This window comes from Bacillus sp. FSL K6-6540 (assembly GCF_038007545.1).
The window spans coordinates 85,001-142,671 of the sequence record NZ_JBBOXH010000001.1; the positions used below are offsets into that span (position 1 = coordinate 85,001).

At 52.1% G+C, this 57,671-nt stretch carries 48 protein-coding genes, 1 tRNA gene, 1 rRNA gene and 1 riboswitch (2 of these 51 running past the window's edge); of the genes, 35 read left to right on the forward strand and 15 right to left on the reverse strand.

Annotated elements, in window-relative coordinates; genetic code table 11:
* The 10 genes from rrf to MHH82_RS00440 form a co-directional block, all read left to right on the forward strand.
* Positions 1 to 4, forward strand: a 5S ribosomal RNA gene (gene rrf / locus MHH82_RS00395) (it extends 113 nt beyond the left edge of the window).
* A 419-nt stretch (positions 5 to 423) separates the two neighbouring features.
* Entirely contained in the window at positions 424 to 1,881 is a 1,458-nt protein-coding gene (guaB, locus tag MHH82_RS00400; RefSeq protein ID WP_036662887.1) for an IMP dehydrogenase, read from the forward strand.
* A 152-nt stretch (positions 1,882 to 2,033) separates the two neighbouring features.
* Complete coding sequence (locus tag MHH82_RS00405) at positions 2,034 to 3,452, forward strand: D-alanyl-D-alanine carboxypeptidase family protein (protein ID WP_012818339.1); 1,419 nt, start codon at positions 2,034 to 2,036, stop codon at positions 3,450 to 3,452.
* 164 nt (positions 3,453 to 3,616) lie between these two features.
* Complete coding sequence (gene pdxS / locus MHH82_RS00410) at positions 3,617 to 4,498, forward strand: pyridoxal 5'-phosphate synthase lyase subunit PdxS (RefSeq protein ID WP_009595550.1); 882 nt, start codon at positions 3,617 to 3,619, stop codon at positions 4,496 to 4,498.
* Between the two features lie 15 nt (positions 4,499 to 4,513).
* Complete coding sequence (gene pdxT / locus MHH82_RS00415) at positions 4,514 to 5,101, forward strand: pyridoxal 5'-phosphate synthase glutaminase subunit PdxT (RefSeq protein WP_012818340.1); 588 nt, start codon at positions 4,514 to 4,516, stop codon at positions 5,099 to 5,101.
* A 193-nt stretch (positions 5,102 to 5,294) separates the two neighbouring features.
* Positions 5,295 to 6,578 carry a serine--tRNA ligase gene (serS, locus tag MHH82_RS00420; RefSeq protein ID WP_340962500.1) on the forward strand — a complete coding sequence of 428 codons (1,284 nt, stop codon included), beginning with the start codon at positions 5,295 to 5,297 and terminating at the stop codon, positions 6,576 to 6,578.
* 72 nt (positions 6,579 to 6,650) lie between these two features.
* Positions 6,651 to 6,739, forward strand: a tRNA-Ser gene (locus MHH82_RS00425).
* A 175-nt stretch (positions 6,740 to 6,914) separates the two neighbouring features.
* Positions 6,915 to 7,256, forward strand: a complete 342-nt coding sequence (locus MHH82_RS00430; RefSeq protein WP_009595528.1) for a hypothetical protein — start codon at positions 6,915 to 6,917, stop codon at positions 7,254 to 7,256.
* Positions 7,257 to 7,360: 104 nt separating this feature from the next.
* Positions 7,361 to 7,510 (forward strand): hypothetical protein, encoded by a 150-nt coding sequence (locus MHH82_RS00435; protein ID WP_012818342.1) that lies wholly within the window; start codon positions 7,361 to 7,363, stop codon positions 7,508 to 7,510.
* A gap of 307 nt (positions 7,511 to 7,817) precedes the next feature.
* The gene (locus MHH82_RS00440; protein WP_012818343.1) at positions 7,818 to 8,903 is read left to right on the forward strand and encodes a hypothetical protein; all 1,086 of its coding nucleotides are present in this window, start codon (positions 7,818 to 7,820) and stop codon (positions 8,901 to 8,903) included.
* A gap of 77 nt (positions 8,904 to 8,980) precedes the next feature.
* On the opposite strand, the gene tadA is transcribed toward MHH82_RS00440, so the two are convergent.
* Complete coding sequence (gene tadA, locus MHH82_RS00445) at positions 8,981 to 9,475, reverse strand: tRNA adenosine(34) deaminase TadA (protein WP_251502232.1); 495 nt, start codon at positions 9,473 to 9,475, stop codon at positions 8,981 to 8,983.
* A 361-nt stretch (positions 9,476 to 9,836) separates the two neighbouring features.
* On the opposite strand from tadA, the gene MHH82_RS00450 reads away from it, so the two are divergent.
* Positions 9,837 to 12,131: an ATP-binding protein gene (locus tag MHH82_RS00450; RefSeq protein ID WP_012818345.1), complete on the forward strand. Its 2,295-nt coding sequence runs from the start codon at positions 9,837 to 9,839 to the stop codon at positions 12,129 to 12,131.
* 34 nt (positions 12,132 to 12,165) lie between these two features.
* On the forward strand, positions 12,166 to 12,867 hold the full coding sequence (gene rluF / locus MHH82_RS00455; RefSeq protein ID WP_036662880.1) for a 23S rRNA pseudouridine(2604) synthase RluF: 702 nt from the start codon (positions 12,166 to 12,168) through the stop codon (positions 12,865 to 12,867).
* 123 nt (positions 12,868 to 12,990) lie between these two features.
* On the opposite strand, the gene motB is transcribed toward rluF, so the two are convergent.
* Together motB and motA are read right to left on the reverse strand one after the other, a co-directional pair.
* Positions 12,991 to 13,797 carry a flagellar motor protein MotB gene (gene motB / locus MHH82_RS00460; RefSeq protein WP_340962508.1) on the reverse strand — a complete coding sequence of 269 codons (807 nt, stop codon included), beginning with the start codon at positions 13,795 to 13,797 and terminating at the stop codon, positions 12,991 to 12,993.
* Entirely contained in the window at positions 13,781 to 14,581 is an 801-nt protein-coding gene (motA, locus tag MHH82_RS00465; protein WP_009595558.1) for a flagellar motor stator protein MotA, read from the reverse strand. The genes motB and motA overlap by 17 nt, the downstream gene beginning before the upstream one ends.
* A gap of 191 nt (positions 14,582 to 14,772) precedes the next feature.
* Between motA and MHH82_RS00470 the strand changes: the two genes are divergently transcribed.
* On the forward strand, positions 14,773 to 15,066 hold the full coding sequence (locus tag MHH82_RS00470) for a hypothetical protein (RefSeq protein WP_009595521.1): 294 nt from the start codon (positions 14,773 to 14,775) through the stop codon (positions 15,064 to 15,066).
* Positions 15,067 to 15,173: 107 nt separating this feature from the next.
* Positions 15,174 to 15,488 carry a 4a-hydroxytetrahydrobiopterin dehydratase gene (locus tag MHH82_RS00475; RefSeq protein ID WP_012818348.1) on the forward strand — a complete coding sequence of 105 codons (315 nt, stop codon included), beginning with the start codon at positions 15,174 to 15,176 and terminating at the stop codon, positions 15,486 to 15,488.
* A gap of 101 nt (positions 15,489 to 15,589) precedes the next feature.
* Here MHH82_RS00475 and MHH82_RS00480 read toward each other — a convergent pair whose 3' ends face one another.
* The 5 genes from MHH82_RS00480 to MHH82_RS00500 form a co-directional block, all read right to left on the reverse strand.
* Positions 15,590 to 15,946 (reverse strand): c-type cytochrome, encoded by a 357-nt coding sequence (locus MHH82_RS00480; RefSeq protein WP_036662889.1) that lies wholly within the window; start codon positions 15,944 to 15,946, stop codon positions 15,590 to 15,592.
* Positions 15,947 to 16,107: 161 nt separating this feature from the next.
* On the reverse strand, positions 16,108 to 16,608 hold the full coding sequence (locus MHH82_RS00485; RefSeq protein WP_012818350.1) for a GNAT family N-acetyltransferase: 501 nt from the start codon (positions 16,606 to 16,608) through the stop codon (positions 16,108 to 16,110).
* Between the two features lie 505 nt (positions 16,609 to 17,113).
* Positions 17,114 to 17,587: a C40 family peptidase gene (locus MHH82_RS00490; protein WP_012818351.1), complete on the reverse strand. Its 474-nt coding sequence runs from the start codon at positions 17,585 to 17,587 to the stop codon at positions 17,114 to 17,116.
* 4 nt (positions 17,588 to 17,591) lie between these two features.
* A riboswitch (cyclic di-AMP (ydaO/yuaA leader) is annotated at positions 17,592 to 17,727 on the reverse strand.
* A 346-nt stretch (positions 17,728 to 18,073) separates the two neighbouring features.
* Positions 18,074 to 18,901, reverse strand: a complete 828-nt coding sequence (locus tag MHH82_RS00495) for a hypothetical protein (protein WP_012818352.1) — start codon at positions 18,899 to 18,901, stop codon at positions 18,074 to 18,076.
* 11 nt (positions 18,902 to 18,912) lie between these two features.
* A complete protein-coding gene (locus tag MHH82_RS00500; RefSeq protein ID WP_012818353.1) occupies positions 18,913 to 20,904 on the reverse strand; it encodes a M1 family metallopeptidase in 1,992 nt (663 codons plus the stop codon).
* Positions 20,905 to 21,051: 147 nt separating this feature from the next.
* Here MHH82_RS00500 and MHH82_RS00505 point away from each other — a divergent pair, with 147 nt between their 5' ends.
* A complete protein-coding gene (locus tag MHH82_RS00505) occupies positions 21,052 to 21,570 on the forward strand; it encodes a YwhD family protein (protein WP_012818354.1) in 519 nt (172 codons plus the stop codon).
* Positions 21,571 to 21,664: 94 nt separating this feature from the next.
* Here the strand turns inward: MHH82_RS00505 and MHH82_RS00510 are convergent, their stop codons facing one another.
* The 3 genes from MHH82_RS00510 to MHH82_RS00520 all read right to left on the reverse strand — a co-directional run bounded on the left by MHH82_RS00510 (position 21,665) and on the right by MHH82_RS00520 (position 25,656).
* On the reverse strand, positions 21,665 to 22,834 hold the full coding sequence (locus tag MHH82_RS00510; RefSeq protein ID WP_340962514.1) for a copper amine oxidase N-terminal domain-containing protein: 1,170 nt from the start codon (positions 22,832 to 22,834) through the stop codon (positions 21,665 to 21,667).
* Between the two features lie 182 nt (positions 22,835 to 23,016).
* A complete protein-coding gene (locus MHH82_RS00515; RefSeq protein WP_340962516.1) occupies positions 23,017 to 25,272 on the reverse strand; it encodes a heavy metal translocating P-type ATPase in 2,256 nt (751 codons plus the stop codon).
* Positions 25,273 to 25,656: an ArsR/SmtB family transcription factor gene (locus MHH82_RS00520; RefSeq protein WP_090914391.1), complete on the reverse strand. Its 384-nt coding sequence runs from the start codon at positions 25,654 to 25,656 to the stop codon at positions 25,273 to 25,275.
* A gap of 408 nt (positions 25,657 to 26,064) precedes the next feature.
* Between MHH82_RS00520 and MHH82_RS00525 the strand changes: the two genes are divergently transcribed.
* Positions 26,065 to 26,943 carry a hypothetical protein gene (locus MHH82_RS00525; protein ID WP_340962518.1) on the forward strand — a complete coding sequence of 293 codons (879 nt, stop codon included), beginning with the start codon at positions 26,065 to 26,067 and terminating at the stop codon, positions 26,941 to 26,943.
* A 106-nt stretch (positions 26,944 to 27,049) separates the two neighbouring features.
* Here the strand turns inward: MHH82_RS00525 and MHH82_RS00530 are convergent, their stop codons facing one another.
* On the reverse strand, positions 27,050 to 29,110 hold the full coding sequence (locus MHH82_RS00530) for a transglycosylase domain-containing protein (protein WP_340962520.1): 2,061 nt from the start codon (positions 29,108 to 29,110) through the stop codon (positions 27,050 to 27,052).
* A gap of 332 nt (positions 29,111 to 29,442) precedes the next feature.
* Between MHH82_RS00530 and speE the strand changes: the two genes are divergently transcribed.
* From speE to MHH82_RS00595, 13 genes are all read left to right on the forward strand, one after another.
* On the forward strand, positions 29,443 to 30,270 hold the full coding sequence (gene speE / locus MHH82_RS00535) for a polyamine aminopropyltransferase (protein ID WP_012818360.1): 828 nt from the start codon (positions 29,443 to 29,445) through the stop codon (positions 30,268 to 30,270).
* Between the two features lie 18 nt (positions 30,271 to 30,288).
* Entirely contained in the window at positions 30,289 to 31,158 is an 870-nt protein-coding gene (speB, locus tag MHH82_RS00540; RefSeq protein WP_012818361.1) for an agmatinase, read from the forward strand.
* Between the two features lie 496 nt (positions 31,159 to 31,654).
* The gene (locus MHH82_RS00545; RefSeq protein WP_036662867.1) at positions 31,655 to 32,140 is read left to right on the forward strand and encodes an SRPBCC family protein; all 486 of its coding nucleotides are present in this window, start codon (positions 31,655 to 31,657) and stop codon (positions 32,138 to 32,140) included.
* Between the two features lie 516 nt (positions 32,141 to 32,656).
* On the forward strand, positions 32,657 to 33,622 hold the full coding sequence (locus tag MHH82_RS00550; protein ID WP_012818363.1) for an ABC transporter permease: 966 nt from the start codon (positions 32,657 to 32,659) through the stop codon (positions 33,620 to 33,622).
* The gene (locus MHH82_RS00555; RefSeq protein ID WP_009595532.1) at positions 33,622 to 34,491 is read left to right on the forward strand and encodes a carbohydrate ABC transporter permease; all 870 of its coding nucleotides are present in this window, start codon (positions 33,622 to 33,624) and stop codon (positions 34,489 to 34,491) included. The genes MHH82_RS00550 and MHH82_RS00555 overlap by 1 nt, the downstream gene beginning before the upstream one ends.
* Positions 34,492 to 34,574: 83 nt before the next feature.
* Complete coding sequence (locus MHH82_RS00560; protein WP_012818364.1) at positions 34,575 to 36,116, forward strand: extracellular solute-binding protein; 1,542 nt, start codon at positions 34,575 to 34,577, stop codon at positions 36,114 to 36,116.
* A gap of 7 nt (positions 36,117 to 36,123) precedes the next feature.
* A complete protein-coding gene (locus MHH82_RS00565; RefSeq protein ID WP_340962525.1) occupies positions 36,124 to 37,425 on the forward strand; it encodes a Gfo/Idh/MocA family protein in 1,302 nt (433 codons plus the stop codon).
* On the forward strand, positions 37,406 to 39,601 hold the full coding sequence (locus MHH82_RS00570) for a glycoside hydrolase family 88/105 protein (protein ID WP_340962527.1): 2,196 nt from the start codon (positions 37,406 to 37,408) through the stop codon (positions 39,599 to 39,601). Before MHH82_RS00565 ends, MHH82_RS00570 begins: the two co-directional genes overlap by 20 nt.
* Before the next feature lie 69 nt (positions 39,602 to 39,670).
* Entirely contained in the window at positions 39,671 to 41,944 is a 2,274-nt protein-coding gene (locus MHH82_RS00575; protein ID WP_036662855.1) for a helix-turn-helix domain-containing protein, read from the forward strand.
* Between the two features lie 22 nt (positions 41,945 to 41,966).
* Positions 41,967 to 44,045: a glycoside hydrolase family 65 gene (locus MHH82_RS00580; RefSeq protein ID WP_036662853.1), complete on the forward strand. Its 2,079-nt coding sequence runs from the start codon at positions 41,967 to 41,969 to the stop codon at positions 44,043 to 44,045.
* A gap of 43 nt (positions 44,046 to 44,088) precedes the next feature.
* Complete coding sequence (locus tag MHH82_RS00585) at positions 44,089 to 45,234, forward strand: oligogalacturonate lyase family protein (protein WP_036662851.1); 1,146 nt, start codon at positions 44,089 to 44,091, stop codon at positions 45,232 to 45,234.
* 25 nt (positions 45,235 to 45,259) lie between these two features.
* A complete protein-coding gene (locus MHH82_RS00590) occupies positions 45,260 to 46,405 on the forward strand; it encodes a glycoside hydrolase family 88/105 protein (protein ID WP_081746298.1) in 1,146 nt (381 codons plus the stop codon).
* Between the two features lie 50 nt (positions 46,406 to 46,455).
* Positions 46,456 to 48,912, forward strand: a complete 2,457-nt coding sequence (locus tag MHH82_RS00595) for a glycosyl hydrolase family 95 catalytic domain-containing protein (RefSeq protein ID WP_445661951.1) — start codon at positions 46,456 to 46,458, stop codon at positions 48,910 to 48,912.
* Positions 48,913 to 49,033: 121 nt separating this feature from the next.
* On the opposite strand, the gene MHH82_RS00600 is transcribed toward MHH82_RS00595, so the two are convergent.
* Positions 49,034 to 51,109 (reverse strand): serine hydrolase domain-containing protein, encoded by a 2,076-nt coding sequence (locus tag MHH82_RS00600; RefSeq protein ID WP_012818372.1) that lies wholly within the window; start codon positions 51,107 to 51,109, stop codon positions 49,034 to 49,036.
* A 214-nt stretch (positions 51,110 to 51,323) separates the two neighbouring features.
* Positions 51,324 to 51,848, reverse strand: a complete 525-nt coding sequence (locus tag MHH82_RS00605) for a phosphatase PAP2 family protein (RefSeq protein WP_090914378.1) — start codon at positions 51,846 to 51,848, stop codon at positions 51,324 to 51,326.
* Between the two features lie 336 nt (positions 51,849 to 52,184).
* On the opposite strand from MHH82_RS00605, the gene MHH82_RS00610 reads away from it, so the two are divergent.
* The 6 genes from MHH82_RS00610 to argS all read left to right on the forward strand — a co-directional run bounded on the left by MHH82_RS00610 (position 52,185) and on the right by argS (position 57,403).
* A complete protein-coding gene (locus MHH82_RS00610; RefSeq protein WP_009595511.1) occupies positions 52,185 to 53,042 on the forward strand; it encodes a carbon-nitrogen hydrolase family protein in 858 nt (285 codons plus the stop codon).
* Between the two features lie 47 nt (positions 53,043 to 53,089).
* Positions 53,090 to 53,761 (forward strand): GNAT family N-acetyltransferase, encoded by a 672-nt coding sequence (locus MHH82_RS00615; protein WP_340962536.1) that lies wholly within the window; start codon positions 53,090 to 53,092, stop codon positions 53,759 to 53,761.
* Between the two features lie 92 nt (positions 53,762 to 53,853).
* Complete coding sequence (locus MHH82_RS00620) at positions 53,854 to 54,525, forward strand: GNAT family N-acetyltransferase (protein WP_012818376.1); 672 nt, start codon at positions 53,854 to 53,856, stop codon at positions 54,523 to 54,525.
* Between the two features lie 129 nt (positions 54,526 to 54,654).
* On the forward strand, positions 54,655 to 55,173 hold the full coding sequence (locus tag MHH82_RS00625; RefSeq protein WP_340962540.1) for a hypothetical protein: 519 nt from the start codon (positions 54,655 to 54,657) through the stop codon (positions 55,171 to 55,173).
* Positions 55,174 to 55,301: 128 nt separating this feature from the next.
* A complete protein-coding gene (locus MHH82_RS00630; protein ID WP_096777299.1) occupies positions 55,302 to 55,727 on the forward strand; it encodes a DUF1934 domain-containing protein in 426 nt (141 codons plus the stop codon).
* Entirely contained in the window at positions 55,724 to 57,403 is a 1,680-nt protein-coding gene (argS, locus tag MHH82_RS00635) for an arginine--tRNA ligase (RefSeq protein ID WP_340962544.1), read from the forward strand. Before MHH82_RS00630 ends, argS begins: the two co-directional genes overlap by 4 nt.
* Positions 57,404 to 57,515: 112 nt before the next feature.
* Here argS and MHH82_RS00640 read toward each other — a convergent pair whose 3' ends face one another.
* Positions 57,516 to 57,671, reverse strand: the 3' portion of a protein-coding gene (locus MHH82_RS00640; RefSeq protein WP_145041147.1) for a S8 family peptidase. 993 nt of this gene lie beyond the right edge of the window; only the last 156 of its 1,149 coding nucleotides appear in the window; its start codon lies beyond the right edge, outside the window — the gene reads right to left on this strand; it ends in the stop codon at positions 57,516 to 57,518.

Consider the following 57,671-nt stretch of genomic DNA (forward strand, 5'->3'; position numbering starts at 1 on the left):
AAGCGAACAACCATAAAGACCGTTATCGAGTAATCGATAACGGTCTTTTCCTATATGCCGTGTCGTGGATTTCTGATTTCTGGACTATCTCGAGCCGGCTTGGGTGATACTAAACGACAGTCATGCATCGTCTCCGTGATAATGCCTAAAGTGATGCAATATGGCAGGCCAATCTTAAACGTGGATAAGTCTCCATTTAATAGAAGAAAGCTGTCCGTTTGTCCACTCCAAAGGGACAGGACAACGCGCTGGATGGATACTTGCGAACTTCAGGAAATGGGCCAATTCAATCCTTGACAGCCTATGGGCCCTTTGCTAAGATGGCAATAATATATTTCTGAAAATACTTGAAAATGCCGTCCGGTCCAGCTCTGACAGTAGTTGTAGTCCGCAGGAAGACGACAAAAAGGAGGAATAACCCAGGTGTGGGAAGATAAGTTTAGCAAGGAAGGCTTCACTTTTGACGATGTATTGTTGGTTCCTAGAAAATCCGAGGTACTTCCAAAAGAAGTGGATGTTAGCACCAAATTGAGCGAGCACGTGAAATTGAACATCCCGCTCATCAGTGCAGGTATGGACACCGTTACGGAAGCTCCTTTGGCAATTGCCATTGCTAGAGAAGGCGGAATCGGCATTATTCATAAAAATATGACGGTTGAACAACAGGCGGAAGAAGTAGATCGGGTGAAGCGCTCGGAAAGCGGAGTCATCACCAATCCATTCTCGCTTCATGCCGATCATCTTGTATCCGACGCTGAGAAACTCATGGGCAAATTCCGGATTTCCGGGGTTCCGATCGTGGATGAGAACAATAAGCTGATCGGGATTTTGACGAATCGTGATCTTCGTTTTGTTCATGATTACAATACGGTTATCAGCGAAGTGATGACCAGCGAGAACCTGGTTACAGCTCCGGTTGGAACGACCCTTCAGGATGCCGAAATGATCCTTCAGAAGCATAAAATCGAGAAGCTGCCTTTGGTGGACGACGATAATGTTCTTAAAGGACTTATCACGATTAAAGACATTGAGAAAGCGATTCAGTTCCCTAGAGCAGCGAAGGACGCTCAGGGCCGCCTGCTTGTAGGTGCAGCGATCGGAATCTCCAAAGATACCTTCGAAAGAGCAGAAGCGCTTGTGAAAGCCGGTGTAGACGTCATAACCGTTGACTCCGCTCATGGGCATCACATCAATATTATTGATTCCGTACGCAAACTGCGCGAATTGTATCCGAATCTGACCATTATCGCGGGTAATGTGGCTACAGGCGAAGGTACGCGAGAGCTTATCGAAGCCGGTGCATCCGTCGTTAAAGTGGGAATCGGTCCTGGATCCATCTGTACGACCCGCGTTATTGCCGGCATTGGCGTACCGCAAATCACGGCCATCTATGACTGCGCAACGGTTGCTAAAGAGTACGGCGTACCGATTATCGCAGACGGCGGTATCAAATACTCCGGAGAAATTACAAAAGCCATCGCGGCCGGCGCTAGTGCCGTTATGCTGGGCAGCATGTTTGCAGGGACGGAAGAAAGCCCAGGCGAAGCCGAGATCTACCAAGGACGCCGTTTCAAGGCTTATCGGGGCATGGGTTCCCTTGCTGCCATGAAACAAGGCAGTAAAGACCGTTATTTCCAAGATGACGACAAGAAATTGGTACCGGAAGGCATCGAGGGCCGTGTAGCTTATAAAGGGCCATTGGCAGATACCATCCATCAGTTGATCGGTGGATTGCGTTCCGGCATGGGGTATTGCGGAACGCAAAACCTGGAGGAGCTGCGGAATGATACCCAATTTATCCGCATTTCCGGGGCTGGTCTCCGCGAGAGCCATCCGCATGATATTCAAATCACCAAAGAAGCGCCTAACTATTCCTTGTAATTCACGGAAAAGAATAAGGATACACTATATATGTCATTTATTTCCTGGACAAGCTGGATGAAATTCATCTAGCTTGTCTTTTTTTGATACCCCCCCTATGATAGAATAGAACAAGTTAATGACTTATTGAGAATTAGAGGGGAGTAATTCCATTGATAGACAAGTCTATAAAGAAGAATAAGCGACAACGAATTCAAAGAACGCTGGCATCCTTGATGCTGTTTAATATACTATGTTTCTCTGCTGCGCCTGCGGTTTCGCTCGCTGCGCCTAATATGCTGGCTACAGCGGATACAACCAAAGCTACGGAAGACAAAGCGGCAACGGACAAGGCTGCGACGAATAATGCGAAGCCGGACAAAGTGCCATCGGTCGATCAGTTGGGCTTGGAAGTGAGCTCTGCCGTCTTGATCGAGCCATCTACGGGCCAGGTGCTGTTATCCATAAATGCGGATGAAGCATTGCCACCGGCAAGCATGACGAAGATGATGACGGAATATATCGTGGCAGAGAAGGTAAAACAAGGCGAGTTAGCTTGGGATGACGTAGTCACGGTAGGGGAAAATGCTGAAAAAACCGTGGGCTCACGGATATTTTTAGCTGAAGGCGACCAACATACAGTGGAAGAGCTCTACATAGCCATGGCTGTCGGCTCGGCGAATGATGCAACGGTAGCATTGGCTGAACATGTCGCTGGTTCCGAAGCAGAGTTTGTTACCATGATGAACGATACGGCGAAAAAGATGGGATTGAAGACCGCTTTCTTCATTAATTCCACAGGCCTTAGCCGTGCAGATATGCCTGAGAAATACCGTCCTGCAGAAGATAAAGAAACCGTAATGTCGGCAATGGATACTGCATTACTTGCCAAGTATATCGTTGAGGATCATCCTGACTTTGCGAAGTTTACGGCCATTCAATCGCATAAATTCCGGCCGCGCGATACGAGTCCGATCATCAACTACAACTGGATGCTGGAGGCCAACAAAAGCATTACGAACTTCAAGGCCTATGCTTACGAAGGTTTGGACGGTTTGAAAACCGGTCATACCAATGCGGCGGGTTATTGCTTTGCCGGTACTGCTGAGCGTGACGGCATGCGTTTGATCAGCGTGGTTATGGGAACGAAATCCGAAGGGGCTCGCTTTAAGGAAACCAAAAAAGTCCTGGATTACGGCTTTGACAACTTCGAAGTGAAGGAAGTCCAAGCAGCCGGAGCAACCGTGCAAGGATTTGAAACCGTCGAAGTGAAGAAGGGCAAAGGTAAGGAAGCTGGGCTGGTGACCGATAAAGCCCTCACATTTGTTGTGCCTAAAGGTTCTAGCGGAAAGAACATTACCTTCGAAGCCAAACTGGATTCTTCCAGCGTGACGGCGCCTGTCGCTAAGGATACGAAGGTGGGCACGGCAACCTACTCATACAAAATCGAAGGCATGAAGGAAACCCAGACCGAAACGGTGAATCTCATCACGGCAGACGAGGTAGAGAAAGCCGGTTGGTTCAAGCTGTTCCTCCGTGCGATCGGTGACTTTTTCGCGGATTTGTTTGATTCCATCAAAAATCTTTTCTAAGCAGCCGATAAATTCCGAGTAAATGGGTTGTGTATTTGATTTTGATGCGGTAAAATATCAAGTTAGATTCATTGCAAGTATGAACCATACGGGTACAGACCATATCGCCAGGGAATGCTCTAAATGGCGATGAGATACAACATATAATCGGGAGGCTAGGGGACATGGAAACAGGAACATCTACTGTAAAAAGAGGTATGGCGGAAATGCAAAAAGGCGGCGTCATTATGGACGTCATGAATGCGGAACAAGCGAAAATCGCTGAAGCTGCCGGTGCTACGGCAGTTATGGCGCTGGAGCGCGTTCCTTCCGATATTCGCGCTGCTGGGGGAGTAGCACGTATGGCTGACCCAACCATCGTTGAGGAAGTAATGAAGGTCGTATCCATTCCAGTTATGGCCAAAGCTCGTATCGGTCATTACGTTGAAGCGAAAGTGCTTGAATCTCTCGGCGTGGATTACCTCGATGAGAGTGAAGTGCTGACGCCTGCAGATGAAGTGTTCCACATCGACAAATGGGATTTCACCGTACCGTTCGTATGCGGCGCGAAAGATATCGGTGAGGCGCTGCGTCGCATCGGCGAGGGTGCATCCATGATCCGCACGAAGGGCGAGCCGGGAACGGGAAATATCGTGGAAGCCGTTCGCCATATGCGTTTGATCAACAGCCAAATTCGCAAGGTTCGCAACATGTCGAAGGACGAACTGTATGCCGAAGCCAAAAACCTCGGTGTTTCCTATGACCTCCTGAAAGGCGTTCACGAGACGGGCAAGCTGCCTGTCGTTAACTTTGCCGCCGGTGGCGTGGCCACCCCTGCGGATGCCGCATTGATGATGCATCTGGGCGCTGATGGCGTTTTTGTAGGATCCGGTATTTTCAAATCCGATAACCCTGAGAAATTTGCTCGTGCGATCGTGGAAGCGACAACGCATTATGATGATTATAAATTGATTGCTGAAGTATCCAAGAACCTGGGTGCTCCAATGAAAGGCATCGAGATATCCAAGCTTAGTCCGGCTGAGCGCATGCAGGATCGCGGCTGGTAAGAGAGAAGGGGTAACATGAAGGTCGGCGTACTGGCACTTCAGGGTGCCGTTGCAGAGCATATTCGAAGCATTACGCTTGCTGGCGCCGAAGGGGTTCCGATCAAGAAGGTCGAGCAGCTGGACGACATTGACGGCTTGATTATCCCTGGCGGTGAGAGCACGACGATTGGCAAGCTGATGCGCAAGTATGATTTTATGGATGCGATTCGTCAGTTTTCAGCCCAAGGCAAACCGATATTCGGAACCTGCGCCGGACTGATCGTGCTGGCCGAGCGAATTCAAGGCGACGAAGAAGCGCATTTGAAGCTGATGGACATCACGGTGGCGCGGAACGCGTTCGGACGACAGCGTGAAAGCTTCGAGACTGATTTGCCGGTTAAGGGCATCGATGAAACGGTGCGAGCCGTCTTCATCCGCGCTCCGCTTATTCTGGAAGTGGGACCGGGCGTTGAGGTTCTGTCCACGTATAAGGATGAGATCGTCACAGCCAGACAAGGGCATCTGCTTGCGGCTTCCTATCATCCGGAGCTGACAGACGATTTCCGGCTCCATCAATATTTTGTGGAGATGGTTCGCTCCCGGGCGACGGCGCCACAGGCGTAACGTAATAGTTTCAGTAGAAGACATCTTGACTCTTTGGCAGTATGTGGGAGTCAAGTTGTCTTTTTCGCTGAAATGCAATAAGATGTATCGTATGTAACAACGTATAATGCAGCCTTGTCCCAAGGCTTTTATCAACAGGTAGGGCAGCTGCTTCGATATACTTGATGGATGTTTTACTTTAGGAGGGTTTCCCGTGTTAGACGTAAAAATATTGCGCAGCGAGTACAGTCGTGTAGAAGAAGCGCTGAAGAATCGAGGCAAATCGCTCGATTTGATTGCGGATTTTCCTAAGCTTGACGCCCGGCGCCGGGAATTGCTGCAGGAAAGCGAAAGTTTGAAGAATCGCCGCAACACCGTGTCGGCTGAAGTAGCCAAGCTGAAGAAAAATCGCGAAAATGCAGATGAGCTGATTCTGGAGATGCGCCAAGTGTCAGACCAGATTAAAGCAATGGATGAGGAAGTTCGTGAGCTGGAAGCCAGCATATCCGAGCTTACTTTGGCGATTCCGAATATTCCCCACGAAAGTGTGCCGATCGGTGCCTCGGAGGAAGAGAACGTGGAAATTCGCCGGTGGGCGGAGCCAAGAGCTTTTGATTTCGAACCTAAGGCTCACTGGGAGATTGCCCAGAACCTGAGTATTTTGGACTTTGAAGCAGGCGCGAAGGTTACGGGTTCCCGGTTTACGTTCTACAAGGGTTTGGGTGCACGGCTTGAGCGTGCCTTAATCAGTTTCATGATGGATCTGCACAGCGACAAACACGGCTATGAGGAAATGCTGCCTCCATATATCGTCAATCGGGATAGCTTGTACGGAACGGGACAACTGCCTAAATTCGAAGAGGATTTATTCAAAATTAGCGATACCGACTATTACCTGATCCCAACGGCTGAGGTTCCTGTAACGAACTACCATCGTGAGGAAATCCTAAATAGCGAGGAACTGCCTAAATATTACGTCGCATACAGCTCCTGTTTCCGTTCGGAAGCCGGCGCGGCAGGACGCGACACCCGGGGACTTATTCGTCAGCATCAGTTCAATAAGGTCGAAATGGTGAAGATTGTGCATCCGGAAACATCGTTTGATGAGCTCGAGAAAATGACGGCGGATGCGGAGCGAGTGCTCCAGCTGTTGAATCTCCCTTATCGCGTTATGACGCTATGTACCGGGGATATGGGCTTCGGCTCCATGAAAACCTATGATCTGGAAGTATGGCTTCCGGAGAGCGGCGTATACCGTGAAATTTCCTCATGCTCGAATATTGGTGATTTCCAGGCACGCCGTGCCAATATTCGCTTCCGTCCGGAGCCGAAGAGTAAACCGGAATTTGTTCACACCTTGAATGGATCTGGGCTTGCGGTAGGGCGTACGGTTGCGGCGATTCTGGAGAATTATCAACAGGCCGACGGCTCCGTTGTTATTCCGGAAGTGCTTCGCCCTTACATGGGGAATGTTAGCATCATCGAACCTAAGAAATAAGTTGATAACACAGATTGACTTGTGGTATAATGATTTTTGCACGTGATTCATTTGCAGTGATCATTTCCACATGGAGAGGTACCGAAGCGGTCATAACGGGGCGGTCTTGAAAACCGTTAGGGGGCAACTCCACATGGGTTCGAATCCCATCCTCTCCGCCATACATATACAAACGCAAGCCGTTTCCTTCGGGGAACGGTTTTTTCTATGGTTTTTATGCTTTGTTTGCAAGACAAATGCACGGAAGCTTCGGATATATAGCACTTTATGCTTGGGGGACCTGCTGTATAAAACAGCGCCTGTTATCGCAATTTATAGAGAAGGGGAGGTGTGAACATGAACTCAGAACTGAATGTCGATCAGTCGACGCTGGTCAATGCTTGGCAGGAAAGGCTGCCGACCATACTCAAACCGGGGGATCGTGCAGAAGTGGCAGCAGACGAAGGAGATCCGAACGCCATCCGCATTCACATTGGCGCAGCAGGTCGTCAGGAGTATTCGTTTGATTTTCAATGCACCTATGTGGATTCCCGGGAAGTGAAGGTCGCTCTGATCGATGTAGAGCGTGACGGCGCGACGACGGATGAGCGCAATGAGAACATACAGGGCATGGTGGGCGATTATACGCGTCATATTCATGAGTGTGCTCAAACTCTGCAGCAAATCACGCATCACTAAGTTCCATGAATGAATGTGAAAGCTGTGATGCTCCTTTCAGACCGAAGCATCAAGGCCGATTGCGTAGAACAAACGCTGTGATCCATGAAATGGAGGGCTATCAGATGAGTAAACCAAAGTCGATTCCGGTGCCTGAAGCACAGGAACAACCGAGGCAGCGGAAGGACCATGACCGGGGCGGCCAGGAGCCGCTGTCAGGCTCGCACAGAGCGAAGATCCGCAAGCAGGATGGCCATTTTAATCCGGAGGGCTAACAGCCTTTAGGAGCAAAATACGAAGGCGCCAAGAAGCAAGAATCGAGAGAACTTCCTGTCATTCGACAGGAAGTTCTTTTTTTCGATTTGAAACCTTTTGCTTCCAACTTCCGTATTAGTGTTCAAGTGTAATATTTTGGGGCCCCACCTTATTCGCATGTTAAGAAGTTTGAAATTAAGATGGATGGAAAAAGAAAGGAAATAAAATTTCAGTAAATATTCCAGAAAGTGTTTCTCATTTTGGTTAAATGGTTTATGATTAGAAGGTCTGTTATTTTTTTGACTGTTAGAGGGGAGAGAAATTTTAATGAACAAGAAGTTTGCAGCTATCATGCTGACACTGCTGCTCACGGTGACAGTTGTGCTTTCCGGCTGCGCCAAGAAAGAAGAGCCTAAGGCGGCAATGACCAATGCTGCTACGAACGCGATGAAGATGACATCCTACGAAATGAAGAGCAAATTTGTCATTGAAGACCTTCAAGTTAACATACCTGCAGTTGAAGGCGATCCAAGCGTAACACAGGCGATGACGATGCTGAAGAATGCGGAGGTTACACTGGACGGGATCTACCAGGCTGAGCCAATGCAAACCGAAATGAACATGGGCATCAATTTGAAGGGTGACATGGCGATGTCCTTCAACATTGATATGGTGATGACGAAAGAGAAAATCTACGTTAAAATTCCAAGCATTCCAATGCTGCCATTCCCGGAAGACGTTGTTGGCAAATTCCTCGTGATGGACATGAAAGAGCTTGCTGAGCAATCCGGCGAAACATTTAACCCAGAAACCCTGGATACCGAGAAGTCCCAAAAATTCGTTAACGAAATCCTTGAAGCTGTGCTGAGCGAATATGACCAAGCGAAATACTTCAAAGAGATCAATGTTAAAGATGCCGGCCTTCCAGAAGGTGTTGACGCTAAACAAGTGGTACAATTCTTTGTAACCAATGATAACCTGAATGAAGCATTGGATATTATGGTAAACAAGGTTGCACCTAAGGTTGTTGATATTGCAGCTAAAGACGAGTACCGCGAATTGCTGGGTCTGACCCAAGAAGACATCGATGCTGCTAAAGCTGAAGTGTCCAACGTCAACCAAGACGAATTCAAAGCGGGCTTGGAAGAAATGCAGAAATACCTGAAAATCAATACATTTAACATCAACACGGCTATCGATAAAAAAGATTTCCCTGCGTACCAAGATGTTGTGTTGAACGTTGATTTCAATGATCCAGAAACGAATGAGAACGTGAAGTTGGCTGTGAAGGGTAGCACCCAATACAACAACATCAACGCGAAACAAGAGTTCAAAATCGGTATTCCAAAAGACGCTGACGTCATCACGATGGAGCAATTTGAGGAATCCATGAGCCAAATGAGCACTTACTAATTTTATTCATCGCAGACAAGAAAACCCGGCCATGACGGCCGGGTTTTCTGTGTTCATTCCTCTTACGGTACATAAAATCATATTTTCCCGCGTAAACGCCGAAAGAACTGAGTCAGCAACGATGCGCATTCTTCCTGCAGCACGCCGTCCACCACGTGCGTCCGATGATTAAAGCGCGGCTCTTGAAGCAGATTCATCAGTGTGCCCGCACAGCCTGCCTTGGGATCGCTTGTGCCGTAGATGAGCTGCGGAACCCGGGACTGAACGATGGCACCTGCACACATGGGACAAGGCTCCAGCGTCACGTATAATCGACAGTCGAGCAGCCGCCAGGCTCCAAGATGCCGGCTGGCCTCCCGGATCGCTACCATCTCGGCATGAGCCGTCCCATCGTAAGTCGTTTCACGCAGATTATATCCACGGCCAATAATTTCATCGCCCCGTACGATGACAGCACCAATAGGAACTTCACCGAGCTCTTCGGCCTTCCGGGCTTCCGCGATGGCTTCTCGCATCCAGCGTTCATGATTTTCGTTATCCACAGCCAGTGGGTCTATTGAATGTGATATCAATCTAAAGTCTCCTTTCGCTGCCTGCTAAAACCCTGTATTTATACCCAATGTTCAACGAACATTTATTCGTTTGTTAACATGATGTGGACAGAATTGTGGATAAGCAAAAAGTTATACACAAAGTTATACACATTATCCCCAGATAAGTTGTGTATTTGTGCGCAATCTGTGGATACGTCGTTTTATTTATCGGGATTAGCCTCTTATATTGTAAGGATTCCCTAATTCAATAGCAATGCGATTGCGGAAAAAACCCGTCAGCCGCAATACGGCTTGTCTTTTCAAACGTTCGTGATCAAGGTATCATGAGGGTATATATTCACAAGTCGTCGATGTGACAGCAGAAAGGTGAAGATGCCACTTGTCGATTAAGACGAAATTATCGATGATCATGTCCATATCGGTATTATTTATCCTTCTGCTTAACATTACGCTGAATTATTACACGACCCAGGAAAACCTGCAGCAGGATAGTGAAACCAAAATGGTGATGGCCGCCACGCAGATCGCCATTACGGTTCAGCAAACCGGCTTTAGCTCTGCGTATGTGGATAACATTTTCGGGGATATGCTGAAGGTAGCAGCAGTTAATGCGGCAAAGGCCTTAGATCCCGATATTAACAATATAACCAATCAGCAATTGGCCGAATTAAGTAAAGAGATCGGTGTGACCCACATTTCGCTGCTGGTTCGAACCAACGATGATATCGTTGTTGCCCGTTCCTCCTCCCAAGACGAAATCGGCCTTTCCACAAAAAACTGGGGGTATTGGCATACCGCATTTCTGGAATTGTTCCAGCATGGCAAAGTCGTGTCCGTTACGGAGGGGCAGCGTGCCGAGCATTTCTGGTCCGGACCGTTCGAGTTCTCCACATCCAATCCGGAATTCATTGATAAATGGGGATACTATTATGATGGCAAGCGGAATTATATTATCGATCCCTACATCCGGAATTCGAATATCAAGGATTTTGTGAAGATCACAAGCCCGAACACCGTGGTGGAGGAGACTTTGAAATCGAATCCGCGGATATTGGAAGTGACGGGCATCAACCCCGAAACGTTTGGCAATGAATATATGAGAGAGGATGGAACGGACGATGTTCACCACAAGCTCCGCAATCGACCGATCACGTTCGGCACCTACAATTATGGGAGCCTGGATCAAGATACGGAAGCTGTGCAGAGGGCCGTATCTACCAGCGACAATGTGGTGTTTGTCAGCACCATCAATAATAAGAAGGTGTTAAAAAGCTTCATTCCCATCCTGTCCGAAAATAAACCGACCAGCGTGATCAGTGTCGTCATGGATTATGAAGCCATCTCTTCCGTGATGAGGGAGCAGATGATCAGTCTGGTGGCTATTTCACTGGTTTTGCTCGAAATCGTGATTTTTGGCAGTTACATTGTAGCGGGTTATTTTACGAAGCCGATTCAGGCCATCCTGGGCACCGTAAACGATGTATCGGATGGTCACTTCGATCGTAGACTTGAGGTTAGCAGCCGGGACGAGCTGGGGCAGCTTGCAGGCCGCATCAATGCCATGACCCGCAATCTGGGTACCTACACGAGCCAGTTGAAGCAGATGGTGGATGAGAACCAGTCCGTTAAAGAATATTTAGAGTCCGTTATCAATCAGACGGCCGATGCCATTCATACAACCGACACCTATGAACGCGTGATCAGCGTGAATAAAGCGTTTGAGCAATTATACGGCTGGAAGGCGCACGAAGTGGTCGGGCGGAAGCTTGCGCTTGTGCCTCCGGCCAAAGAGGAAGAGGAGAAGGAACGCATCCGTCGTTTGCGGGCTGGTGAGCGGCTTCCGCCGGTGGAGACGGTCCGTCTGCGCAAGGATGGAAGCACGATTGAAGTGAGCATCAGCACCTCGCTTGTGCGGGACGAGAACGGTGAGGTTACCTCCATGATTAGCGTATCCCGCGATGTGACGGAACGCAATCGGATCGAGGAGCTCCTGCGGCGTTCGGAGAAGCTCAATACCGTGGGGCAGCTGGCTGCCGGGGTTGCGCATGAAATCCGGAATCCGCTTACGACCCTCCGAGGATTTTTGCAGCTTCAACAGCAGACTCACAAAGCGAATCCCGATCATATCGACCTGATGCTGTCCGAGCTGGATCGAATCAATCTGATCGTCAGTGAATTTCTGATATTAGCCAAGCCTCAGGCGATTAATTTCCAGGAGAGGGACGTGGGCGTCATTATGGGGGATGTCATCTCCTTCCTCGACAGCCAGGCGCATCTGTACGGCATCGAGTTCAAATTGGATTTTATTGAAGAACCGACCTTTGTGCATTGCGAAGAGAACCAGCTCAAACAGGTGTTCATAAATCTGCTCAAGAATGCCATTGAAGCCATGCCGGAAGGCGGCAATATATGGATCAGGCTTACACGCCCGCAGCCCGAACAGATACAGATCGATATTCGGGATGAAGGTCAAGGCATTCCGGAAGACATGATGCCGCATCTTGGCGAACCGTTTATTACGAATAAGGAAACGGGCACAGGCCTCGGGTTGATGGTAAGCCAGCGCATTATCCAGGGCCACCGGGGGACGATGGAAATCGAGAGTGAAGTTGGAGTAGGCACGAGAGTAAGTATTGTCCTGCCTGCGGTACCGCAGAAAACAATCGAAGGCTGAACATGAAGTAGTTACAGATAAGGGGATGGCATCTTTGAGAATCAATAAATTTATCAGCGAAACGGGATATTGCTCGCGTCGTGAAGCGGATAAGCTGGTGGAGAGCGGGAAGGTCACCATTAACGGGGTGGTTGCGGTCTTGGGCAGCCAGGCCGAGGAAGGCGACGATGTGCGGATCCAGGGAAAGCCGCTTCAGGACAAGAAGAAGCATGTATATATTGCTCTTAATAAGCCGGTCGGGATTACGAGCACCACCGAGTCGCATATTAAGGGCAATATTGTAGACTTCGTAGGCCATAACGAACGGGTTTTTCCCATTGGACGATTGGATAAGGACTCCGAAGGACTGATCCTGTTAACGAATGACGGAGATATCGTCAATAAGATCCTTCGCTCCGAAGGAAAACATGAGAAAGAATATATTGTGACGGTGGACCGTCCGGTTACTGAATCCTTCCTTCGCGGAATGGCCGGCGGCGTCAAAATTTTGGGGGAGATGACGCTCCCCTGTGAGGTCACGCGAATGTCCGAACGCGTATTTCGAATCATTCTGACGGAGGGGAAAAATCGGCAAATCCGCAGAATGTGCAGCGCTTTTGGTTATGAGGTTCGAAAGCTGCAGCGAATCCGGATTATGAATATTCGACTTGGCAGCCAACGTATCGGCTCATGGCGCGATCTTAATGACAAAGAGAAGGAAGAGCTTGGCCGGCTGCTGAACTATAAGCTCGAGTAGCAATTATAGTGTACCGGGTTTGTGAATCCCTTGTGTAAAAAGAAAACAACCGATGAGATCTGGAGGCCAGATGCATCGGTTGTTTAGGGTGTGTTATAGTCGGTTAGACCGTTCCTTTACCGGTTATTCATTAACGCTGGTAAACGTTGCGCTATCCTGGTATTTACGTATAATGGATACCTCAACCCTACGGTTCTTCGCTCGTCCAACAGCGGTGTTGTTATCGGCGATCGGATGGTATTCTCCATAACCGATCGGCATGAACCGTTTAGGGTCCAGTTCCGAGTTGGTGAGCAGAATCTTCATGAACTGCAATGCTCGATCCGAGCTTAAATCCCAGTTGGACGGATATTTGCTGTTGGAAATCGGCACATTATCCGTATGACCGGAAACAATGATCTCATAATCCGTGAATTTGTGAAGCATTTGCGATATGGCCTTGGCCAGTTTACGGGCCTCCGGCTTCACCACGGCTTCGCCGGACGGGAACAGGGCATTATCCCGGATCGTAATGACCAGCTGGGAGTGGTTTAACTTGGTGCTGAGCTCTGAGGTTAAACCGTTATTTTTAATATAATTATCGAGCTGTTTCTTCAGCTTCTCCAGATCCTCTTGTTCCTGACGCATCAACTCGGCACGACGTTGGTCGGGCGTTGTTGCTGGAACGGAAGGGGTTGTCGCTTTATGATCGTTAATATTAGGCGGGGTGTCGCTGGGCTCGGTCTTGCTGTAATCCAGCACGCCGGTTCCGCCGGTGAGAGCAACGCTGAAGGCTTCGCTCATTTCTTGAAATTTGCGTGCATCCGTCGCGCTCATGGCATACAAAACCAGGAACAGGGCCAGAAGCAATGTCAGCAGGTCTGCGTACGGAAGAAGCCAGGATTCGTCGGCATGCTCCTCGTGCGGCTCGTGTCTAGTCTTTTTGCTCACTAGCACCAGCCTCCCTCTCGCTGAGCTCAGCGCGTTCGGATGGTGTCAGGAACACGGAGAGCTTCTGATTGATTGCAATGGTGGATACACCGGATTGAATGGACAGCAGGCCTTCTACCATCATCAGTCGAATTTCAACCTCGCGCTTGGATAGGCGCTTGAGTTTGTTCGCAATCGGGTGACAGATGACATAACCGGTGAAGATACCGAGCAGGGTAGCAATAAACGCAGCCCCGATGGCATGGGCAAGCTCGCCCATGTCTTCCATATGGGATAGTGCAGCGATCAAACCGATAACGGCTCCGAGTACTCCGAGGGAAGGTGCATACATGCCGGCCTGGGAGAAGATCAGCGAGCCGGAACGATGGCGCTCTTCCGTGGCGTTGATATCTTCCATCAATACATCGCGTACGAATTCCTGATCGTTGCCGTCGATAATCATGCGCATTCCGTTACGCAGGAAGCTGTCATCGATCTCATCGACTTTGGTTTCCAGAGCCAGCAGACCCTCACGGCGCGTAATCGAAGCCCATTCCATGAACAGCTTGATCATGTCCGTCTTGTCCATCAGATTCTGTTTCACGAAGGTCATTTTGACCAGCTTCGGAATCTTTTTCAGCTCGGATAACGGAAATCCGATGAATAAAGTTGCTGCCGTACCGCCAAGAATGATTAGATAGGCTGCCGGGTTATACAAAGCGAGAAGGGAGGCACCTTTAAGAATCATGCCCACCAGTACCGCGACGATACCGATGATTAAGCCTATAATTGTTGAAATTTCCATACCACACCTCATCCGTGAGAAATAAAATAACGAATCCATTCGTCAGAACGGCTCTCATGGAGAACCGGGCCCCTTTTGTGGGGCGTTATCCTATTTATCGTCAGGTCGGGCTTTTTTTTTTAGTTGTAATTTCCGGTATAATGGAAGGAAGGGAAACGAAGCTTAGTACGGTAAGGAAAGGAGTGATTAAGATGGGTGTGAAGCACGGAAGGGATTACGGCGAAATCCTCGCGGAGTTGACCGAAGCCGTCGGGCGAATTTCCGACAGCTACGTTTTCTTTGAAATGGAAGCGGAGGATTGGGGCAATCTGGGCGAAGCCGAGCGGAATGAGGTTCATGAGGCGCTGGCGGAGGATTTGTTCTATGCGCTGGGCACGGAGCCGGTGATTAGCGTCGGCAGCGGCGTGGTCATGCATGACCAGAATAACCATCGAATACATATTTTGATCGGTGAAGAAGAGTTGGCCTTTGTGGCTCTTGTGTAATCACTCCAGTTATCAACGGAAACAGGGCAGAATAGAATAGATGACAGAAGCCCATACACGTGTCAGTCGGCTTTACGATAGGTTTTTTTCGGGGAGGAAGATAAAAGATGCTTTATACGCAGCAAGAAGTAGAGGCTCATCTGGAAAAGCTTGAGGGTTGGGAATTTGAACAAGGGAGATGGATCGTCAGGAAGTATACCTTCTCCTCCTTCATGAAGGGAATCGCTTTTGTTGATGAAGTGGCAGCTATTTCGGAAGCTTTCGGACATCACCCCTATATCACCATAGATTATAAAGTCGTTACGCTGCGTCTCACTTCCTGGGACGACGGCGGCATTACGGCTGTGGATATTAAGGAAGCACAGCAGTTTAACGAGGCCTATGAGAAAAGCCGTTCCAAGGACGGCAAGACGGGACAATAGACGGGAGTCGGATCCAACCGGCTCATAGCTCCCCAATATGTAAAAACACGCTTGCGCCGGGAGGTTCTCCAGGTTCAAGCGTGTTTTGCGTATAAGCTGATTTATTTTTTCTCAGCAAGGTACAGCGCGATGTTTGCGATTTCTTCAGGCTTAAGTTGATCCTTAAAGGAAGGCATACCCTTACGGCCTTTGGTTACAACGTTGAAGATCGCGTCCGCATCCATGTGTCCACCTACTTGATTCAAAGCCGGTCCAGCGCCGCCTTGAAGTTGGTCACCATGACAGCTGATGCAGCTTGCTTTCAGTGTGGCTTCCGCTGTGGCAGCATCCAGAGTCACTTCCGGCATAGTCGGCTTCTCTTCCTGAGCTACCTGTTCCTTGCCTGGGAGCGTAAACATCAGCGCAATAGCCAACGCACATGCGACGAAGAACAATCCGCTCATGATCCATTTTTGCATCGTCATATCGTCCCTTCTATGTATACTGCACTTTTGCACTTGTCTCCATTATAAACCAACATCCATAGACAGCATAGCCAGTTGTGACAAAAAAAGCAACTATACCGCGCACCTTCATAAAAAGTACACAAAATTGTGCCTTTTCATATAGACAAAGATTACTATTCCTCATTTGCCGGAGGCTCATACACCATGCAGTGGAAAAGGGCGTTTCCCGTCGGCGTAAGGCGCTCATACGTATCGGTGATATGAAAGCCCGCCTTTTCGTACGCGCGGATCGCACGTTCATTCCAGGTCATTACCTCCAGGTCGATCTCATCGGCAGGCCGCCTCCGCCTCGCTTCCCGGACAATCGTCTGCATAAACCGTTTACCCATTCCCCGCCCGCACCAATCAGGCCGCATGCCCAGCCCGATTCGCGTAACCTCATGCATCGGAAACAGTTGGGCAAATCCCCATAGCGTCTTCCGTTCATCCAAAATCGAAATGTACTGCTCCCGGCGGATGTCGGGATCCCCAAACTCGATCTCAAGCCCCTTCATCTGCTCCCAGGGAAGAAAACCGTAAATGTTATAGGGAGGAGGATAGGTCCAGGCGCATATTTCTTTCGCGTGCTCTTCACGCATGACCACCGTATGAAATGAAATCGGTGCTGCATCCATTGGCAAAGTCCCCCTGTCATAATTACAAATTAAATTATACCCCATTTCTCAAACATTCTAGCCGCATCAAAAAGCCCGTCCAAGAGAAGTAGGTCTCCTTTGACGGGCAAACGGATATGTATGGGCAGGACGAGGATAAGACATCGAAGCTTAGGAGGATTCTCCGGTCGACTTTTCATACTGATCATTGCTCATGATGCGCTCGGCACCTACGTACCGCTGCTCGTAGTAGTCCTCAGAAAATAAAATCAATATTTTTCCATTAGGGTGTTTAATGAAGGGAGAGGAGGGTATATAAAGGGTAGAAGATGCAACGACATGAGGGGGCGAAGTGAATTCGCATAATAATTTTCTTTTTTTCTCGAAAAGTGGGAACTTTTTCGTTGTCCCAAACGTTATAAAGGTATACACAGAGCAGACAAAAGAAAAAGCCGCTGGATGAGATCGGCACAATCTCATACACCCAGGGCTTCTTGTAAAGGATAAATCAATGAAGTTCCAGTAATTAATTGTAGTTCACAGCTACAGACTTGTACGTAGACTGACTCATGACTCGCTTAGCACCTACGTATCGATTGGCGTAATAGCTCTGGCTCAGCGGACTGATGATGACACCGCGCGAGGATGAGGAATGAGCGAATTTGCCGCCCCCAACATAAATACCCACATGAGATACACCTCTGCCGGATGTGTTGAAGAACACGAGATCGCCAGCTTTCAGCTTGCTCTTGGCTACGGCCGTACCGACTTTGTATTGAGCTCCAGACGTGCGCGGCAGGCTAAGACCAAGTTTCTTGTAGATATAGCTGGTGAATCCGGAGCAGTCAAAACCATTCGTTGTGGTTCCACCTGTTTTATAAGAGACACCAATGGCTGGTTTGATTGCAGTATTTAATTTGGAATCGGCGAAAGCGCTTCCGGTCCCTAATGTGAGTGCGAGGGCCAGGCCTAGAGAAATGGCCGTTAACTTCTTTTTCAAAACAAAAAGCTCCTTCCATTGCCTGCGAGGTTAGCTTAAGGGTTCGGTTGAAGGTCCCCTATGATCCCTCTCTTGCGAGATCAATTCACCCAAAACGGATCCCCCGCTTCCCAATCATGGGAATTCGGCTCCTTAAAATGTTGATGAACCCATTCATAGACGTCTGACGTTCCAACATGCTTAACGAAATTACATAGTTCCAGCAAAAAGTTACAGTAAAGATGACAAAGTTGTTACTAACATATTCGTTATTTTAGCAGAGTATTAACAATTTGGCAAATGAGGAAAGCTCATTTTTATACAAAAAAACCTGTCCCCGTCATGCGGGATCAGGTTTTTTTGTAACTTGGCCATCGGAAAATGTAATATTGAGGAAAAATGAGCTTCTATTCTTTGTAAAATCAAGTCCGAGAGAGAAATGTGTCGCTTCCGATTACAGCATATTTACGAGCTTGTTTATCATATGATGGTAACGAAATGTAACGATTAGGCATGCTGCGAAGAAGAATCCCGCCACAAATGATATTGGGCGGAAATTACCCAAATTTGGAAGAGTCCATTTAGAAAATAAGAGGCTTGCTGAATAATCAAGCCGATCAATCCCGCCCAGAAGAGCGATGCCGAGCTCAGGAGCAAAAGAATGACGCAGGCCGATCCGCCAACGGTAAGGGATAACAGCACAGCCGTGCCCAGTCGGCGGAAGAGCGCAAGAACGGAGCTGATCATGCCGGAATTGTCCGTACGGCCGAATTGCATATAGAGCAATAACAGGCGAATCAGATAGGCGTACAGAAACCAGCCGGCTGCATGAGGCAGCGCATGAAGCAGCATAACCGGCTCATGGATCCCGTTCAGCAGGATCGGAAGGATTTTGGGCAGAATCCAGTATCCGGGCACAAAGGTAAGAACAAGTTCGATCAGATAAAATACCGTAACGGGCTTCCATAGCTTCTGCATGCCGGTGAAGAAGAATAATCCGCGCTCGCCCTTAGCCTCCTGGTGGAGGTTATAGAAGATGCCTGCCCGAATGAGCGGGGTACATACCATCCGGATCAGGAGCAGAGCGGCCAGAAGCCAACCATAGGTATGGACCGTGCCGCTTAACGATAGACTCATCTCGCCCTCGTAGAAGAATAACAGGCGACTAAGCTCGTTAGGGGCAGAATCCGGATACCGCATCAGTAGGGGGACGACTGCCGATTTTACAAGCCGGTACAGGCAATATCCCCACAGCATGCGGTACAAGAACAGCAGAATGGAGACGTATAATTGGTCTTTAACACTGATCCACCCTTGGCCTGCATAACTTTTCATGTGCTCCCCCCTCACCATGACAGGCTGCCGAACAACGTCTCCACAAGCTTGGTAATACTGAGATTCCAGCGTGTGACCACCTTCGGATCCATTCCTGCCTTCATATAGTTATTGATGTGTCTATTCTCCAGAACGATGGAGTATTTCGGATCAACCATGGCCCAGGCGAGCGGGGTGCTGTACTCCAGGGTGTACGTAACTTTTCCGTCCTTGCCGCTCCAGGTTCGCTCCACCGTTTTGCCGTCTTCAAAGGCGAACACGATAGGCACATCGGTTATATCTCCGTCCTTGCTCGTAATCTTGACCGTGGATTCATACCGCGGATGGTCTGACGTGCCTTTATTTTTGGTTTTGATCACATCGATGGCGACGTCGGCCATTTGGCTTCCATATACATATTGGTCAAAATACGATTGCCAGGATGTTTTGCTTACTTGCTCGACGACTTTCTGAAAATCAGACGTGGTTGGGTGCTTGAACCGATATTTCTGGGCATAGGTATGCATGATTTTCCCCATCATCTGTGGACCGACCTGCCGTTCAATGCCTTGCAGCACCAGCTTGCCTCTCGTGTAAACATTCAGCGCGTAGTTCTCGTGTGAGCTGTATTTCCAGGACTCCATCTTCAGCGGGGCAGGGGAGGTAATCGATGCTCCTTGAGCAGCGGTGTTGGAGGTAATGCCGTATTCCTTCTCCATCACTCTTTCTTCTGCATAGGTTGCAAAGGCCTCGTCCAGCCACGCTTCCTCAAATTCGTTGCTTGCGATCATTCCGTAAAAATATTGGTGGGCGATCTCGTGAATGACGGTCCGTTCGAGCTCATAACCCGGCGAATCGTTCTTGGCCCCGAAGGCCGTGACCAGCGTCGGGTATTCCATACCGCCTGCACCGTTGCCCGACTCCGGCGGGACGACGATGGACAACGTGGAATAAGGATAGGTTCCGTACCATTTACCGAACGAAGCCAGTGCCGACTTGGCGGCATCAAAGTAACGGTCCTTCAGGTCTTTATGGGCCGGATCGAGATACAGCTTGATGCGGACGCCCGGCACGCCCGGTGCCGAGAAGGCTTCCTCGGCCGTGACAAAATTGGGCGAGGCCGACCAGGCAAAATCGTGCACATCATCGGCATAGAATTGATAAATTTTTTCCCCGTTCGACTTTTGGGCGGGCTTGGTCGGGAATCCGGTCGCGGCGACAATGTAATTCTCGGGCACCCGGATGCGAACGCTGTAAATGCCGAAGTTGGAATAGAACTCGGAGTTGCCGTGGTATTGATGAAGATTCCATCCTTCCTCGGCTCTTCCGCGAAGTCCGGCCGGTTCATAGACCGATACTTTAGGAAACCATTGGCCAGCCATAATAAAATTCTCGGTGGTGCCCATGCGCGCGAATATTTTGGGAAGCTCGACTTCAAATTCCATGTGAATGGTGATGCTCTCCCCGCCCTTGATGGGTTTGGGCAATCTAAGTTTGACAAGGCTGTGATCCTTGATGTTCCCGTCATCGGGTTGGACGAATTGAAGGCGATGGGTCAGGGCCAGTCCTTCCGTGGTTTTCACATTGGTAATGGTCATGGAGCCGTACCCGTCGTCCGGCATGGGGTCGGAACGAAGCCTGCCGCCCGATTCCTTCATAAAGGTCGTTTCATCGGAAGCAAAGGCATTGGGATACAGATGAAAGTACAGCTCATTTACGCTTTTTTTGCCTGGGTGAGTCCAAGTGAGTGTCTGCTTGCCCTTAAGTTTGTTCTCCTCAGGCTCGTACCGAACATCCATGTGATATTCCACCAGCCGGTCGCTTAAGGCCGGAGCGGGAGTATCAGGCTGCACCTTAGGCGGTGAGAGCGGGGCCTTCTCCACGGCAGAGGCAGAGGGCTTGCCCGCATTTGGGGCAAGGACAGACGCTGAGGACCCTGGATTCAGAAATATCGGCATCGATCCTGCAAGCAAACCAAGGGCAAGCAGGGATGATAGAAAGACTTTGGCACGTGGTGGGACCATATCGAACAACCTCCCGTTGACAAGCATCTAGTGCATGTATATGTTTGCTTTTGGGGGATTATTAGTTAAAATAAAATTATTGGGACATGGTTATCAATTTAGCGGCTGATACGTGAGAATCGGCTCTGATATAGGAGGTCGGCAGCAGTGGAGAACGAAGATCAGAAGCAGGGTGCGAAGAAACCCATTGCGTTGAATATTATCAATAGCAAGAGTAAGCATAAGGGGTTTGGATCCGGCTCCATCGATCTGAACAGTTTGTCGCCTGTCATCATCGACAATGGCGAGGCGCGAGTGGATATTGGAGCCATGCATGCAAAGAGCAAGGTGGAGAAGGGCATCCGCTTCAGCATGAACCGTGATGAAGTGCCCAACGGACGCCAGGTATGGATCGTGTGGGTAGCTGTAGACCGTACCGCGGAAGGACAGCATTATGCAGGCATGACCGCGTGCGAAATGTGGATCGACCATGATGCCCGCCGCGGCTGGAAAATCCTCGCCGACCATGTGAATAAAATGGATGCGGCGATGAAGCGCAAGATTATTCTGGATGGGCTTGGCGACGTGGAGAAGAAAGCGCTGCGCGAACTGCTGATCTCCCGTAACGAGGAATGGTGGAATGCCTCGCCGGAGGAGTTTAGAGAAGCTCTTCAAACAGCGGAATGATACCATAAATAAGCATTTTTCTAGATGCGGACATAAGGAAAGACCGGTTGGATTCGTGAATGAATCCGCCGGTCTTTTTTTGTGATTGATACGGTTAGAATGGAAGGGCGTAGGTCAGCTCTTTCTTTATATCAAGAAACGGATTTTCGTATTGAAGCTTCAGCTTGCCGCCGGCATATCCGTCATACGTAAGGCCGTCTCCGATGAAACCCACTTCGTTTGGCGGCATCTCTTCAATAGCTTTGATACTCTCCTCGTCCAAAAGTTCGGGATAGATAAGTTCTGCGGACTTGCCTGTCGGTTCAACGATATACAGGGTTGCCTTCGTATAGGGACGGACGAGCAGGAAGTCCCGTTCGATCGCTTCCACAATAAAATGATCGTCAACACCGGTGAGGGCGGCCAGATCGTAGGTTTTTACCGTTCTGCCCATCGGATGAACCAGCTCCAGCGTGCTGCCATTCATCATGGCGATATTGCCTTTGTAGCTGAGTTGGTCCGGATGATAGTTGATCCCGGCAAAATTGGTGTGATTGGTTTTGGAAAGCTTCAGGATTTTCTTGTCTTGAATGAGCACCCGATATCTTCCTTCATGGATATGGGGTTCCCCGTAATAATTGGACAAGTCGACGACATAGGTATTGCTGTTGATGCGATGTGCGTTCAAGCCCACTTGATCGATATCCTCAACTGGGAGAATGCCGACTTTCGTTGGCGTCGTTCCGGCTTTCCCCATGGACAGCATACCGGTCTCGCGATTCACCCAGAACAGCATATTGGCCTTGGAGGCATAAGCGTATCGGGACCAGGAATCAAAGGTGGTTCGAAGTCCGGATTTGCTGTCGTACTTCAGCTGAATGCCGAAGCCTTTGGTAATCAGGCTGGCGGGAACATAAGTCACGCCTTTCTTCACAACCGGAGCCGCCTCGAGCTTCAAAGCGGTACCCTTGGCATTCACGGCGCGCGAATTTCCAATAATAATGCGAACAGACTGGGTCGGGCTGTTAATGTACAGCTCGTTCTTTCCAGGGATCGTCAGCTGCAGCTGCAGCTGCTCGGAAACTTCCTTCAGTGGAATGAACACGACGCCTTTGTTTGTATAAGGTTTATGCTTCACATCGAGCGCGCTCCAGGCTGCCTTGCTCTGCGATGTGGAGGCTGCTGCCGCATGGGCAGGAATGGTTATGAGCGATGAGGATGTAAGCATTAAAGACAATGCTATGGATGCGGTACCTGCTAGTTTGATGATTTGTACGGATTTCATTGTATTTCCTCCTTCTGGTTTTCACTCCCGCCTATATAAACGACTAAATAATGGGAAATGTTTCATCAAATCAAAAAATCATGTAAAAAATGATATATGCGATGAAGCAAAGCTGAGGGGAGAGGGAGCGTCCGAACCTAAAAAACCGGAGCTGCCCAGAAGGGACGCAGCTCCGGTTTATATCAATGTCCTGATTGCAGCTCCTGATCCTTGCCAAGCAGAATGGTGAGACCCAGCAGGGTAACGATAATGGTGGCCCCCATGTCCGATATGATCGCGATCCATAGGGTCAGCCAGCCCGGAATCGTTAGCAGCAGAGCGATGGCCTTCAGCGACAAGGAAAGTCCGATGTTCCATTTAATAATCCGGTTGACTCGTCTTGCCGTCTTGATGGCCCCGGGCAGCTTACCAAGGTGATCCTGCATCAATACGATGTCGGCGGTTTCGATGGCGCTGTCCGTTCCTTTTCCCATTGCGATGCCCAGATCGGCAGCGGCCAATGCAGGGGCGTCGTTAATGCCATCGCCGACCATGCCGGTCTTTTTGCGGGAGCTAAGCTCCTTGATTTTGGCAACCTTCTGTTCCGGCAGCAGGCTTGCGAACACCCGCGATACGCCGGATTGTTTCGCGATCGCCTGCGCCGACTGCTCATGGTCGCCCGTCAGCATCACCGTATCCGTGATTCCAGCCTCGTGAAGCTTGCGGACAACGGCTGCGGTCTCCGGCCTAATCTCATCGGCAAGACCGAATTGACCTAATACCCGCTCCTCGCTTACGGCGGCAACGATCGTGTACCCCTGGGCCTTCATTCTCCGAATGTCATCTTCAACGGCACGGATATGATCTTGAGGGCCGTTCACATGCTTCAGCACTTCCTCGCTGCCCACCCAGAACAGCTTCCCTCCGATTTCAGCCCGAATGCCTTCACCCGGCAGCACCGTAATCTGTCGAGGTTCATTAAACATGCATTCCGGCTGCTTGATCTCCAGATGTTTCATGACGGCTTTGGCCAACGGATGGAGCGAGGATTGCTCCAGCGCGCCTACCACGGCATAAAATTTATCTTCATCATATACGGTTTCCGCGTAGACGGCCGGCTCGCCCTTGGTCAGGGTTCCCGTCTTGTCGAAAGCGACGGCTTCCAGGCGTCCGAGCTGCTCCAGATGGACTCCACCTTTAATTAGAATGCCGTTGCGTGCCGCGCGGGTCATCCCGCTAACCAGCGCTATCGGGGAAGAGAGCACGAGCGAGCAAGGACACCCGACAATGAGAATGGACAGCCCCTGGTAGACCCAGGTCATCCAGGGCTGATTCAGCAGCAACGGAGGAATCAGCGCAACAGCCAATGCGATGATCATAATGGCTGGCGTATAGTATTTAGCAAATTTATCGATGAATAGCTCCGTCGGCGTCTTGCTGTCCTGCGCCTCCTGCACAAGATGCATGATCTTGGCCAGGGAGGAATCCTGATAAGCCTTCGATATGGCGATATAGAGCACGCCGTCGGTACTTACGCTGCCGCCAAATACGGCGTCGCCCTCCCGTTTCGTAACAGGCACCGATTCTCCGGTTATGGCAGCTTCGTTCACCGCGCCGGTTCCCTGGGTTATGGCTCCGTCCGAAGGAATTTTCTCGCCAGGTCTTACCCGGACAACGTCTCCGGGAGAGAGGCTTTCGATCGGCACGCGTTTGGTTTGGCCGTCTACCCAAAGCTCGGCTTCCTTCGGCGCTGCGGCCAGCAGCGCTTCCATGGATTGGCGGGCACGGTTCATGCCGTAGCCTTCCAGCAGCTCATTGAGGCCGAACAGAATGGCAACGAGCGTGGCTTCCCGCCACTCCCCGATGATGACGGCACCTACGAGCGCAACGGTCATCAGGGTATCCATATTGAATTTGAAGCGGGTCAGGTTACGCAGTCCGCGCAAAAACGTCGTATACCCGCTCAATATCATGGCACCTGCATATAATGCGATCACGACCGACTCGGCGGCGTTCCCTTCTAATAGAAAAGTCAGCAGATAAAACGCAGCCGAGATGGACAGCAGCCACTTCATTTTTCGTTCGCTGCCATGGCTGTGTTCATGTCCATGGCTTTGTCCGTGGTCGTGTTCATCTGACGGACCATGAGCGTGCGGCGAAGAGGCGGGCCGAACATCAGCGCCGGCAGCCGAAAGGGCTGTTTGCGGGGCATGAACGATACGGGCGCCATCACTTTTCAAAATGGTTTCTACCCGGTTTAGGTTCACCTGGGGGGAAAGGGTCAGCTTTCCGCTGTTATAACTTAGCCGGGCGTCGCTTCCATGGTCGAGCTTCTGGATCTCCTCCTGCATTTCACGGGTGCAGTTCGGGCACGAGAGGCCCTGGACCTTGTATTCAACAAGTTTGCTGCCACCTGCTTCAGGAGATGTTTTGGATTGCTGATGGTTGTCCGTGCTCATCTACACCCTCTCCTTCTGGTGCTCCAGCGTCATATGAAGCAAAGTCCGGATATGGTCGTCTTTTAGCGAATAGTATACATTCTTACCAGCCTTGCGCGATTTGGCGATATTCTTGTTCTTCAGTGTGCGCAAATGATGGGAGGCTGTTGCGGTGGAGCTTCCGAGAACTTCAGCCACGTCGCAAACGCATAACTCGCCGCCGCGGTCCAGCATATAGGCTACCTTGACCCGCGTCGGGTCGGCCAGCGCCTTGAAGATCTCGGCCATGCCGAGCATATCATCATCCGAAACCGTTTCTTTTAACAAAGCAACCCTCTCGGTTGAAGGACATTCCGTTTCACACAGCTCCAGAGCCACGTCCTCTTTCATTGTTCGGACATTCATAAGATCAACCTCCTTGAAATAGGAGCAATAAGTGCTCTTTATTCTATATATTCAAACGTTGATTTGATTGTTAGTCATAATATACCCGATTTACACATGATATTCAAACGAATATTTGATTGTTCACAAGCTTTTCACAGCGCAGGTTATGATCCGGCAAGTCATATCATATGAACCAATTCCAGCGTTAGGCGCAGCGGCCGCACAGAAAATCCTTCCATTTCATTTCCCGCCAACTTATACTATTAGCAAAAAGATGTAAAATTCGCACAGGAAGAGTATCTGCGGCCCAGGCGCCTCAAGCGCTGCATCATATCCTGTACGGGCCATCGTTTCGACTCGAATGTGTACATTATCTAATACCTATCCTTCGATTTGCGGATGTGTATAAACAGGGGAGGCCGGAGTATGACTTGTCCGATATGTCGATATGAAACGGGAGATGGGAAATATTGCAAGAAATGCGGGGCCAGGCTGATTATCGAGGATTCCCCCGTCTTTGCGGCCATGAAGGAGCAAGCTGCTGCGTCGGAAATTTACGGCGTCGCCAGGCGAGGCGGAAGCATAAATAGGGAGATTTCTCATGTGCGCCAAGGAGAAGCTGCTCTGCCGGTGTATACTCCGCCGGATATTTCATTTCCTACAGCAGGCCGCCAGCATGCCGAAGAGGAAGAGGGGCCGAATCCTTATTGGACCAGCTTAAAATTGTATGGGCAGCTCTATGGGGACCATTTCCTGAAGGGGCTAAGGCATCCCTTCAGCGCAGCTGCCGTAACGGACAACAGCCAGTTCCTAAACGCGATCGTATCCATGCTGCTCTATATTGTGCTCCTTCCGCTCGCGCTGTACGCAGCGCTTCATCATGAACTGCAGGGACTCCCGGAGGGGGCGTTTGCAGATCTTGTCCTGAAGCCTATTGTCTGGATTGCGATTTTCTTGTTTTTGCTGAACGTCTTTACCTTCGCTGCAGTCAAGCTGTCATTTAACCCGGCTGCGAAGCTGAAAGAAGTCATGGCCAGATTCGGCACATTGCTGCCGCTATACCTTGTGTTGTATGCGATCAGTTTGTTGTTCCTGTTTCTTAATGGCGATATATCCAAGGTTATCATCCTTCTAGCGTTCATCAGCACCGTGATGACCGTGCCGTTATGCGTCATGACCGGCTACAAGAGAAGAGTGGCCGGCGGCCTGGATCCGCTGTATGCGATCCTGCTGGTCTACGTTGCAGTCATGCTCGTCATCGTGCTTCTGGGCAGCTCCATGATCGAATATATGAGCATTTTATAAGAAGCCATCTACATAAAGAATCGTGAAAAAGAGAAAAACAGCAGGCTCTTTATCGGGAACGCCCGGAAAAAGAGCCTACTGTTTTTTGACGTGACGGGCTATCCGTTTATTCGACCCACCATCGTTTGAAATCCTTCCACCAGGAACGTTCCTCCTGTTTCTCGGCAGCATCTGCAGGGTTAGCCTTCTTGGCGGGCTCCCCGCCTTCATGTTCGTCGCAATACTCCGTGGGTTCCGTCCCTTTGACGAAAACCTCCAGCATTTTGTCCGGACAGCCGGCGCCTGCAAGCTTGCCCGTCTTCGGATCCACATACGCGCTGACGACTTCATCCGGGATCGGAAAAATCTTGGGCGGCACGTTCTCCAGTGCCTTCTCCGTATACTGCGCAAAGATCGGCGCTGCGCGCCGTCCGTCGACTTTGCTGATCTCCCGTCCTTTGTCATACCCGACCCATACCGCCGTCGACAGCTCCGGGGTATAACCGACGAGCCAGGCGTCGGTGTCGGTCGTGCCCGTCTTTCCGGCCACGGGCCGTTTCATCAGGGTGGAGACGCGGTTACCCGTTCCGCCGGTCTCGAATACCCCCTCCATCATGCGCGTCATCACGTAAGCTGCGGAAGGCTCAACCACTTGTTCGCCTTCCTCTTCCGGAGCCGTATACAAACTGCGGCCGGCCGCGTCGGTGATGCTCAGCACCGCGACAGGGGAGACCCGCTTGCCGCTGTTAGCCATGACGGCGTAAGCGGAGGCCATCTCCAGCGGGCTGACGGGCGAGGTGCCCAGGGCCAGCGAAGGGACAGGCTCCAGCGGACTCGTGATGCCCATCTTTTTCGCCATGTCGGCGACTTTATCCGGGCCGATCTTCATGATGGTATTCACGGCATAGATGTTATCCGAGGCAGCAATGGCTTCCCGCATGGGGATTTCGCCTAAATATTTATCGCCGAAGTTGCTGGGCTGGTACGTTTTGCGATTGTTATCGTAATGAAACAGGGTAGGCTGGCTGTTGAACACGCTGGTGCTTGTCATTTCCTTGGATGCAATGGCCGTTAAATACATAATCGGCTTAAATGAGGAGCCGGGCTGCCTGGTTCTGGCCAATGCGTGGTTGTATTGATTCTCGCGGTAATTCTTACCGCCGACCATAGCTTTGATGTGGCCGTTTCGCGGGTCGATGGATACGAGCGCCGTCTCCAGCTCGCTCTTGCTGTCCATGCCCTGGGATACGGCCTCTTCGGCTGCTTTCTGGGCCCGCGGATCCAGGGTTGTATAGATGTTCAAGCCGCCCTGTTCGAGCTGCTGGTCCGTGATGTTCAACTGCTTGGTGACGAGACCCCGGACATAGTCCCGGAAGTAGGAGGCAATTACTTTATTCTCCTGCCGGTCCTGCGGGAGCAGGGCAAGCTTGGCCGAAGCGGCTTTATCCGCCTCGGCCTCCGTGATGAATCCGGTCTCTGCCATGGCATTCAGGACGATCTGCTGTCTTTTGACCGCGTTGTCCATATGATTGTAGGGCGAGTAATACGTGGGCCCCTTCGGAATGCCGGCCAGCATTGCGCTTTCGGCCAAGGTCAGGTTTTTTGCCGATTTGCCGAAATACAGCAGCGACGCCGACTCGATGCCGTAAGCGCCGTGACCGTAATAAATTTCGTTCAGGTACATTTCGAGAATTTGATCTTTCGTATATTTCATCTCAAGCTGGGCGGTGAATTTGGCCTCCTTGAGTTTTCGTGTCCATGTTTTTTCATGAGATAGGTATAAGTTTCGTGCAAGCTGCTGGGTTAACGTGCTCGCTCCCTGTTTGCGGTCCATATGCTGCAGGTTGATCAATACGGCCCTGGCCATGCCCTTCATATCGAACCCGGGATGATCATAGAATTTTCGGTCCTCCACCGCCAAGGTGGCCTGAATCAGTAGGGGGGATATGTCGGCGAGGTTCACCTGCTCGGATGTATGTCCCGTGCTTGAGAATGTGGCGATCAAATCTCCCTGGCTGTCGAGCAGACGGGAGTAGCGGGATGTTTCCGCGACCGGCAGCGGCGTTATAAATAAATAGGCGAGCAGAATGCCGCCGGCGATGATGGAAATGCCAAGGAGTACGAACAGAAATGTAGCAAGCCGGACGAAACGACGTTTGCGCTTGGGTGATTTTTTTTGCCCCGGCATCAGATGTTCTCCTTCCAGTCCTTTTGTAGAGTCAAGGCCTTTGTGCCGCCAAAAATGGAGATGTGCTCAAATTCTCCTTGGCTGCCTTCTTTTTCTATACAGTATGGGGCTGCAGCGGTCAGGATATTCATCGGAAAGGGCGATGTTTTTGCTTCCGTTCGCATGTACCGGAACTTTTGGTTGCAATTTGGGCTTGATTTAATATAATCTAATTTGTTTGGTACAATAGGAAAAGTGTGAAACTGTAAGCTAAAGGCATCTGCCCCGAATAAAGTTTTACGGCTTGGATCTGGACGGCTGAACATTATTCTAGCGGAAAGAAGGTAGTGACGATGGAATTATGGTACACAGAGAAGCAAACCCCGACTTTTGGCATTACGGCTAAAATCCGGGAGACCTTTGTACATGAGAAGACGGAGTTTCAACAATTGGATATGATCGATACCGAGGAATTCGGGCGCATGCTCGTGCTGGACGGTATGGTTATGACTACGATTAAGGATGAATTCGTCTATCATGAGATGGTCGCTCACCCCGCGCTGAACACGCATCCAAATCCGAAGAAGGTTCTTGTCGTCGGCGGAGGAGACGGTGGCGTCATTCGCGAAGTGATCAAGCATCCGGGCGTAGAGAAGGCCGTACTCGTTGAAATTGATGGAAAAGTTATCGAATATTCGAAGCAGTACTTGCCTGAGATCGCCGGCAAGCTGGACGATCCGAAGGTTGAAGTGCTGGTTAACGATGGATATATGCACATTATCGAGCATAAGAACGAATACGATGTCATCATGGTGGACTCCACCGAGCCTGTAGGCCCGGCTGCTCCGTTGTTTGAGCGCGGATTCTATCAAGGGATCTATGAGGCGCTGAAGGAAGACGGTATTTTCGTGGCGCAAACGGACAATCCGTGGTTCAAAGCAGACCTGATTCAGCAGGTCAACAAAGACGTGAAGGAAATCTTCCCGATCGTGCGTGTCTATGGAGCGAACATTCCAACCTACCCAAGCGGTCTGTGGACCTTTACGATGGGCAGCAAAACATACGATCCGCTTGAAGTGGACGAGTCCACGATTGATGAGATGGATACGAAGTATTATTCGCCTCGTCTGCATAAAGCCGCCTTCGTGCTGCCGAAATTCGTAGAAGACTTGGTGAAATAAGGAGGCGCGCATAAACTGATGAAACTGGACCAAGGTTATTCCGGCAACGTGTTTATTCTGAGCTCCGAGGATTATGAAGGATCCAAGGCCGTCATCTACGGTATGCCGATGGACTTCACGGTTAGCTACCGTCCCGGCTCCCGTTTCGGCCCGGCCCGTATCCGCCAAGCATCCGTTGGCTTGGAGGAGTACAGCCCGTACTTAGATAAGAGCATTGAAGATATCACTTATTTCGATGCAGGCGATCTGATGCTGCCTTTCGGCAATGCCGGTCGCAGTCTTGAAGTGATCGGCGATTATGTAGGCAAGCTGCTGGACGACGGGAAGTTCCCGATTGGACTCGGCGGAGAACACCTCGTATCGTGGCCGATTATTCAGAAGGTGTATGAGAAGTATCCTGATCTCATTCTGATCCATATCGATGCCCATGCCGACCTGCGCGAGCATTACGAGGGAGAGCCGTTGTCCCACTCCACGCCGGTCCGCAAGGCGGCGGGCATTATGGGCGGCAAGAACATTTATCAGTTCGGCATCCGTTCCGGCTCCCGCGAGGAGTTCCAGTACGGACGCGAGAACATCAATTTCTACCCGTTTGAGGTAGCCGCTCCGCTGAAGGAAGCATTGCCTTCCATGGGCAACCGTCCGGTCTACGTGACCATCGACATCGACGTGCTGGATCCGTCTGCCGCACCGGGCACCGGTACGGCAGAAGCCGGCGGCATCACGTCGAAAGAGCTGCTGGAAGCCGTACATCTGATTGCAAACTCCGATGTGAACGTTGTTGGCTGCGATCTCGTGGAAGTGGCGCCGATCTACGATCCGACCGAGCAGACCCAGATCGTGGCTGCGAAGCTGATTCGCGAGATGCTGCTGGGATTCGTTAAGTAGTCCACCCACCCAAACCCTCCCTGCCAGGGAGGGCCCCAAGGGCGCTGCCCTCTGGACACCCGGAACTTTGGTGTTCGGAGTGGGTATGAGGATATGTGCAGGGCTGGTGCTTGTTCCCGGCCATTCCTCGGTCTCCCCTGCGGGGACGTCCTCGTGGCCTTTGGTACGCCCATATTTCAGCCGAGGCTATTCGCCCCTCGGCCGATGAAGAAAAAGCAAGCCCTCCCTACCTAAGCCTAGCGGCTATCGGGGACGGCTTGCTTTTTCGCATTTGTTGGAGGCCTCCTCGCGTGAGCTGCCCTGACGGGCATGCTCGGGGCCGAGAGTATCAGCCGAGTTGGCACCGCCGCTCGGCTGTGGTAGATAAAGCAACCGTCCCCTCATCGAAGCCCGCGGTATCGGGGGTGCTTGCCCGAGCAATTGAGAAGAAATCCTCGACGATTCTATGGTGTAAACTTTAGATAGATCCAGATTTATTAAGGAGGGTTACATCATCATGACGAATGCTTCAAGCAAGAAGAGAACCGACACGGCATCAAGGGTTATTATGGCGTCGCCATCTACGATTTATCAGGCATTCTTGAATCCGGAGGCGCTGGCTTCGTGGCTTCCGCCAAAAGGGATGACAGGCCATGTCGACACGTTTGATGCCCGCGAGGGTGGGACTTATCGAATGATACTTACCTATAACGATACCGATCACTCGGCACCCGGTAAGTCTTCGGACAATACGGACGTCATTGAAGGAAAGTTTCTGGAGTTTGTTCACGAAGAGAGGGTTGTGCAGCTGGTCGAATTTGAATCTGATGATCCCAATTATGCGGGGTTTATGAAGATGACATGGGCATTGGAGCCGCTTGCGGAAGGCACCCAAGTCACGATCGTGTGTGAGAATGTGCCCGAAGGCGTACGGAAGGAAGATCACGATGAAGGCTTGAGGTCCACACTCGAGAATCTCGCCAAATCTACGGAGGGACAATAGACGGTCGGCTGTATAACGAAACAAACGAATTGTGATGAGGCATTTTCATGAACAAATCGTTTTGTAGATTTTATCAGGACCACGTTTGTGCTCTGAATGTTTGACTAGTTGCAATGATATTGGAAACAGGTGAGAGCAGCATGAGAAAATTCATCTATAGCTTAATTGCGGTCATGGTCGTCTTAACACTAATTTATATGTTTTCCATAACAACATCTGAATGAAGAACCAGCCACCTTCTCTATCGCTGCAGGTAGCTGGTTTTTTCTTTTCGGAGAAACCAAACCCATCCTCCATCCCATCAACAAATCCTTTTTACCCTCCCTCGGTTTGCTTGCTCCTCCCTAATTTCAAGTTCGACTTCAAATCCATTCATGGGTACACGATACGCGTAGTTATGGGAAGAATCGGCGATCTGCTCATTGCGTGTTGGATTGGACGATTGTGCCGATTTATCGGAAGCCGTTAATATTGGCGTTACATCGACCATATCGACGAAAAGGAGGTACGAATACGATGGCAGCCCAGTCACCCGAAATAAAGCGCAAGGATTTGATAACCGCCCGGCACCCAGGGACATCCCGTAACCGGTACATAGCCAACATCCGCAAGCATTGGATGCTGTATCTCATGATCATTCCCGGAATTCTCTATTATATTGTGTTTAAATATGTACCGCTGGCGGGCAGTGTCATCGCATTTCAGGACTATCAGATTTTCAAAGGCATCCTTGGCAGTCCGTGGGTGGGCCTGGACAATTTTGGATTTATTTTTTCCTACCAGGATTTCTACAACGTGCTGCGCAATACGGCGGTGATCGCTTTCTATCAGCTTGTTTTTGGTTTTCCTGCTCCGATCGTGCTGGCTCTGCTGTTCAATGAAATCCGCATCATGCTGGCAAAACGGGTCGTGCAAAGCATGTTCTATCTTCCGCACTTTTTATCATGGGTTGTTGTCGGCGGGATCGTCTTCGAGCTGTTATCCAACCAAGGGGTTGTGAATGCGGTGCGGGACTGGTTCGGCTACGAACCCATTCTGTTCATGCAGGAGGAACGGTATTTCCGAGGAATTGTCGTCCTTTCCTCGATCTGGAAGGAAGTCGGCTGGGGCACGATTATTTATTTGGCTGCCATCGCCGGCATCAATCCGAATTTATATGAAGCAGCCGTTATGGATGGAGCAAGTCGGTGGAAACAAACGATCTATATTACGCTGCCCACGATGTTTCCGACGATTCTGGTGCTGTTCCTGCTGCAAATCGGTAATTTCCTGGAGCTCGGCTTCGATCAGATTTACAATTTACTGACGCCGATGACGTACTCGGTAGGCGATATCATCGAAACGTACGTCTATCGTGCGGGTGTGCTTCAGGGGCAATACAGCATGACGACGGCTATCGGGCTGTTCCAGTCCGTCATTGGGTTTATACTGCTGTGGATTTTTAACCGGTTGGCCAGAAAAACGGATCAGGGGTTGTGGTGATGAAAGCGACATTCGGAGAAAAAATGTTTCAGACGCTGAATTATGTGTTTCTGTTCGCTGCTGCGGTGACGATGCTGTTCCCGCTTCTTCAGCTGCTTGCCGTATCGCTCAGCTCCCCGGTAGCTGCCGATTCGAAGGAAGTATTTCTGCTCCCCGTGGAGTTTACGACCGCTTCTTGGGAGCATGTATTAAAAAATAAAGGCTTGTGGACATCTTTCGGGATCACCGTATATATTACGATCGCCGGGACGCTGCTCAGCATGCTGTTTTCGGTCATGACGGCATACCCGCTTTCACGTCGGGAATTTCTGATCCGTAAACAAGTCATGTTCGGCATTGTGCTAACGATGATTTTTAACGCGCCGATGATCCCGTTTTTTTTGACCGTTCGCGAGCTTGGCATGATGAACTCCTTGTGGGCTCTCATCATTCCCGGTCTGGTTGGCACGTTCAACATGATCATTATTCGGACCTTTTTCATGGGCATTCCCAGTGAACTGGACGATTCGGCGCGAATCGACGGATGCAGCGAATTCGGCATATTGTTCCGCATGTACTTGCCTTTATCCAAACCTGTGATGGCGACGGTCAGTCTGTTTTACGCGGTCGGATACTGGAACACCTTCTCCCGTGCGGTGCTGTTTATAAGGGATCCGGAGAAATGGCCGCTTCAAATGAAGCTGAGAGCATACCTCCAGTCTCCCGAGGAGCTGGCTGCGGTCAATCTGTTTCTTGGGGATTACGATTTCAACACGACAACCTTGAAAGCGGCAACAATCCTGTTTGCTACCATTCCGATCATTCTGGTATACCCGTATCTGCAAAAATACTTTGTCAAAGGGTCCATGCTGGGTTCGTTAAAGGAATAAAGCAAAACGAGGCATGCGATATGAAATCGGCCTTGCGGCCGGTTTGATATAACTACCAATCCGAAAAAGGGGAGGATTTACTCATGTCGAAATGGTTTTTCCAGAAAGGGGCATGGAAACCGGCGCTCACGGCGACACTTGCGGCAGTCATGCTGTTTGGCTGCGGCGGCAAGGGTGACGGCGAATCGCAAGCGGGCCAGAGCGGGGAGGGAAATCAAGAACTTACACAGGTAAAGGTGTTCAAAAGCCACATGGGCGTCGGCACGATTCCGGGTGCAGATAATCCGCATGTCCAGTATGTTGCGGAGCGGACCGGCGTGGAATATCAGTTGGTGACGACCCCGCCGGGATCGGAGCCGACCGAATATCTCAATCTGATGATTGCATCCGACGACTTGCCCGATATTCTTCGTCCGATCGGCGGGATCGAGCAGACCCTTATTCGCCAAGGAGGAGCGCTGGCACTGGATGAATTGCTGCCCCAGTATGCCCCGAACGTCTGGAACAATATCCCGCAGGAAGCATGGGATGTCGTTCGATCCGCTTCGCCGGACGGCAAAATCTATTATGTGCCAAAAGTGTTCCTGGTGCCGGAAAGAGCGCCGCTGATCCGTCAGGATTGGCTTGACAAGGTGGGGATGTCCATGCCGAAGACAACGGAGGAATACAAGGAGGTGCTGCGCGCCTTCCTTAACGAAGACCCGAACGGGAACGGCCTGAAGGACGAACTGCCTACAACGGGCCGCGAATTCGGCAAATGGATGGACCATTTGTTCGCCATGTTCGGCGTCGCGATGTGGGAGGGGAACCCGGAATGGGACGTCTATGACGGAAAAATCCAGTATGCCGGCGTAACGGACAATATGAAGGCTGCCATTGCGTTTGCCCGTGAGCTATATGACGAGAGGCTGCTGGACAACGAGACGTTTCTGAACAAAGGCGATGTGTGGACAGCTAAAATCAATAACAATCTGGTCGGTAGCTGGTACCACCTTCCCGCCAACCTGCGCGATCGGTTCACGGCCATGCAGCAAAAAGCACCGGATGCTTATATCGTTGGCATGCCGCTTCCAAAGGCCGATGGGTTTGAGGGCTTTGTCACGCAGAAGAGCATGGGCGAACCCGAGTGGATCATTCCGGTAAAGGCACAGGATAAAGCGCCTGCCGCCTTGAAGCTGCTCGATTTCTTCTATGATCGGTCGAATGACGAATTTATCCGCTTTGGCATCGAAGGACAGCAGCATGAAGTTGTCGACGGCAAAAAAGTGCTGCTTCCAGCCGAAGACAGCCGCCCATTGGCGCTCGGCATGCGCAACCTGACGACAGAGGAGGACATGGACATCCGGATTCAGGAGACGATCCCGGAAGACATGCAGCAGATGGTGAAGGATATATTCGAGGTGAGTACCGCCGACGCGAAGCGGATCGCCGGGGATGGACTTCCGAGTACCGTGTATGAAGGCTTCCCGGACATTCAATCGCATAAGCTGTTTCAGGAGTATGTAACCAAGATAGTCATTGGTGAATGGCCGCTGGAAAAGTTCGATGAATTCGTCGACCGCTGGCATAAGGCAGGGGGAGACGAAGTGACGAAGAGGGTAGAGGAATGGTACTCAAGGATGTGATCATACAGTGAAAAAGAAATATGCCATATGCGGTGTGAGCGGTCGTGCGCTCGGCATGTTCGCCAAACCGATTCTGACGACGCATGCACGGCGCTGCAACCTGGTTGCCATATTGGACTGCGATCCGGCCCGCTTCGAGCTGTACCGCTCCCGCTTCCCGGAGCATACCGCCGTCGGAACTTACGGTGAAGAGGAATTTGGGAAGATGATTGACGAGACTCGGCCGGATGTGGTCATCGTGGCGGGGCGCGACGATACGCATGCGCGTTATATTGTTGCCGCGCTTGAACGGGATCTGGATGTCATCACGGAAAAGCCGATGGTCACGACGGGCGAGGACGCACGGCGAGTGTTGGATGCGGAGCGGGTGAGCAAAGGCTCGGTGACGGTCACGTTTAATTACCGTTATGCCCCGATTCACGCCAAAATCAAGGAAATGGTGTGGGAGGGCAAGCTCGGCCGGATTACATCCGTCGATCTCAACTGGTATTTGGACACGTATCACGGCTCCAGCTACTTCAAACGGTGGAACCGCCGGCGCGAAATGTCAGGAGGCCTCTCCATCCATAAGAGCACGCATCATTTCGACCTCGTGAACTGGTGGATCGGGCAAAAGCCGGTCGAGGCCTTCGCCTACGGGGCGCTCCATTATTACGGTGCCCAAGGGGAGCTGAATCCGGGCAAAGAAGACGGTCGCCATTGCGGAACCTGCCTCTCAGCCAGCCGCTGCGCCTATCATTCGCGCTGGAACGCACGTCATGTGCAGGACGATCATCTCGGCCAGCTTGACAGCGGGGGATCGCAATTTCCTTATACAGGCTACCGCCCGGACCGGTGTATTTTTGATGATGAGATCGATATAGAGGATACGTATGCGGCCACCGTCAAATACAGCGGAGGCGCACTGCTCAGTTATTCCGTCAACTTTTCGCTGCCGTACGAAGGGTATCGCTTGGCGATCAACGGTACGAAAGGCCGGCTGGAGACGATCGAATATCATGCACCGTCCCGAACCCCTTTTCCGACACCGCTCCAGACGATCGACTACTTCCCGTTGTTCGGCTCCAAGGAAACCATCCATGTCGTCCATCGGGAAGGCGGCCATGGAGGAGGCGACCCGCTTCTGCTGAACGACCTGTTTCTCGGTGAGAACCGGGAAAGGCCGTTCCCGATTTTGTCGGGGGCTGTGGACGGCGCCTATTCCGTGGCAACGGGGGAAGCCGTGTGGCGTTCCGTGAAGGAACATCGTCCGGTGGCGATAGCGGATGTTCTGGGTGGGTGGAAGGAGAGTGAGCCTATTGAACGATAAAGGATACTTTGACCCGGCGGAAAGCCTGGCTTCTCAAACAGAGGGCAGTAACATCGAGCATGCGCTTACGGTCATTGCCCAGCGTTATGTCGGTGACAATCCGCCTCATGCCCCGGTTTACCGGGTGACGCGCAAGAGTCCGATCCGTAAGCGGGCCGACCACTGCTATCAACTCCCCATCGCGGATATGTTCCCCGAGATGACGGGGAGCCAGGTGGTCTACGCCTGGACGAAGCTGTGGGCTGCCGAACCGCAGAGCTTCCCCTTTCTGATGGAATGGACGGGGCACGTTCGGCTGTACCATAACGGCCGAAAGCGGTTCGGTTCGGCGCCAGGGGAAGAAGCGACAGCAGGCGAATTGCCTCTGAAGCTTGGGATTCAGCTTACCAAGGGATGGAATCACTTCGTCCTGGAATTCCGCCGGAGCCCAAACGGCTGCGGAGCGGTATTTGGCACAAGCAACCGCAAGAACAAGCCGTTTCACTTTCTGGCTCCATCCATGGAGCGGGAGGGCGAGGAAGGATGGATTGTGACGGTGCCGATGGACGGGGCGCTTGCCCGCATCCCCGATTCAATGGAAAGCGAATCATGGACGGGTGCACAGTGGCTGCCTGTGCCAGCAAAGCACGGTGGGGAAGCAGATGGCGGCACAATGTTGAGAATGTACGGGCGGAAGCCGGGGTATGCCGCTTACGCCTGGACTGCCGTGGTCAACCGGACCTTAACGGCCAAGAAGGTGACCTTGTCGGGAACCTCTTATGGTCCGGTCCGGTTTGAATGGAACGGCAGGGAGGTTTACACAAGTCGGGAGGCGGGCACATTCCGTATTGCCATCGATGTGCCTCCGGGCCGCGGGGAGCTTACCGCACGCAGCGAATGCGTTCAAGAGGGCTGGGGGTTCGAGGTCAGCGAAGCCTCGCCTGAAGGGATGCTGACCGCGCCGCGCAGGGTGCACGGCCTGACCGGCGAGTGGCTTTATCTGGGTCCGATCCGTGTGGAAGCAGAACTTGAGCTGTCCGACTATTTCGGGCTGGATACGGTTGCTGTTGACGGCGGACAGACGCTGTTCTGGACAGGAAGCGAACCGGGAGCCTGTGTGAGGCCGTTTTTGGAGAACGAGCTTTTCGGCCGCTGGAATTATCCGCTTGGTGTCACGATGTACGGCTTGCTGGAGTCGGGTAGGCTGCTGAATCGCCCGGACATCCAGGAATATGTGCTCCGCCATGTCGAGTTTGCAGCGGGGCATTACGAATATTCCTTATGGGACCGGGAGGAATTCGGCGCGGCAGGGCTGAACAATCAGCTGTCCGACATCGACAGTCTGGACGATTGCGGATCGTTCGGCGCGCTAGCCATTCTTGCAGACCGAATTCGATCCTTGAAAGGGGTGCACAAGGCGGCGGACGACATCGCCCGGTACATCATGGATAAGCAATCACGTCTTGAGGATGGGGCGCTTTATCGCGAAGTCGGGGTTTCCCCGAGCATGCACCTTACGATGTGGTGCGACGATATGTACATGAGCGTGCCGTTCCTGTGCCGATACGCCGAGCTGTCCGGCGATTCCCGCTATCTGGACGAGGCAGCACGCCAGCTTCTGCTGTATAAGTCCTACCTATACCTGCCCGACCTGCAGCTGATGTCGCATGTATACGATGTGCGTCATGGGCAGCCTTCCCGGACGGTATGGGGACGAGGCAACGGATGGGTGTTTTTCTCGCTGTCAGAGCTGCTTGCCGTGCTTCCGTTTGGCCATCCCGACTATGAGGAACTGCTTCTTTTTTATCGCGTGCTGGCGGAAGGGTACCTTCGTGTGCAGGGAGTCAACGGGTTATGGCACCAAGTGCTGACAGACCCTGAATCCTATGAGGAAGCCTCGTGTACCGCAATGTTTATTTTCGGCATGGCACGGGGGATTCGCCACGGCTGGCTGGAGGACCCGGATCCGTACTTGCAATCCGCCGCTGCGGGGTGGGAAGGTTTAACCAGCAGGGCCATCGACCGCCGGGGAAATGTGTATGGCGTGTGCAAGGGCAGCAGCTGGTCGACCTCGCATGCTTACTACAAGCACGATTTATCGTGGAACTTGAATGATACGCACGGAATCGGCATCGTGCTGTTGGCCGGAGTCGAGCTGCTCGGACTGATGCGGGCCAGCCCAATTGTAAACGCTTAAATTTGCGTGACGGCAGGAGCGGAACGTGAGCTATAATGGAACCATTCTTGTAGTAAAGCGGGGGTTGATATGTTCCTATCGATCGGCAAGTGGCTGAAATACACGCTGGCCCATACGCAAGCGCGGCTGGTGCTCATTTTGACCGTTTCCGTTTTTATGATCATTTTGGCCGTCAGCCTGACATCATATTACACCTCCAAATCGGTGCTTCAGGAAGAGCTCAGCGAGCCGCAGCACCAAATGCTGCAGATCAGTATGAAATATATCGACGATTTGATCCGGGAGAGCGACAAGATTGCGGTCCAAGTCGCGGTGAATGACTATATCTACGCTTTTCTGACGAGCGAGAATCAGAACTCGGTGTCCAATATATCGACATTGTACCGACTGCTCTCAACCTGGATCAGCAATTCAAAATACATTAACAGCATATACGTATACGATGTCGAGCGGGGAAGCTTTATTTCGCTTCCGCAGGGATACAGCTCGAGCAAGCTCACATTCGTGGATTCCGAGTGGACCGGTATCGCAGACGAATTCGGAGACGACACGATGATGATCCGCAAAAGGCATGTCCCCGAGGGGGCGGGCAATAAAGGATCGGAGCTGACGCTGTTCCGCAAAATCATGATCCAGGGCCGACTAAGAGGCGTCGTGGCGGTCAATTTGCTGGATGCTGAACTGTTCGCGAAATTGAATCCGCCGGCGCTGTCCCAGTTGGACAGCATGCGGTACATCGTGGACCAGCATAATAACATTCTTTATTCGGTTTCGAATTCGGAATTCCAACCGGAAGCGGTGAGACAGGCGCTGCACGAGCTGAAGGAAGACCACTTCGGCGATTTTTTCCATGAGGGACGGAAGCTGCTGGTCAATCAGATCGAATCGCCGCTGACCGGATGGAAATACGTATCCATCGTCTCCCAAGATAGTTTGCTTGCACAGTCCAAAAAGGTGCGAGACACGGTGCTGTATGTATCGGTGGCGGCACTTGCGCTCGGCGTGCTGACCATTCTGTATGTAAACTCTGCGGCCTTCCGCCCGGTGCGCAGGCTTAAGCAGCTGTTCAGCGCCTACAACGGGAAGGCATCCAGCCCGGACCGCATCGATCTGGAAAAGCTGGCCGGCGAACTGCTCAGCAATCATGCGCATCTATCTCAGCTGATCCGCGAGACGATATCCGATGCGGCTTCCAAGTTTCTGTATGACATTCACTCGGGTCATATGAGCGGCAGACGCGAAATCCGCGAGAAGTGGAGACGGTATTTTGCGGAATGGACGGATGCGCCCGTCACGGTAGCGGTGCTGTCGATCGACCGCTATGATTCGTGGTCGCGCAGGTTTCCGGCCAGTGACCACTCGCTGCTGAAGTTTGCCCTGGCCAATATCATGGCAGAGCTGCATGAGCCCGAATGGAGGGTGGCCTGCGCCGATTTCGGAGCGGACCGGATGGCTATCCTGTTTCAACCGCGGAGCGGCGAAACTCGGCCTCCGCTGGCCGAGGCGATCGAAACGGTGTCCCGTTTGCTGAAATTCAGTGTATCCGCCGGCGTGAGCATGCCGCAGAGTGAGGTTGTCCGGTTAAAGCAGGCCATGCTGGAAGCGGAGAACGCGTTAACCTACCGTTTATATAAAGGGTACGGTCAGCTCGTGCCGTTTCAGGATGTATCCAGTCACGAAGTGACGGATATGCAGCCGCAGGAAGATGGCGTACGGGAGCTGATGACTGCCGTGGAGACCGGTGATGGGGAGCGGGCTATAGAGCTGCTGGGGCGTATTATTGGCGATATCCGCAGCCGTTACTGGTATCCTTCGGAGGCGCTTGCCTTGCTTCAGGGGCTGCTGGAACGTCTTAAAGGAATATGCCCAGAGGGCGACGGTCCCGAGGGAGACCCGGCCGGTCGGCTGGGCACGCTGTACATTGAAGATATCGAGGCTGAGCTTTCCGGCCTGATTTCGGTCTTGGCCGACCGCTACCGCCGTTTAATCGGCAGCAAGGATTTCTTGATGTGCCAGCGGATGATCGAATTCATGGAGCAGCACCTCGGCGATCCGATCGGCATTCCGGAAATTGCAGAATCGACCGGCATCAGCAGCAGCTTGGCCAGCCAGCTGTTCAAGCAGGAGACAAACGAAACGATCTATAACTACTTAACCCGGCTGCGGATGGAGCGGGCTAGCGAGCTGCTGGTCAAAACCGACCGCAAAATATCCGATATCGCTCAAATGGTGGGCTACCAGCATGAAAACAGCTTCATTCGCAGCTTCCGCAAATTCAAGGATATCACCCCGGGCAAATACCGGGATATGATGAGAACCCGGATAGACGCCTTGTTTGAATGAAGGGGCCGGGAAGGGAGGAGCTATGGAGATGGAGAGAGAGCAGATTGTTTGGCGGCATAATCCTGAATTCGACAGGCTGGATCCGCTTTCGCCACTGTCGGTAGGCAACGGGGAATTCGCGTTTACCGCCGATATTACCGGGCTGCAGACATTTCCTGAACAATATGAGGTGCCGCTTGGCACCCAGTCGAACTGGGGCTGGCATTTTACGGGGGGGCGCGGCAGGTTCTCCGCGAAGGATGCAGCGTTGCAGTTGTTCGAGACCCACGGCCGGCAGGTCGGCTATCCGATGAAGCCGGGGGATAAGCCGGAAGCTTACCAATGGCTGCGGCAAAATCCCCACCGTCTTCACCTAGGCCGGCTGTCGTTCCGATTTCTGGACGAAGCGGGAGAAGAGCTCGGTTACAGCGATGCAGGCCAATTCCGTCAAAAGCTCGATCTGTGGACGGGCATTCTATCGAGCAAGTTCGAAATTCGCGGCGTGCCGGTAGAAGTTACGACGGCGTGCCACCCCGAAGCTGATATTTTGGGCGTGCGGGTGATCTCACCCCTTATCCGGGAAGGGCGGCTTCAGGTATTCATCCGTTTCCCCGCACCGGATATGACTCATTCGGCTTGGGCAAAATCGGTGTTTGCCGATTGGGAAAGCGATCATCGGCATGATACCGTTCTCGTTCGGCAGGAGAAAGGAACGGCCCTGTTGGAGCGGACGCTGGACGAGGAGCGTTATGCGGTCCGCTGGCGTTGGAATATTGGCCGGCTGGAGCAGACGGAAACACATGAATTCACGCTGAATCCTGGCGAGTCTCAGGATGAATCCCCCAATGAATCACCGGAGGAGCTGACGTTTTCCGTAGGCTTTGCGGCTGGGTCGCCCGGTGTGGCTGACTTTGAAGCTATTGTTTCGGCGAGCATCCGGCATTGGGAATCGTTTTGGCAGAGCGGTGGCGCAGTCAGCTTCGCAGGCAGCTCGGATCCGCGAGCCTTTGAGCTGGAGCGCCGCGTCGTCTTGTCGCAATGGTTATGCGCTATTCACAGCGGGGGCTCGATGCCGCCCCAGGAGACCGGTCTTATGTACAACAGCTGGTTTGGCAAATCGCATTTGGAGATGCATTGGTGGCATGCAGCCCACTTCGCGCTGTGGGGCCGGGCTTCCATCCTGCGGAGAAGTTTGGACTGGTACAACGGCATACTGCCGGTCGCTCGCGAACTGGCGCTATCGCAGGGATACGAGGGAGCACGCTGGCCGAAAATGGTCGGTTTTGACGGTATCCCGTGCCCCTCGCCGGTCGCTCCGGGTTTGATCTGGCAGCAGCCGCACCCGATCGCCATGGCGGAGCTGTGCTACAAGGCCGACCCGGCACAAGAAACGCTGCGCGGGTTCCGTGACATCGTCTTTGAATCGGCTGACTTTATGGTTTCCTATGCCCACTGGAATGAGTCAAAAGACGCCTTCGATCTCGGACCGCCGCTCATTCCGGCTCAAGAATGCCATCCGATGAATGCAAGCGTGAACCCGCCTTATGAGCTGGAGTATTGGAAATATGGCCTGGATATCGCTATAAAGTGGGCTGATCGATTGGGTGTCCAGCCAAATCCGCGCTGGGTTGAGGTGGCGACTAATCTGGCGGCGCCGCCCCGACTCGACGGCGTTTACCTGGCGCATGAGTTGGCGCCGGATACGTTTACGGAGAAGAATCATGACCACCCGTCCATGTTGTGTGCATTAGGCGTGCTTCCCGGCAAGCTGATCGACCGCGAAACCATGCGGCGAACATTGTGGAAGGTTAAGGATGCTTGGAAATGGGAGACGGCCTGGGGGTGGGATTTCCCCGTATGCGCCATGACCGCTGCTAGGCTCGGCGAACGCGATCTGGCTGTCGATTTTCTGTTAATGGACGAAATGAAAAACACGTATTTGCCAAACGGGCATAACTATCAGCGCCCGGGTCTGACCGCTTATTTGCCGGGTAACGGCGGACTGCTTACGGCGGTGGCCATGATGGCCTGCGGCTGGGAAGGAGAAGAAGATCTGCACTGTCCGGGATTTCCGGCAAGCGGCTGGACGGTGCAGTGGGAGGGGCTGAAGCCGTGGCTTTAGCTTCGTCTTCGGCTTGTAGAACTTGCGGACAGGAGGGCTGAATATGGCCAAGGGAACGGTGTGGAAGCCGGAACGTAAGCAGTATCGCGACCGGTTGACCGGAGTCGAAGTGGTGCAGCTGACCGACTATAAGGCTCATAGTCATCATCTATATTTTACGGAGAACGGATGGTATGACGGCGGCAAGCGGCTGTTGTTCGTATCGGATAGGGAAAACAGTTCGAACTTGTACAGCATGGATGTCATCAGCGGTGAAATGCTCCAGCTGACGGATTACCCGGACAATGATGATGTGGATGCCTGTCTGTTACCGGACGGCCGGGCCGCCTTCGTCAAAACGGGTCGGAGCGTACGCCGCCTTGATCTGGCAACATTGGAGGAAGAGCTTGTCTACGAAGCCCCGGAGGGGCATAACATCGGCAACCTGAGCTGTCCTGCCGATGGTCGCTCGGTCGTCACCTGTATACAGGAGGATCTATCCTATCGCATGCAGCTAGATCTCGGCAATGGCTATGTCGGCCATAGGGAGTTGATGGAGGCTGCTCCTCACAGCCGGATCGTGCGGATCGATTCGGAAGGGCAGACGCAGCCGGAAACCCTATATGAAGCCCATCGCTTTATAACCCATATTAATGCGTCACCCGTCGAACCATGGTTGATCACCTTTTGCCACGAAGGACCTTGGCATTTGGTCGATCACCGGATATGGGGGCTGGATCTCCGGAGCGGAGAGGCCTGGAGAATTCGTCAGCGCCTTGAACCCGGAGAAAAGGTCGGCCATGAGTTTTTTCATCCTGACGGCGTTACCATCGGTTACCATGGCTTCCGTACGGATGGAACCAATTTCTTCGGAAGTATCCAGTACGACAATACGGCCATGGAAGAGACGGATTTCGGGTTTGATACGTGGCATGCGTATGCGGACGGCCTCGGTCAGGCCGTTGTCGACGGCAAAGGGGCGGTCAAAACCCTCTCCGTATGGCGTAAAGACGCTCAAGGAGTTTACCAAGGGCCGAGGATGCTGTGCGAGCTCCGATGCAGTTTTCATTCCCAGAAGGTGCACGCGCATCCGCGTTTTGATCCAGACGGTAAACGACTCTTGTTCACAAGCGATAAAAATGGTTATGGCAATTTGTACCTGGTCGACATGCCGGAAGATTTCGATTCGCTGCCGCTGCAGTCGGTCTAAAGCGAAGGAGAGGGAGTGGTCTACGGTGGCTGAAGTTACAGTCATGGAACGAATACCGGTCCGGGTGGCAGAGACGATCTTGTCCGCTTGCGTGGACGGGTACCATCCGAATATCGCCAACAAATGGGGCTACGTGGCCGGCATGGCTTTGAGTGCACTGGGCCGCCTGGCCGAATGGACGGGTGAGGAGCGCTACAATGAAGCAGTCAAGCGGCATATGGACGTCTTCATACAAGAAGACGGGACGATAGCAGGCTATACACTCGAGGACTATAATCTCGATCACATCAATAAAGGCAAGAATCTGCTACCCTTGTGGCGCATGACAGGAGAAGAGAAATACCGCAGGGCTGCCGAGCTGCTGGCATCTCAGCTGGTTGGACAGCCGCGGACAGACGAAGGCGGATTTTGGCATAAGAAAATCTATCCGTTTCAGATGTGGCTGGACGGCCTCTATATGTCGTCACCGTTTATGGCGGAGTATGCAGAAACGTTTGATGCGCCGGAATGGTTTGACGAAGCGGCCCGTCAGCTGCTGCTCATCGAGCGGCGCACGCGGAATCCGCAGACGGGCCTGCTGCATCATGCTTATGATGAGAGCCGGGAGCAGCGCTGGTGCGACAAGGAAACGGGCCGCTCGCGCCATGTATGGGGGCGGGCCATGGGCTGGTATGCGATGGCGCTCGTGGACTCACTGGAGCATTTCCCCGTTAGGCATCCGCAGCGCGGCCAGCTGATGGGCATTTTCGAACGAATGGCTAATGCACTCGTACGCGCTCAGGATCAAGACAGCGGGCTGTGGTATCAGGTGATGGACTGCAACGGACGGCAGGGCAATTATTTGGAGGCTTCGGGCTCCTGCATGTTGACCTATGCCTTGGCCAAAGGCATTCGGCTTCATTATTTGGCCGAGATCGACATCGGGGTGGTCGAACGCGCCTATGACGGGATCAAGAAACGTTTTCTCACCGCCGATGCGGAAGGACTGCACCTTCACGGCATTTGCCATGGCGCCGGATTGGGCGGACGCAAATACCGTGACGGATCATACGAGTATTATTTGAGTGAAAAGGTAGTCAGCGACTCGCTCATGGGCGTCGCTCCGCTCCTGCTGGCCAGCATCGAAGTGGAGAGGCTGCAGGCGGGGGACGAGGTCGGGCATCGGGGATGAGTCGAGAGAACCTGTTGACTATGAGGTATCCCGCATCTTGGTGGCGTAATATGTGGCGTGAGGGGTTACCCTCAGGCAATGGAATTGTCGGGGCCTCGGTATTCGGGGGCGTGCAGGAAGAGACGGTGCTGCTGAATCATGAGGGGTTGTGGCATTGGGGCCGGAAGGATCCGCTGCCGGACGTGAGCATGACGCTCGCCGAAACGCGCAGGCTGATGGATGAAGGACACTATGCGGAGGGCAGCTGGAACTTGGCGAACGCTTTACGGGTGCGGGGATACGGGACGAGGCTGGCCTCCCGCTTCCCGCTTGCGGCGATTAAACTGTTCATGCCCTGCAAACGGGCGTTCCGCCATTACCGAAGAACCCTTAATATGGAGACCGGTGAGGTTTCGGTAGGCTGGACGGACGGTTCGATCCGATACGTAAGGCGGCTGTTCGTCTCCCGTGCAGATAGGGCCATCGTTTACGAGATTGGCTCCGAGGGATGTGCTAACCAAGAAGTAAACCCTGAGGGCAGGAAAGGGATCGGTAGGGATCTCGAGGTTCAAACCGGGACGAGTCACTGTATTTCGGGAGAGATTGGACTGGTGCTCTACCCAAGCGACCGATGGGGGGATACGCCGGAATTCAAGGAACTGGCTGGATCCGTGGTCACTTCGGCGAAAGGGACGTTTATCCGGTACGCCGGCCGCAATGATGACGGTACGGATTTCGGGGCAGTGCTGCGGCTTATTTGTGAAGACGGAAGTTTACAGTCAACCAAGGAAGGAACGATGTTGAGGTTTGTTAAGGCCCGACGGGCGCTGGCACTGGTGAAAGTTTTTATCCGTGGCAAGCGTGAACAGGAATGGGAGCAGCTTGAGCGCGAGCTCAGTGCCTTCCCTGAACATTGCGAATATGACCTGCTTCTCAAGCGCCACGCCGAGCTTCATGGTCTTTTGTTCCATTCCGCATCCCTGGAGCTGAACGTTGCCAGCGGGGACGACGTGCGTTCGAACGAGGAGCTGCTGCTGGAGGCCTACGAGGGCAAGGCACCCGATTCGCTTGTCCGTAAAATGTGGGCTTATGGAAGGTATTTGTTTATTAGCGGGACGGCAGCCGAATCGGGGCCGTTCGGACTGTATGGCCTATGGGGCGGAGACTACCGGCTTGTCTGGTGCCACCATATGGCGAATGAGAATATCCAAATGATGTATTGGCACGCGCATGTCGGAGGCTTGGGAGAACTAGTGCCCCCTCTGTTCCGCTACTACGGCAGCCTAATGGACGACTTCCGCGGCAATGCCCGCAAGTTGTATGGTTGTCGCGGAATCTACATCCCGGCTGGGACTACGCCAGGGATTGGAACGCCGAATCAAATCGTACCCGTCATTCTAAACTGGACGGGAGCGGCCGGGTGGCTGGCCCGGCATTATTATGAGCATTTTTTGTATACGGGCGATATTCGGTTTTTGCGGGAGGAGGCGCTGCCGTTCATGCGTGAAGCCCTTCAATTCTACGAGGACTTCGCAGTCGTTGGTGAGGATGGCACCTACCGTCTGTATCCTTCGGTTTCGCCGGAGAACACGCCGCTCAATTTCATGCCGGAGGACGGAAGGCAGCTGGCTCACCCGATGCCGACAACCGTCAATGCCACGATGGATATTGCAATTATGAAGGAACTGCTTACCCATCTGATCCAAGCGAATCGGCTAGTCGGCGGCCCAGGTTCGGAGGAAGAACGGTGGATGCGAATGCTGGAACGCATTCCGCCTTACCGGACGAACGGGGACGGAGCCCTTGCGGAATGGCTGGATCCCGCGTTTGAGGACCGATACAATCACCGTCATCTCTCCCATATCTATCCCTTGTTCCCGGGTGATGAAGTGACTCGGGAGTCAGCACCAGAGCTGTACGTCGCTTTTGAGAAGGCGGTGCGTCTCCGCCGACTCGGAGCCCAAAGCGGTTGGTCACTTGCCCATATGGCTTCCATTTACGCGCGGCTGGGGGAAGGTGAACGTGCGCTGGAGTGTCTTGATACACTGGCGCAATCATGTCTGCTGCCGAATCTGTTTACCCTCCATAATGATTGGAGGGGGATGGGGATATGCATGGATATGCCGGCAGCGCCGATACAGCTCGATGCAAACATGGGATGGGTGAATGCCGTACAGGAGATGCTGCTGCAGGTGTCGCCGGATATGGTGAAACTCCTGCCAGCGTTACCGGAGCGCTGGCGTAGTGGCCGACTCTCAGGCTGGAGATACCATACCGGTCGGATCACCGTGGAATGGAACCGGGATGCCGGTATGTTCCACGCCAAGCTTGAGGCTGAACGGGAGACGGACATCCTCGTTTCCCTGCCGCCTTGGGCAGGGGAATGTTCCATGTCCGGCCAGGGAGCCTCCGTCCAGCCCTCAACGCTAGGGCCCCTTTTTTATTCGGTCCGTCTGCGCCCGGGGACACAGCTGTTGATCGATTGCAGCCCGCAAGTCGAAGTAGACGTAAGCGGACCTCGAAACTGAAATTGGCCAAAGACCATTTCATTGCAAAAAAGCACCTCAACCATGGGCATGAGCCGTTGGTTGAGGTGCTTCTATTTTTAGGTTATCTTGGATTGACATGTAATCCCGCCGCCCACCTTCATTACGGCTGCAGGGTGATGCCGAATGCAGAGCCAGGGGCACCGGCGAATACGACAGCTCCGTTAGCCGGGAGCTTAACTTCGTTGGAGCCGCTGACCACGGTGTAGTTGACGACCGTGCCCTTCTCGTCATATACGGCGAATGCGCCTTCTGCCGGCAGGGTTACCGTCATGGTTTTGCCTGCAGCTGCTTCAGGTACGGTATACCACTTTGCATAGCCGTCGGCTTGCAGGGTAACGGTGGATTTTTTCCCTTTATACAATGGCTTCACATGCTTGCCGCTGATAAACAGGGATCCAGCACCCTCGAGATACTCTACGCCTTTTTCCTTATAGAAACGGAATTCGGACGTATCCCGGCTGCCGATCGCCGGTACCTGATGCTGGCTTACTGCAGTATCCGGATCGATTATCTTCTTGTCGATCAGATATCCTTCCAGACCGCTCTTGCTGTTAATTTCTACCGTCGGTTTCGTAATGAAGTACATCAGCGATGTGAATTTCTCGTTCAATGGATAGAACGTCTCGCCTTCCCGCTTCGCCCATGCGGCAGCGGTTTCCTTGGACAGCGGGTTCGCTTCCATTTTTTCGGCCGAATATTGCGACAAGGCCATCTGTCCCAGTCCAGGAATCGAAACATATTGTCTTACCCATAGGTAGATGCGATCATTCTTTTCCTTAACGAAGCTGACCTTAATGCTGCCATCCGCGCTGACAAACGTTCCGTCCGCGGTGTATACATATTTCTCGGCAGGATAGTCCGGCACCATCGGTACGGTAATGGACAGTTCGCCGTCCTTGATGTCGACTTTCATCTGCTGATTCGTCACGCCATAGTAACCGGCAAATTCCGCCATATTGTCAGGCATATCCGCTTGGACCGGTTTGCCAAACGATTTTTCCGGCTTGAACTCCTTGATGGTGCCTTTTTCCTTGAGCGTATGCAGCAAAATTTCGTTTGCCAGCAATTGGTTGGTTGAACTCGAACCGCCGGAAGATAATACGGCAGCTGCCATGTTCTGCTCTGGAAGCACAACGAGCGAAGCGTGGTATAGAATGGTGTCGCCGCCTTTAGTCACGGCTTTCATGTCATATTGGTTAAACGGGAACAGTCTCACGCTGTCCCAGCCAAGTCCATAATCGAACGAATTATCGGCATCTTCTGGCCACAGGCCTTTTTTATACTCTTCCTGCTCCATGGCTTTCACAGACGCAGCTGAGAGGATTCCCTCGGCTTCCCCGGTGAAGATCTGCGCAAACTGCACCAGGTCTTCGGCCGTGGAGTAGATGCCGCCGGTTCCGATGACATTGATGGTCTCGTTAGGCAGCTGTCCTTGATGAGCCGGATAATAGAGGCCCGCCATTTGGTTTAAATCCAATGTGTCTTGGGATGTCTTGGTGTGGTCCATGTTTAACGGCTCGGTAAAATGTTCATGAATGAATGCGGTAAAATCCTTGCCGCTCACTTTTTCCACGAGAATCTCGGCCAGCGTGAATCCGTCATTGCAATACACGGAAAATGCACCCGGATCTGCTTTGAGGTTTTGAGTGGACAACTGCTTCAGCAGCGTGTCATGTGCATGCGGGTCATTATCTTCGAACAAGAACGCGTTGTTCAGGCTTGAGCCCTGCAGGCCGGAGGAATGGTTAAGCAGCATGCGCGGCGTGATTTTTTTGTAGCGTTCGTCTTTCATCGTGAATTCGGGTATGTACTGAACGAGAGGCGCATCCAGGTTGATCTTCCCGTCATCCACCAATTTCATGACCGCGGCGGCAGTGAACACTTTGCTCGTGGAGCCGATCCCATACATCGTATCTTCGGTCAACGGAATCTTTCCTTCGATATCATTGACGCCCGCTTGCCCGGAAACGGTAATCTTGCCGTTGTCGATCAGGGCATATTGGACGCTTGTCGTTCCATACGTCTCGGTGAGCAGCTTGGCTTTCTCTGCGGCGATCTTCTCAAGACCCCCTCCTGCAGCGGCAGTCTGGCTGTTATCTGCTGCCATGGCTCCGGCTGGAAGGATCATCGTAACCGCGAGCAGGGCTACCAGCATTCGTGATAATCTTTTCTTCAATGAACAAATACCTCCTTATTATGAATGTATAAGTTAGTACGATTTACCAGCGGGAATGGTTCGAATTTTTTTTCATGTTTTTTAGGGTTTATGATAGGAGCATATACAGGAAGGGCGTTTAATTGTTGTTAGGTGAGATATCTACAGATGAGAAGGGCAAAAAAACCAGGCCCCCATCATCAGTTGCGAGAACTGCGTGAGGATGCCTGGTTATTTAACTAAGCACGATCAGTAGTGCCGAAGCGGTGCCGACGAAACAGCCGGCCAGACAATCCGAAGGATAATGAAAGCCGAGATAAATGCGTGACAGACTGACCGTAAGCGCCAGAAGGATCAAGAGCAACGACAGCCAGGGCGTAACGAACAGAAATGGCGTGACGATGGAAAATATGGCCGTCGAGTGTCCGGAAGGAAACGAATGGTCCTTCATCGGTTTCTTTTCAAACCTCACTTTTTCCAATGCCTGGTATGGCCGGATGCGCCGCAGTTTCTTTTTGATGAGAGCCGTAATCAGGAAGCTGAGGGACAGTGCGATAAAGCTCTGCCATCCCATCGTATCCCACGGCTCCGGTGCAAAAAACGCTATCGAAAGTGTCAGCACAATGGTAAAGATAGCACCCCCCATATGGGTGACCAGCGAGAGCATCGAATCCACCATTTTGTTGCTGATCTTGCGGTTTAACCAGCGGAAGATAAGGTGGTCATGTTGCTGAAGCCAATCCATCGAACGAGTAATCATTGTGAACAGAACACCTCACATTATAGTTTGGCAAGCTGATAGCCCTAAGTCAAAACGGGCTCGAGTGTATATTTGTAAGGGCCGGAATTGATCGTGTAGACAAGAGGCTTACATACGACAGTATACAGGAGAATTGTTAAGCGTGGGTATGAATGGCGAGTATTTTTTCATAATTCGAGCATTCTTTGGCATAGGTACTTTCGATGATAACCGTATACCATATGGGACGCGCTTAAGATTATAATTTCCCATTGACGGCGACTTGATGTTCCCATGTTCTCTAAGCCCGGAATCCGATATAATGAAAGCATCTAACCATGCATAAGGAGGAGAAGCATGAAATTTCGCGTTTCTGCCGTGCAATATCATCTGCACACCATTCAATCCTTTGACGATTTTGCCCGTCAATCGGAGCATTATATCCGAACGGCGGAGGAATTCGAAGCCGATTTTGTGCTGTTTCCGGAATTTTTCACGACGCAGCTGATGTCCATCGGGGACGATCAGGGCCAGGCGTTAACGATCAATGACCTTCCGGATTTCACAGACCGTTACCGCGAGCTGTTCCAGGGCTTTGCGAAGCAATATAACATGCATATCATTGGCGGAACCCACGTCATTCGCCGGGAAGGGAAGCTGTACAATGTGGCGCATCTGTTCTATCCGGACGGCCGCATTGCGGAGCAGGCGAAGATTCATATTACGCCTTCGGAGATAACCGGCTGGAACATGGGAGCCGGCGAAGGGCTCGAAGTATTCGAGACCGAGAAAGGCACCATCGCGATGCTCACCTGCTATGACATCGAATTTCCCGAGATCGTGCGCATGGCCAAGGCCAAAGGGGCCGACGTCATTTTCTGTCCGTCCTGCACCGATGATCGCCACGGATTCCATCGCGTGCGTTATACCAGCCATGCCCGCGCCATCGAGAATCAAATCTATGTGGTGCTGACCGGCACGGTTGGATCGCTGCCTACCGTGGATCTGATGCGTGCCAACTTCGGGCAGGCTGCCATCATTACGCCGAACGATATTCCGTTCCCGCCGAAGGGCCTGCTGGCCGAGGGAGAGCTGAACAACGACATGATCATTACCGCCGATCTCGATCTGGATTTATTGTATCAAGTGCGCGAGAAGGGCTCCGTCACGACATGGCGTGACCGGCGTACGGATTTGTATCCGGATTGGGAGTAAGTTTTTTTATCATGGTTTGAAAAATGGGAAAAGGCGGTGTAGAGGAGATGGCTCGGTTTCATCAACAGTTTTATGTATTCGACGACGCCCGGCCGGTGCCGGTTGTTATTCGAGGCTACACGGAAGCGGACTTCGACGAGCTGATCGCCATTCAATCCGAGACGTTCCCGCCTCCGTATCCTCCGGAGCAATGGTGGAACAAGGAACAGCTGATGCAGCATGTCACCTTGTTTCCCGAGGGCGCCCTATGCGTTGAAGTGGACGGCATGCTCGCCGGGTCCATCACCTCGCTCATTGTGGAGTACGATCCGATGGAGCCTGCCCACTCCTGGGCGGAGGCCACGGATAACGGATACATCCGCACGCATCAGCCGGACGGAAATACCCTATACATCGCCGACATTTGCGTCAGGCCGCGCTTTCGCAAGCTTGGGCTCGGCAAATGGCTGATTCAGTCGCTGTATCACGTGACCGTCGAAAGGGGACTGGACCGGCTGCTTGGCGGCGGACGGATGCCCGGCTATCATCGGCATGCGCACGAAATGTCGGCCGTAGAATATTTGGATGCCGTTGTCAGGGGGGATCTCAAGGACCCCGTAATTACCTTCCTGCTCCGGTGCGGCCGGACGCCCGTCGGGGTAGCGGCAGAGTATTTGGAGGATGAGGAGTCCTGCAATTACGGGGCCTTGATGGAATGGAAGAATCCATTCCGAGGGTGAAGTGGTTTAGAATGAACGATGATTTCACGGCTTCGAATATCTTCATAATATAAAGATATTTTCATTACATATATAAGGAGGCTTTTAATTTAATGGAATATATTCGCATTACGAGCATCGACGATCCCTTGTTCCGCAAAATGCACGATCTCATGAAGGAAGTGTTCCCTCCGGAAGAGGTGCTGGAATTCAGCTTATGGAAAGAGCCGCTCGAAGACCCGGGCATTCGGGTATTTGTTGCCCTGCATGAGGACGAAGTGGTGGGTACGACGGAATACCGCTATTACGAGGACTGGAACGTGGCGATGACCGATTTTACCATTATCGGGCGTGAAGGGCTCGGCATCGGCCGATTCCTGGCACAACATCGCTTGAAGGATCTGAATCAATTGGCGGCAGCAAACGGCAAAGAGCTGTTCGGCATGTTTGCCGAGATTTACGATCCATATCGGGTGCAGGACCATGCATTCGGCGGCGTGAAGCCGATGGATCCGTTCGTTCGCCGCGAAGTCCTGTCGCATCTGGGTTACAAACGCACGGATATCGACTATGTGCATCCGTCCTGGAACAATGATGGCGAAGCGGTGAGCGGGCTTGATTTTTGCTTCATGCCGGGCGACGATGCCGTTGATGAATTGCCCGCGGAGCTGATTGCCAACTTCTTGAGACGATACTATTCGGTGCTGCCCGAGAAACCGCAAGCCTGGAACGACATGGTGGCCAAGCTGGACGCGCGGGAGAAGGTATCCTTGCTTCCGCTGTAACCTATAGTATGGATCATGCCTGATTCTTCTTGAATCAGGCCTATTCTTTTTCTTGACCGCCCATTGATTTCAATTTTTTGGTATTCTAATCCTATGAAAGGCCAGGTCGACGTAATGGGGAGGCTGCTTATGAAGAGAAATCGTATTTGGTTATGGGCAGGTATTGGTTTAAGCATCGTAATCCTATATTCATTCATGCAACTAAGCGTTCATTTCGGCAAACCCATGTCCGAAGAACAGAAGACAGCGGCCTCTTACGTGAAATCGCTGGGCTATAAGATTGTAAGCCACTCCAGTAAACCGATTACTTATACGCTTGAGAAATCTCTTCTCGCACCTGGTAACGGCGCAATCCCCTATATTCAGACATGGAGTGTACAGAGCCAAGATCCGGCAAACTATTACGGAAAAGAAATTGTCACCTATCGCTTCAAGGTTTCCGGGCATCCGCTTGACCGCATGTATAATACGAATACGGCCTTGTTCGTGATGATGACGGAGGGGAAGGTCATCGGGGGAACCTCGTTCCCTGATCGGAACGATTTAGCCGGAGCTCCTTATTCCATTGATGGAAAGACCTTGGAGGAAATCACGGGTAACAGTTTCGGGGAATGGCGTGAGCAATGGGCCGAAAAATACGGGAATTAAGGATGCGCTCCAACCTCTCCGAAAATACGACGAAAGACATGTTTCTTTACTTTTGCTAAAATCCTCATTTGAATTGCAAGGCTATACTGGATATAGTAATACAATAGGTAAGGAAAAGAGGAACGTACATGAACGACCGAAAACAAGTGAACATCCGTCTTCAGAGCCTTCACGAAGGAGAGAATACGATACAGGAGCTTCCCGCAGAGGCGTTTATCAAGGGGAAGGTGCTGTATGTGCGCTATACGGAGCCGGCGCTTGGACCGCATCAAGGGGAAACCCGGGCCATGCTCAAACTGACGGAGGACGAGCTGAAGCTGATCCGTCATGGCGAGGTGGAGTCCGAGCAGGCGTTTAAGCTGGGACTGCAATTGCCTGGATATTATCGCTCCCCGTTCACTTCATTTAATCTGTCTACGCACACCCAGCGTCTGGAGCTAGCGCTAGAGGGCGTGACCGGACGAGCGGCTTGGGCGTATGATTTATATGTGTTTGACGAGTTTTCGGGACACTTTTCGATCAGTTTGACTATTCAGGAGGCACATGAATCATGACTATGAATCCATTAGATCACATTAACGGGCTGGTTGCAGAGGCGGTAGGAGACGCTGCCGTAGCTGCCGGACTGGTGTCCCGCGAGGAGCTGCCCGCCATTACGCTGGAAGTTCCGAAGGATAAGTCGCACGGCGACTTGGCTACGAACGTAGCGATGCAGCTGACGCGGATTGCCAAGAAGAACCCGCGGCAAATCGCGGAAGCTATCCTGGAACATTTGGATACGGCAAAGGCTTCCATTGAGAAAGCGGAGATCGCCGGGCCCGGGTTTATTAACTTTACCTTGGACAAGGGGTATCTCTATCCGATCGTGGCATTGGTACAAGAGCAGGGCGATAACTACGGGCGGATCGCTTCGGGCGAAGGGCAAAAGGTCCAGATGGAGTTTGTCAGCGCCAATCCCACCGGAAGCCTGCATCTTGGACATGCCCGCGGAGCGGCGGTAGGCGATGCCCTTTGCAATGTGCTTGATTTTGCAGGATACGAAGTTACTCGCGAATACTACATCAATGATGCAGGCAACCAAGTAGTGAACCTGGTTAAATCCCTCGAAGCCCGCTATTTGCAGGAGCTCGGCCAGGATGCCGAAATGCCTGAAGACGGATACCATGGCGAGGATATCAAAGGTTTTGCCAAAGAGCTTGTAGCCGAGAAAGGCGATTCCTTGCTATCGATGGATCCTGACGAGAGAACGGCATTCTTGCGTCAATTCGGGCTTGAGAAGGAACTTGGTAAAATCAAACGCGATTTGAATCGATTCCGCGTCCATTTTGACGAGTGGTTTAGCGAAACGTCCCTGTATGAGGATGGACTGGTGGAGAAATCCCTGGAAGAACTGAAAGCCAAGGGCGAAGCTTACGAGAAGGATGGGGCCACCTGGCTCCGCACCACCGATTATGGGGATGACAAAGACCGCGTCCTCGTTAAGAATGACGGAACGTATACCTACCTGACGCCGGATATTGCGTACCACCGCAATAAATACGAGCGCGGCTATGACAAGATCCTGAATATTTGGGGAGCCGACCACCATGGTTACGTTCCGCGCATGAAGGCTGCCATGGAGGCGCTCGGCAATGACCCGGACAAACTCATCGTATTGATCGCCCAGATGGTCAGCCTGTTCCAGGACGGCGAGAAGGTGAAGATGTCCAAGCGTACCGGTAAAGCGGTCACGATGGAAGATCTGATGGATGAGGTCGGCGTGGACGCGATCCGCTATTTCTTCACCATGCGCAGCATGGATTCGCATTTTGATTTCGACATGGATCTGGCGGTGTCCACGTCCAACGAGAATCCGGTCTTCTACGTACAGTATGCGCACGCACGCATTTGCAGCGTATTCCGCCAAGCGGAGGAGCAAGGCGTTAGCCTTCTGCCGCTTGCCGACGTCAACCTGAGCGTTCTGACCGCCGAGCATGAATACGACATTTTGCGCAAAATGGGAGAACTCCCGCAGGAAGTGTCGCTTGCTGCGGAGAACTATGCACCGCACCGGCTTATCCGGTATGTATATGAACTGGCCTCCTTGTTCCACAGCTACTACAGAGCCGAGCGTGTGATTACGGAAGACGCGAATCAAACGCAGGCCCGCCTTGCTTTGCTGGGAGCCGTCCGCACGGTCATTGCCAACGTGCTTCGCCTGATGGGCGTATCGGCGCCGGAACGCATGTAAGAAAGGCCCACCCTTTCATATGCCATAACAGCCAACAGCCGTCTTTCTTTGGAAAGACGGCTGTTTTTAATGCGTGAACGAACTGGCGTTTGCCGTTGCTGATGAACCGAATTTATAATTTCATGCCCTCGCGCAAAAATTTCAAGGCATTTACCTCTCCATCGGAGGTGCTGTATCCTTTTTTGAGCTTAAGGGGGGAGGAGGTGCGTCGCAGCAGGGCCTTGATCGTAGCTGTTTTTTTCAAGTCAGGCTTCTGGGCAAGCAGCAG

Bases quoted from the DNA above. Each gene is read 5' to 3' on its own strand.
- MHH82_RS00475 (WP_012818348.1), top strand. From the start codon at position 15,174: ATGCTTTATACGCAGCAAGAAGTAGAGGCTCATCTGGAAAAGCTTGAG.
- MHH82_RS00550 (WP_012818363.1), top strand. From the start codon at position 32,657: ATGGCAGCCCAGTCACCCGAAATAAAGCGCAAGGATTTGATAACCGCC.
- MHH82_RS00520 (WP_090914391.1), bottom strand. From the start codon at position 25,656: ATGAATGTCCGAACAATGAAAGAGGACGTGGCTCTGGAGCTGTGTGAA.
- speB (WP_012818361.1), top strand. From the start codon at position 30,289: ATGAAACTGGACCAAGGTTATTCCGGCAACGTGTTTATTCTGAGCTCC.
- MHH82_RS00470 (WP_009595521.1), top strand. From the start codon at position 14,773: ATGGGTGTGAAGCACGGAAGGGATTACGGCGAAATCCTCGCGGAGTTG.
- MHH82_RS00560 (WP_012818364.1), top strand. From the start codon at position 34,575: ATGTCGAAATGGTTTTTCCAGAAAGGGGCATGGAAACCGGCGCTCACG.
- MHH82_RS00530 (WP_340962520.1), bottom strand. From the start codon at position 29,110: ATGCCGGGGCAAAAAAAATCACCCAAGCGCAAACGTCGTTTCGTCCGG.
- MHH82_RS00620 (WP_012818376.1), top strand. From the start codon at position 53,854: ATGGAATATATTCGCATTACGAGCATCGACGATCCCTTGTTCCGCAAA.
- speE (WP_012818360.1), top strand. From the start codon at position 29,443: ATGGAATTATGGTACACAGAGAAGCAAACCCCGACTTTTGGCATTACG.
- MHH82_RS00545 (WP_036662867.1), top strand. From the start codon at position 31,655: ATGACGAATGCTTCAAGCAAGAAGAGAACCGACACGGCATCAAGGGTT.
- MHH82_RS00500 (WP_012818353.1), bottom strand. From the start codon at position 20,904: ATGGTCCCACCACGTGCCAAAGTCTTTCTATCATCCCTGCTTGCCCTT.
- MHH82_RS00630 (WP_096777299.1), top strand. From the start codon at position 55,302: ATGAACGACCGAAAACAAGTGAACATCCGTCTTCAGAGCCTTCACGAA.
- MHH82_RS00435 (WP_012818342.1), top strand. From the start codon at position 7,361: ATGAGTAAACCAAAGTCGATTCCGGTGCCTGAAGCACAGGAACAACCG.
- MHH82_RS00585 (WP_036662851.1), top strand. From the start codon at position 44,089: ATGGCCAAGGGAACGGTGTGGAAGCCGGAACGTAAGCAGTATCGCGAC.
- MHH82_RS00605 (WP_090914378.1), bottom strand. From the start codon at position 51,848: ATGATTACTCGTTCGATGGATTGGCTTCAGCAACATGACCACCTTATC.
- pdxS (WP_009595550.1), top strand. From the start codon at position 3,617: ATGGAAACAGGAACATCTACTGTAAAAAGAGGTATGGCGGAAATGCAA.
- MHH82_RS00440 (WP_012818343.1), top strand. From the start codon at position 7,818: ATGAACAAGAAGTTTGCAGCTATCATGCTGACACTGCTGCTCACGGTG.
- MHH82_RS00525 (WP_340962518.1), top strand. From the start codon at position 26,065: ATGACTTGTCCGATATGTCGATATGAAACGGGAGATGGGAAATATTGC.
- MHH82_RS00510 (WP_340962514.1), bottom strand. From the start codon at position 22,834: ATGAAATCCGTACAAATCATCAAACTAGCAGGTACCGCATCCATAGCA.
- MHH82_RS00595 (WP_445661951.1), top strand. From the start codon at position 46,456: ATGTGGCGTGAGGGGTTACCCTCAGGCAATGGAATTGTCGGGGCCTCG.
- argS (WP_340962544.1), top strand. From the start codon at position 55,724: ATGACTATGAATCCATTAGATCACATTAACGGGCTGGTTGCAGAGGCG.
- motA (WP_009595558.1), bottom strand. From the start codon at position 14,581: ATGGAAATTTCAACAATTATAGGCTTAATCATCGGTATCGTCGCGGTA.
- MHH82_RS00495 (WP_012818352.1), bottom strand. From the start codon at position 18,901: ATGAAAAGTTATGCAGGCCAAGGGTGGATCAGTGTTAAAGACCAATTA.
- MHH82_RS00580 (WP_036662853.1), top strand. From the start codon at position 41,967: ATGGAGATGGAGAGAGAGCAGATTGTTTGGCGGCATAATCCTGAATTC.
- MHH82_RS00485 (WP_012818350.1), bottom strand. From the start codon at position 16,608: ATGGATGCAGCACCGATTTCATTTCATACGGTGGTCATGCGTGAAGAG.
- pdxT (WP_012818340.1), top strand. From the start codon at position 4,514: ATGAAGGTCGGCGTACTGGCACTTCAGGGTGCCGTTGCAGAGCATATT.
- MHH82_RS00430 (WP_009595528.1), top strand. From the start codon at position 6,915: ATGAACTCAGAACTGAATGTCGATCAGTCGACGCTGGTCAATGCTTGG.
- MHH82_RS00480 (WP_036662889.1), bottom strand. From the start codon at position 15,946: ATGCAAAAATGGATCATGAGCGGATTGTTCTTCGTCGCATGTGCGTTG.
- MHH82_RS00610 (WP_009595511.1), top strand. From the start codon at position 52,185: ATGAAATTTCGCGTTTCTGCCGTGCAATATCATCTGCACACCATTCAA.
- MHH82_RS00625 (WP_340962540.1), top strand. From the start codon at position 54,655: ATGAAGAGAAATCGTATTTGGTTATGGGCAGGTATTGGTTTAAGCATC.
- MHH82_RS00515 (WP_340962516.1), bottom strand. From the start codon at position 25,272: ATGAGCACGGACAACCATCAGCAATCCAAAACATCTCCTGAAGCAGGT.
- MHH82_RS00615 (WP_340962536.1), top strand. From the start codon at position 53,090: ATGGCTCGGTTTCATCAACAGTTTTATGTATTCGACGACGCCCGGCCG.
- MHH82_RS00575 (WP_036662855.1), top strand. From the start codon at position 39,671: ATGTTCCTATCGATCGGCAAGTGGCTGAAATACACGCTGGCCCATACG.
- MHH82_RS00555 (WP_009595532.1), top strand. From the start codon at position 33,622: ATGAAAGCGACATTCGGAGAAAAAATGTTTCAGACGCTGAATTATGTG.